This window comes from Phytohabitans rumicis, from assembly GCF_011764445.1.
Taxonomy (GTDB): Bacteria; Actinomycetota; Actinomycetes; order Mycobacteriales; family Micromonosporaceae; genus Phytohabitans; species Phytohabitans rumicis.
The window spans coordinates 2,061,284-2,118,954 of record NZ_BLPG01000001.1 but is presented as its reverse complement, the minus strand read 5'-3'; the positions used below and the strand labels follow the sequence as shown (position 1 = coordinate 2,118,954).

Annotated in this window: 51 protein-coding genes, 1 tRNA gene and 4 pseudogenes (2 of these 56 running past the window's edge); 36 read left to right on the top strand and 20 right to left on the bottom strand. The window is 70.7% G+C overall.

Annotation, left to right across the window (positions count from 1 at the left end):
• On the top strand, window positions 1-2,677 hold the 3' portion of the coding sequence (gene gltB, locus Prum_RS09030) for a glutamate synthase large subunit (RefSeq protein WP_173075575.1). The gene continues 1,892 nt to the left of window position 1, outside the view; 2,677 of the gene's 4,569 nt are visible here — the last part of the coding sequence; its start codon lies off the left edge, out of view; it ends in the stop codon at window positions 2,675-2,677.
• Window positions 2,670-4,145: a glutamate synthase subunit beta gene (locus Prum_RS09025; protein ID WP_173075573.1), complete on the top strand. Its 1,476-nt coding sequence runs from the start codon at window positions 2,670-2,672 to the stop codon at window positions 4,143-4,145. The genes gltB and Prum_RS09025 overlap by 8 nt, the downstream gene beginning before the upstream one ends.
• 71 nt (window positions 4,146-4,216) lie before the next feature.
• Here the strand turns inward: Prum_RS09025 and Prum_RS09020 are convergent, their stop codons facing one another.
• Window positions 4,217-5,278 carry a hypothetical protein gene (locus Prum_RS09020; protein ID WP_173075572.1) on the bottom strand — a complete coding sequence of 354 codons (1,062 nt, stop codon included), beginning with the start codon at window positions 5,276-5,278 and terminating at the stop codon, window positions 4,217-4,219.
• 171 nt (window positions 5,279-5,449) lie between these two features.
• Between Prum_RS09020 and Prum_RS09015 the strand changes: the two genes are divergently transcribed.
• Both Prum_RS09015 and Prum_RS09010 read left to right on the top strand, forming a co-directional pair.
• Entirely contained in the window at window positions 5,450-5,749 is a 300-nt protein-coding gene (locus tag Prum_RS09015; RefSeq protein ID WP_173075570.1) for a hypothetical protein, read from the top strand.
• Entirely contained in the window at window positions 5,746-7,317 is a 1,572-nt protein-coding gene (locus tag Prum_RS09010) for an amidase (protein ID WP_246277761.1), read from the top strand. The genes Prum_RS09015 and Prum_RS09010 overlap by 4 nt, the downstream gene beginning before the upstream one ends.
• A 4-nt stretch (window positions 7,318-7,321) precedes the next feature.
• Here the strand turns inward: Prum_RS09010 and Prum_RS09005 are convergent, their stop codons facing one another.
• The 5 genes from Prum_RS09005 to Prum_RS49355 all read right to left on the bottom strand — a co-directional run bounded on the left by Prum_RS09005 (window position 7,322) and on the right by Prum_RS49355 (window position 11,479).
• Complete coding sequence (locus tag Prum_RS09005; RefSeq protein ID WP_173075566.1) at window positions 7,322-8,851, bottom strand: putative PEP-binding protein; 1,530 nt, start codon at window positions 8,849-8,851, stop codon at window positions 7,322-7,324.
• Entirely contained in the window at window positions 8,848-9,282 is a 435-nt protein-coding gene (gene dhaL / locus Prum_RS09000) for a dihydroxyacetone kinase subunit DhaL (RefSeq protein WP_246277760.1), read from the bottom strand. The genes Prum_RS09005 and dhaL overlap by 4 nt, the downstream gene beginning before the upstream one ends.
• 207 nt (window positions 9,283-9,489) lie before the next feature.
• Window positions 9,490-10,488 carry a dihydroxyacetone kinase subunit DhaK gene (dhaK, locus tag Prum_RS08995; protein ID WP_173075563.1) on the bottom strand — a complete coding sequence of 333 codons (999 nt, stop codon included), beginning with the start codon at window positions 10,486-10,488 and terminating at the stop codon, window positions 9,490-9,492.
• 206 nt (window positions 10,489-10,694) lie between these two features.
• Window positions 10,695-11,120: an IclR family transcriptional regulator gene (locus Prum_RS49360; protein WP_218577160.1), complete on the bottom strand. Its 426-nt coding sequence runs from the start codon at window positions 11,118-11,120 to the stop codon at window positions 10,695-10,697.
• Window positions 11,093-11,479 carry an IclR family transcriptional regulator gene (locus Prum_RS49355; protein ID WP_218577159.1) on the bottom strand — a complete coding sequence of 129 codons (387 nt, stop codon included), beginning with the start codon at window positions 11,477-11,479 and terminating at the stop codon, window positions 11,093-11,095. The genes Prum_RS49360 and Prum_RS49355 overlap by 28 nt, the downstream gene beginning before the upstream one ends.
• Window positions 11,480-11,546: 67 nt before the next feature.
• Here Prum_RS49355 and dhaM point away from each other — a divergent pair, with 67 nt between their 5' ends.
• From dhaM to Prum_RS08960, 6 genes are all read left to right on the top strand, one after another.
• The gene (gene dhaM, locus Prum_RS08985) at window positions 11,547-11,939 is read left to right on the top strand and encodes a dihydroxyacetone kinase phosphoryl donor subunit DhaM (protein WP_173075561.1); all 393 of its coding nucleotides are present in this window, start codon (window positions 11,547-11,549) and stop codon (window positions 11,937-11,939) included.
• Window positions 11,923-12,183, top strand: a complete 261-nt coding sequence (locus Prum_RS08980; RefSeq protein WP_173075560.1) for an HPr family phosphocarrier protein — start codon at window positions 11,923-11,925, stop codon at window positions 12,181-12,183. Before dhaM ends, Prum_RS08980 begins: the two co-directional genes overlap by 17 nt.
• Window positions 12,184-12,277: 94 nt before the next feature.
• On the top strand, window positions 12,278-13,735 hold the full coding sequence (pyk, locus tag Prum_RS08975) for a pyruvate kinase (RefSeq protein ID WP_173075558.1): 1,458 nt from the start codon (window positions 12,278-12,280) through the stop codon (window positions 13,733-13,735).
• Entirely contained in the window at window positions 13,732-14,613 is an 882-nt protein-coding gene (locus Prum_RS08970) for an acyl-CoA thioesterase (RefSeq protein ID WP_173075556.1), read from the top strand. The genes pyk and Prum_RS08970 overlap by 4 nt, the downstream gene beginning before the upstream one ends.
• Before the next feature lie 32 nt (window positions 14,614-14,645).
• A complete protein-coding gene (locus Prum_RS08965) occupies window positions 14,646-15,095 on the top strand; it encodes an RrF2 family transcriptional regulator (protein ID WP_173075554.1) in 450 nt (149 codons plus the stop codon).
• An 83-nt stretch (window positions 15,096-15,178) separates the two neighbouring features.
• Window positions 15,179-16,093 (top strand): sulfite exporter TauE/SafE family protein, encoded by a 915-nt coding sequence (locus Prum_RS08960; RefSeq protein ID WP_173075552.1) that lies wholly within the window; start codon window positions 15,179-15,181, stop codon window positions 16,091-16,093.
• 578 nt (window positions 16,094-16,671) lie between these two features.
• Here the strand turns inward: Prum_RS08960 and Prum_RS08955 are convergent.
• From Prum_RS08955 to Prum_RS08940, 4 genes are all read right to left on the bottom strand, one after another.
• Window positions 16,672-17,283, bottom strand: a complete 612-nt coding sequence (locus Prum_RS08955; protein WP_173075550.1) for an HdeD family acid-resistance protein — start codon at window positions 17,281-17,283, stop codon at window positions 16,672-16,674.
• A gap of 26 nt (window positions 17,284-17,309) precedes the next feature.
• Window positions 17,310-18,371: a LacI family DNA-binding transcriptional regulator gene (locus Prum_RS08950; RefSeq protein ID WP_246277759.1), complete on the bottom strand. Its 1,062-nt coding sequence runs from the start codon at window positions 18,369-18,371 to the stop codon at window positions 17,310-17,312.
• Window positions 18,364-21,042, bottom strand: coding sequence for a glycoside hydrolase family 3 protein (locus Prum_RS08945; protein ID WP_246277758.1), 2,679 nt, complete (start codon window positions 21,040-21,042; stop codon window positions 18,364-18,366). Before Prum_RS08945 ends, Prum_RS08950 begins: the two co-directional genes overlap by 8 nt.
• Window positions 21,043-21,236: 194 nt before the next feature.
• A complete protein-coding gene (locus tag Prum_RS08940; protein ID WP_173083558.1) occupies window positions 21,237-22,727 on the bottom strand; it encodes an ROK family transcriptional regulator in 1,491 nt (496 codons plus the stop codon).
• 179 nt (window positions 22,728-22,906) lie between these two features.
• On the opposite strand from Prum_RS08940, the gene Prum_RS08935 reads away from it, so the two are divergent.
• The 6 genes and pseudogenes from Prum_RS08935 (at window position 22,907) to Prum_RS08915 (ending at window position 30,760) form a co-directional block, all read left to right on the top strand.
• Complete coding sequence (locus tag Prum_RS08935; protein WP_173075548.1) at window positions 22,907-24,589, top strand: extracellular solute-binding protein; 1,683 nt, start codon at window positions 22,907-22,909, stop codon at window positions 24,587-24,589.
• Window positions 24,586-25,620 carry an ABC transporter permease gene (locus tag Prum_RS08930; RefSeq protein ID WP_173075546.1) on the top strand — a complete coding sequence of 345 codons (1,035 nt, stop codon included), beginning with the start codon at window positions 24,586-24,588 and terminating at the stop codon, window positions 25,618-25,620. Before Prum_RS08935 ends, Prum_RS08930 begins: the two co-directional genes overlap by 4 nt.
• Window positions 25,617-26,432: a carbohydrate ABC transporter permease gene (locus tag Prum_RS08925; RefSeq protein ID WP_246277757.1), complete on the top strand. Its 816-nt coding sequence runs from the start codon at window positions 25,617-25,619 to the stop codon at window positions 26,430-26,432. The genes Prum_RS08930 and Prum_RS08925 overlap by 4 nt, the downstream gene beginning before the upstream one ends.
• Before the next feature lie 83 nt (window positions 26,433-26,515).
• Window positions 26,516-28,131, top strand: a pseudogene (locus Prum_RS08920) (beta-galactosidase); the annotation flags it as partial.
• A 45-nt stretch (window positions 28,132-28,176) separates the two neighbouring features.
• Complete coding sequence (locus Prum_RS51200; RefSeq protein WP_308785429.1) at window positions 28,177-28,413, top strand: Beta-galactosidase C-terminal domain; 237 nt, start codon at window positions 28,177-28,179, stop codon at window positions 28,411-28,413.
• Between the two features lie 74 nt (window positions 28,414-28,487).
• Window positions 28,488-30,760: pseudogene (locus Prum_RS08915) on the top strand (rhamnogalacturonan lyase family protein).
• A gap of 168 nt (window positions 30,761-30,928) precedes the next feature.
• Here Prum_RS08915 and Prum_RS08910 read toward each other — a convergent pair.
• Genes Prum_RS08910 through Prum_RS08900 form a run of 3 tightly spaced genes read right to left on the bottom strand, consistent with a single transcriptional unit; the run spans window position 30,929 to window position 33,226 of the window.
• Window positions 30,929-31,924: an LLM class flavin-dependent oxidoreductase gene (locus Prum_RS08910; protein WP_173075542.1), complete on the bottom strand. Its 996-nt coding sequence runs from the start codon at window positions 31,922-31,924 to the stop codon at window positions 30,929-30,931.
• On the bottom strand, window positions 31,921-32,739 hold the full coding sequence (locus tag Prum_RS08905) for an SAM-dependent methyltransferase (protein ID WP_218577706.1): 819 nt from the start codon (window positions 32,737-32,739) through the stop codon (window positions 31,921-31,923). Before Prum_RS08905 ends, Prum_RS08910 begins: the two co-directional genes overlap by 4 nt.
• Before the next feature lie 7 nt (window positions 32,740-32,746).
• Complete coding sequence (locus tag Prum_RS08900) at window positions 32,747-33,226, bottom strand: hypothetical protein (protein ID WP_173075537.1); 480 nt, start codon at window positions 33,224-33,226, stop codon at window positions 32,747-32,749.
• A gap of 54 nt (window positions 33,227-33,280) precedes the next feature.
• On the opposite strand from Prum_RS08900, the gene Prum_RS08895 reads away from it, so the two are divergent.
• Complete coding sequence (locus Prum_RS08895; protein ID WP_173075535.1) at window positions 33,281-33,820, top strand: NUDIX hydrolase; 540 nt, start codon at window positions 33,281-33,283, stop codon at window positions 33,818-33,820.
• Here Prum_RS08895 and Prum_RS08890 read toward each other — a convergent pair.
• Genes Prum_RS08890 through Prum_RS08880 form a run of 3 tightly spaced genes read right to left on the bottom strand, consistent with a single transcriptional unit; the run spans window position 33,809 to window position 36,207 of the window.
• Window positions 33,809-34,687, bottom strand: a complete 879-nt coding sequence (locus tag Prum_RS08890; RefSeq protein WP_173075533.1) for an amidohydrolase family protein — start codon at window positions 34,685-34,687, stop codon at window positions 33,809-33,811. The two genes, Prum_RS08895 and Prum_RS08890, sit on opposite strands and share 12 nt — an antisense overlap.
• A 3-nt stretch (window positions 34,688-34,690) precedes the next feature.
• Complete coding sequence (locus Prum_RS08885) at window positions 34,691-35,146, bottom strand: cupin domain-containing protein (RefSeq protein WP_218577158.1); 456 nt, start codon at window positions 35,144-35,146, stop codon at window positions 34,691-34,693.
• Window positions 35,143-36,207, bottom strand: coding sequence for an Ldh family oxidoreductase (locus Prum_RS08880; protein WP_218577156.1), 1,065 nt, complete (start codon window positions 36,205-36,207; stop codon window positions 35,143-35,145). Before Prum_RS08880 ends, Prum_RS08885 begins: the two co-directional genes overlap by 4 nt.
• A gap of 84 nt (window positions 36,208-36,291) precedes the next feature.
• Between Prum_RS08880 and Prum_RS08875 the strand changes: the two genes are divergently transcribed.
• The 4 genes from Prum_RS08875 to Prum_RS08860 all read left to right on the top strand — a co-directional run bounded on the left by Prum_RS08875 (window position 36,292) and on the right by Prum_RS08860 (window position 39,896).
• Entirely contained in the window at window positions 36,292-36,813 is a 522-nt protein-coding gene (locus Prum_RS08875; protein WP_173075531.1) for a pyridoxamine 5'-phosphate oxidase family protein, read from the top strand.
• A 21-nt stretch (window positions 36,814-36,834) separates the two neighbouring features.
• Window positions 36,835-38,073: an MFS transporter gene (locus Prum_RS08870; RefSeq protein WP_173075529.1), complete on the top strand. Its 1,239-nt coding sequence runs from the start codon at window positions 36,835-36,837 to the stop codon at window positions 38,071-38,073.
• A gap of 23 nt (window positions 38,074-38,096) precedes the next feature.
• Complete coding sequence (locus tag Prum_RS08865; RefSeq protein WP_246277756.1) at window positions 38,097-39,041, top strand: diacylglycerol/lipid kinase family protein; 945 nt, start codon at window positions 38,097-38,099, stop codon at window positions 39,039-39,041.
• 96 nt (window positions 39,042-39,137) lie between these two features.
• Window positions 39,138-39,896: a hypothetical protein gene (locus tag Prum_RS08860; protein ID WP_173075528.1), complete on the top strand. Its 759-nt coding sequence runs from the start codon at window positions 39,138-39,140 to the stop codon at window positions 39,894-39,896.
• A 191-nt stretch (window positions 39,897-40,087) separates the two neighbouring features.
• Here Prum_RS08860 and Prum_RS08855 read toward each other — a convergent pair whose 3' ends face one another.
• Window positions 40,088-40,369 (bottom strand): hypothetical protein, encoded by a 282-nt coding sequence (locus tag Prum_RS08855; protein ID WP_173075526.1) that lies wholly within the window; start codon window positions 40,367-40,369, stop codon window positions 40,088-40,090.
• 158 nt (window positions 40,370-40,527) lie between these two features.
• Here Prum_RS08855 and Prum_RS08850 point away from each other — a divergent pair, with 158 nt between their 5' ends.
• Genes Prum_RS08850 through Prum_RS08820 form a run of 7 tightly spaced genes read left to right on the top strand, consistent with a single transcriptional unit; the run spans window position 40,528 to window position 48,300 of the window.
• Window positions 40,528-41,745, top strand: coding sequence for a glycosyltransferase family 4 protein (locus Prum_RS08850; RefSeq protein WP_173075524.1), 1,218 nt, complete (start codon window positions 40,528-40,530; stop codon window positions 41,743-41,745).
• Window positions 41,739-42,770: a GNAT family N-acetyltransferase gene (locus tag Prum_RS08845; RefSeq protein ID WP_173075522.1), complete on the top strand. Its 1,032-nt coding sequence runs from the start codon at window positions 41,739-41,741 to the stop codon at window positions 42,768-42,770. Before Prum_RS08850 ends, Prum_RS08845 begins: the two co-directional genes overlap by 7 nt.
• 15 nt (window positions 42,771-42,785) lie before the next feature.
• On the top strand, window positions 42,786-43,919 hold the full coding sequence (locus tag Prum_RS08840; protein WP_173075519.1) for a DegT/DnrJ/EryC1/StrS family aminotransferase: 1,134 nt from the start codon (window positions 42,786-42,788) through the stop codon (window positions 43,917-43,919).
• Complete coding sequence (locus tag Prum_RS08835) at window positions 43,916-44,974, top strand: GNAT family N-acetyltransferase (RefSeq protein WP_173075517.1); 1,059 nt, start codon at window positions 43,916-43,918, stop codon at window positions 44,972-44,974. Before Prum_RS08840 ends, Prum_RS08835 begins: the two co-directional genes overlap by 4 nt.
• Before the next feature lie 28 nt (window positions 44,975-45,002).
• Entirely contained in the window at window positions 45,003-45,737 is a 735-nt protein-coding gene (locus Prum_RS08830) for a methyltransferase domain-containing protein (RefSeq protein WP_173075515.1), read from the top strand.
• Window positions 45,734-47,002, top strand: a complete 1,269-nt coding sequence (locus Prum_RS08825; RefSeq protein ID WP_173075513.1) for an O-antigen ligase family protein — start codon at window positions 45,734-45,736, stop codon at window positions 47,000-47,002. Before Prum_RS08830 ends, Prum_RS08825 begins: the two co-directional genes overlap by 4 nt.
• A gap of 53 nt (window positions 47,003-47,055) precedes the next feature.
• Window positions 47,056-48,300, top strand: a complete 1,245-nt coding sequence (locus Prum_RS08820) for a lipopolysaccharide biosynthesis protein (RefSeq protein ID WP_173075511.1) — start codon at window positions 47,056-47,058, stop codon at window positions 48,298-48,300.
• Here Prum_RS08820 and Prum_RS08815 read toward each other — a convergent pair.
• A complete protein-coding gene (locus tag Prum_RS08815) occupies window positions 48,264-49,223 on the bottom strand; it encodes an LCP family protein (RefSeq protein WP_173075509.1) in 960 nt (319 codons plus the stop codon). The two genes, Prum_RS08820 and Prum_RS08815, sit on opposite strands and share 37 nt — an antisense overlap.
• 40 nt (window positions 49,224-49,263) lie before the next feature.
• On the opposite strand from Prum_RS08815, the pseudogene Prum_RS08810 reads away from it, so the two are divergent.
• Window positions 49,264-50,361: pseudogene (locus tag Prum_RS08810) on the top strand (polysaccharide biosynthesis protein); the annotation flags it as partial.
• Window positions 50,362-50,382: 21 nt separating this feature from the next.
• The gene (locus tag Prum_RS08805; RefSeq protein ID WP_173075505.1) at window positions 50,383-51,666 is read left to right on the top strand and encodes a tyrosine-protein kinase domain-containing protein; all 1,284 of its coding nucleotides are present in this window, start codon (window positions 50,383-50,385) and stop codon (window positions 51,664-51,666) included.
• Between the two features lie 102 nt (window positions 51,667-51,768).
• On the opposite strand, the gene Prum_RS08800 is transcribed toward Prum_RS08805, so the two are convergent.
• On the bottom strand, window positions 51,769-52,293 hold the full coding sequence (locus tag Prum_RS08800; protein ID WP_173075503.1) for an arsenate reductase/protein-tyrosine-phosphatase family protein: 525 nt from the start codon (window positions 52,291-52,293) through the stop codon (window positions 51,769-51,771).
• An 18-nt stretch (window positions 52,294-52,311) separates the two neighbouring features.
• Between Prum_RS08800 and Prum_RS08795 the strand changes: the two genes are divergently transcribed.
• Window positions 52,312-52,947, top strand: coding sequence for a sugar transferase (locus Prum_RS08795; RefSeq protein WP_173075501.1), 636 nt, complete (start codon window positions 52,312-52,314; stop codon window positions 52,945-52,947).
• A gap of 43 nt (window positions 52,948-52,990) precedes the next feature.
• On the opposite strand, the gene Prum_RS08790 is transcribed toward Prum_RS08795, so the two are convergent.
• Window positions 52,991-53,064 (bottom strand) — tRNA-Leu (locus Prum_RS08790).
• A gap of 106 nt (window positions 53,065-53,170) precedes the next feature.
• Between Prum_RS08790 and Prum_RS08785 the strand changes: the two genes are divergently transcribed.
• The 5 genes and pseudogenes from Prum_RS08785 to Prum_RS08765 form a co-directional block, all read left to right on the top strand.
• On the top strand, window positions 53,171-53,791 hold the full coding sequence (locus Prum_RS08785; protein WP_173075499.1) for an ANTAR domain-containing response regulator: 621 nt from the start codon (window positions 53,171-53,173) through the stop codon (window positions 53,789-53,791).
• Between the two features lie 198 nt (window positions 53,792-53,989).
• Window positions 53,990-55,165 (top strand): branched-chain amino acid ABC transporter substrate-binding protein, encoded by a 1,176-nt coding sequence (locus Prum_RS08780; RefSeq protein WP_173075497.1) that lies wholly within the window; start codon window positions 53,990-53,992, stop codon window positions 55,163-55,165.
• 96 nt (window positions 55,166-55,261) lie between these two features.
• A pseudogene (locus Prum_RS08775) lies at window positions 55,262-56,232 on the top strand (branched-chain amino acid ABC transporter permease).
• 38 nt (window positions 56,233-56,270) lie between these two features.
• Entirely contained in the window at window positions 56,271-57,365 is a 1,095-nt protein-coding gene (locus Prum_RS08770; protein WP_173083550.1) for a branched-chain amino acid ABC transporter permease, read from the top strand.
• A protein-coding gene (locus Prum_RS08765; protein ID WP_173075495.1) for an ABC transporter ATP-binding protein crosses the window boundary here: on the top strand, window positions 57,362-57,671 show its start. It continues 506 nt past the right edge of the window; only the first 310 of its 816 coding nucleotides appear in the window; its start codon is at window positions 57,362-57,364; its stop codon lies beyond the right edge, outside the window. Before Prum_RS08770 ends, Prum_RS08765 begins: the two co-directional genes overlap by 4 nt.

The following is a 57,671-nucleotide window of genomic DNA, read 5'->3' as shown; positions in this document are numbered from 1 at the left end:
CGTGCGGATCCTGGTGCTCTCCGACCGGGACTCCACCACCACCCTCGCGCCGATCCCGTCGCTGCTGCTCACCGCGGCCGTGCACCAGCACCTCGTGCGCGAGCAGACGCGTACGCAGGTGGCGCTGATCGTGGAGAGCGGCGACTGCCGCGAGGTGCACCACGCGGCGGTCCTCATCGGGTACGGCGCGGCGGCGGTCAACCCGTACCTGGCGTTCGAGTCGGTCGAGGACCTCATCGCGACCGGCGCCCTGCCCGGGCTCGAGCCGGCTACCGGCGTGCGCAACTACGTCAAGGCGCTCGGCAAGGGCGTCCTGAAGATCATGTCCAAGATGGGCATCTCCACCGTGTCGTCGTACTGCGGCGCGCAGGTCTTCGAGGCGGTCGGCCTGGACGCCCGGCTCGTCGAGCGCTACTTCGACGGCACCCCCGGCAAGATCGGTGGAGCCGGGCTGCACGAGATCCACGAGGAGATCAAGGCCCGGCACGCCCGCGCGTACCCGGCGAACCAGGCCGAGCGCACGCACCGCCGGCTGGAGGTGGGCGGCGAGTACCAGTGGCGCCGCGAGGGCGAGGTGCACCTGTTCAACCCGGAGACGGTGTTCCTGCTCCAGCACGCCACCCGCAGCCGGCAGTACGACGTGTTCCAGCGGTACACGTCCACTGTGGACGAGCTGGCGGCCAGGGCGGGTTCGCTGCGCGGCCTGTTCACGCTGCGCACCGGCGTACGGCCGGCCGTGCCGCTGGACGAGGTCGAGCCGGCTGCCGAGATCGTCAAGCGCTTCGCGACCGGCGCCATGTCGTACGGGTCGATCTCGGCGGAGGCGCACGAGACGCTGGCCATCGCGATGAACCGCATCGGCGGCAAGTCCAACACCGGCGAGGGCGGCGAGGACGTCGACCGCCTGTACGACCCGGAGCGGCGCTCCGCGGTCAAGCAGGTCGCGAGTGGACGGTTCGGCGTGACCGGGGAGTACCTCGTGAACGCCGACGACCTGCAGATCAAGATGGCGCAGGGGGCCAAGCCCGGCGAGGGTGGGCAGCTGCCCGGAAACAAGGTGTGGCCGTGGATCGCGAAGACCCGGCACGCCACCCCAGGCGTCGGGCTGATCTCGCCGCCGCCGCACCACGACATCTACTCCATTGAGGACCTCGCCCAACTGGTGCACGACCTCAAGTGCGTCAACCCGACCGCCCGCGTACACGTGAAGCTGGTCTCGGAGATCGGTGTCGGCACCGTCGCCGCGGGCGTGGCGAAGCTCAAGGCCGACGTCATCCTGATCTCCGGCCACGACGGCGGCACCGGCGCGTCCCCGCTCAACTCGCTCAAGCACGCCGGCACGCCGTGGGAGCTGGGCCTGGCCGAGGCGCAGCAGACGCTGCTGCTCAACCGGCTGCGTGACCGGGTCACCGTGCAGGTCGACGGCCAGCTCAAGACCGGCCGCGACGTGGTCGTGGCGGCACTGCTGGGCGCCGAGGAGTACGGCTTCGCGACCGCACCGCTGATCGTCTCGGGCTGCATCATGATGCGGGTGTGCCACCTGGACACCTGCCCGGTCGGCATCGCCACGCAAAACCCGGTGCTGCGCGAGCGGTTCACCGGCAAGCCCGAGTTCGTGGAGAACTTCTTCCAGTTCCTCGCCGAGGAGGTCCGCGGCTACCTGGCGGAGCTGGGCTTCCGGTCGCTGGACGAGGCGATCGGCCACGCCGAGCTGCTCGACATCGCGCCGGCCGTCGACCACTGGAAGGCGCGCGGGCTCGACCTGACCCCGGTGCTGCACGTGCCGGACCTGCCCGAGGGCGCGGCCCGGCGGCGGATCCGGGAGCAGGACCACGGCCTCGACCGTGCTCTGGACAACGAGCTGATCGCGCTGTCCCGGCCGGCGCTGGACGACCGGGTGCCGGTGCGCCCGGTGGTCGCGGTCCGCAACGAGCACCGCAGCGTCGGCGCGATGCTCGGCGGCGAGGTGGCCCGCCGGTACGGCGGCGAGGGGCTGCCCGAGGACACCATCGACGTGACGCTGCACGGCACGGCGGGGCAGTCGTTCGGGGCGTTCCTGCCGCGCGGCGTGACGCTGCGGCTCTACGGCGACGCCAACGACTACGTCGGCAAGGGGCTGTCCGGCGGGCGGATCGTGGTGCGTCCGTTCAGCACCGCGCCGTTCGTGGCCGAGGAGCACATCATCGGCGGCAACACCATCCTCTATGGAGCGACGGCCGGCGAGGTCTTCCTGCGCGGCCGCGTGGGTGAACGGTTCGCCGTCCGCAACTCCGGCGCGGTGGCCATTGTGGAGGGTGTCGGCGACCACGGCTGCGAGTACATGACCGGCGGGACGGTCGTCGTGCTCGGCCAGACCGGCCGCAACTTCGCCGCCGGCATGTCCGGGGGTACGGCGTTCGTGTGGCGCCTGGACAAGAGCCGGGTCAACCCGGAGCTGGTCGAGCTTGAGTCGCTCACCGACGAGGAAGAGGTGACCCTGCGGACGCTGGTCGAGCGGCACTTCGCCGAGACCGACTCGGCGGTCGCGGAGCGGCTGCTCAAGCGCTGGCAGGAGGCGGTCGACGAGTTCACCGCCGTGGTGCCCCGCGACTACAAGCGGGTGATGGAAGCCATCCGGACCGCCGAGGCCGCCGGTCGGAACATCGACGAGGCGGTTATGGAGGTGTCCCGTGGCTGATGCTCAGGGCTTTCTTCGGTACGGGCGCCGGCTGCCGAGCCGGCGCCCGGTGCCGGTGCGCATCCAGGACTGGCGCGAGGTGTACCCGCAGGCCGAGGACGGGCTGATCCGCGAGCAGGCCACCCGGTGCATGGACTGCGGCATCCCGTTCTGCCACGACGGCTGCCCGCTGGGCAACCGCATCCCGGACTGGAACGACCTGGTCCGCACCGGCAACTGGGCCGCGGCCATCGAGTCGCTGCACGCCACCAACAACTTCCCGGAGTTCACCGGGCGGCTGTGCCCGGCGCCGTGCGAGGCGGCCTGCGTGCTGGGCATCGCCGGCGGTGAGCCGGTCACCATCAAGCAGGTCGAGGTCGAGATCATCAACCGGGCCTTCGACCTCGGTCACGTCACCCCGCAGGCGGTGCCGCCGCCGTCCGGCAAGAGCGTCGCCGTCGTCGGCTCCGGGCCCGCCGGGCTCGCCGCCGCGCAGCAGCTCGCCCGCGCCGGCCACGAGGTCACCGTGTACGAGCGGGACGACGCCATCGGCGGCCTCATGCGGTACGGCATCCCCGACTTCAAGCTGGAGAAGGGGCACATCGACCGGCGGCTGGACCAGATGGCGGCCGAGGGCGTGCGCTTCCGTACGTCGGTGAACGTGGGCGTGGACGTGACGGCGGAATCGCTGCGCGCTTCGCATGACGCGGTCCTGCTGGCCTGCGGCGCGCTCGCCAGCCGGGACACCCCGGCCACCCCGGGGCGGCAGCTTCGCGGCGTACACCTGGCGATGGACCACCTGGTGCCGGCCAACCGGATGGTCGCCGGCTTGCAGGACTCGACTCCCATCGACGCGGCGGGCAAGCACGTGGTCATCATCGGCGGCGGCGACACGGCGGCGGACTGCCTCGGCGTCGCTCACCGCCAGGGCGCGGCCGGCATCCACCAGCTCGACCTGTACCCGCAGCCGCCGGACGCCCGCGACGAGGAGCGCGACCCGTGGCCGACGTGGCCGTGGATCCTGCGTAACTACGCGGCCCACGAGGAGGGCGGCGGCCGGGTGTTCGCGGTCGCGGTGCGCGAGTTCGTCGACGACGGCGAGGGCAACGTCCGCGCCGTACGCATCGCCGAGGTCAGCGTCGAGAAGCGGGACGGCCAGCGGATCCTCACCTACGTGCCGGGCTCGGAGCGGGAGCTGCCCGCCGACCTGGTGCTGCTGGCGATCGGGTTCGACGGCACCGAGGAGCAGCCGCTGCTGGAGCAGTTGGGCGTGGCGCGCAACCGGCGCGGCGCGATCGACTCGCGCTCCGACTGGCAGACGTCGACCGACGGCGTGTTCGTGGCCGGCGACATGCACCGCGGCGCCTCGCTCATCGTGTGGGCCATCGCCGAGGGCCGCGCCGCCGCCGCCGCGATCCACTCGTACGTGGGCGGCGCGGGCGTCCTCCCCGCCCCGGTAACTCCCGCCGCGGTAGCCCTCTCCGCGTAGCCCAACCCCCTTCCGTGATCAAGGCGTCCTTCAAGTCGTCCGGACGACTTGAAGGACGCCTTGATCACGGGTTAGAACTCGGAGTTGTAGCTGGTGAAGGAGCCCGAGTCGACGCGGGCGCCGAGCGGGGTGTAGCAGGCGACGTTGCGGACGTACACGTCCGTGCCGATGTACGCCCAGTACCACTGGAGGTTGCAGAACTCACCGCGCTGCCCGACCGCCGTCACCTGGACGGTGTCCGGCCGCTGGGCGAGACCGCGGAAGACGACCAGCGACAGGCCGGGGCCGGACGACGCGATGGCGTTCGCGCCGGGTCCGAACACCGAGTTGAAGTTGGTCGACGCCGGCCCGATGTTGGGCACCGGGGGCGGCGGCATGTTCCAGAGGTACCCGAAGTACTTCGGCGGGATCGCGGGACCGTAGAGCGCCCGCCGATACTGGTACGTCAGCGTGAAATCGGTGTCGAACTTGGCACCGACCCCGTCGAAGCAGAACACGACCACGTCCTGCGACCACACGTTGGAGCTCCACTTCGCGATCTCGCAGTGCGCCCCGACGCTCGTGTTGACGGCCGTGGCCTGCAGGCTCCCGTCGAACGGGCCGGGCGTGCCCAGCATCGGGAAGCGCACGACCCACTCGCCCGGCGAGCCGGTCGGCGCGACGACGTTGCCGGTGCCGATCTGCGAGTTGTACTCGCTGACGATCGTGCCGTTGGCGAGCGCGTGGACGTACCCGTAATGGCCGGGAATGCCGTCGGGCGGTGAGCTGCTCGCGAAGACCGCGGTGAACGGCGTGTCGTAGCCGAAGCCGCCGGGCCGGTAGCAGCGGACGTACGCGATCTCGTCGGCGCCCGACGGGCCCCACCTGAGCGCCTGGCACCAGATCGGACGCTCGTTGATCGCGGTGATGTGGACGACGCCGCCCCTGGCCGCCTGGCCGGGGAAGACGATCCGGTAGAGGCCCCCGCCGCCGGGGGTCACCGTGGTGGCCGGCGGCCACGTGCCGGACGGCACCGTGGCGGCGCCGTTCCAGAGCACGAACCCGTGGCCGTCCGGCACGGCCGCGTGGGCCGGCTGCGCCGCGCCGAGGACCGCGGCCAGCACGACCGCGAGCCCAATGCCGATTCTTCGCATCTGACCTGCCATGGCACTCCTTCGTGAGGCTGAATGCATGTTGATACAGAGCCGTCGATCGATGCACTGATGCGTCGGCAATCAGACATTGATGAGTAGCGATTTGATAAGACACCTGGACGTGATCTTGGGGACACGGGGACGACACAGGTGGCGCCAAGAGTGGCTGCCATGGCTCCCACCCCACCCACGGACGCCGAGCTGGACGTGATGATCAGGGCTCGGCTGGCCTCCATCGGTATCGACCTCGACCAACTGCCGCCCGGCACCGCCGCTGACCCGGTCACCGGCTCGCCGGGGCGGGACTCCGTGCTCGCTTCGCTGCGCTCGTTCGTCCGGGGAACCGTGACGGCGCTCGCCGCGTACCAGCTTCCGGCGCCAGCGGGCAGCAACCCGGCCCACGCGGCCGCGCTGTCACAGCAGGCCGCGCCGATGCTCTACCCCTCGATCAGCCTGGAGTGGCGGAAGTGAACCCTCTTGCCCGCCGCACGTTCCTCGCCCACAGCACGGCGCTGGCCGCCGGTGCCGTGCTCGCCCCGACCGCCGCGCTGGCGGGGCCACCGTCCTTTTCGGACGATGCCTACACGAAGCCGCGCCCCGAGGCCCTCGCCGACCCGACCGAGCTGACCCTCGCCGAAGCCGCCTGGATGATCCGCAACCGCAAGCTCTCGCCGACCGAGTTGGTGGAGGCGTACCTGGCGCGGATCGCCGCGTACGAGTCCACGTATCAGGCGTTCAACACGGTGCTCGCCGACGAGGCGCGGGCCGCCGCCAAGGCCGCCGGACGCCGGACCGGCCGCGGGCCGCTGCACGGCATCCCGCTGGCCATCAAGGACAACTACTACACCGCCGGCGTGCGGACGACCGCGAACTCCTTTCTCTTCCAGGACTTCGTGCCGCCGTACGACGCCACGGCCGTGGCGCGGCTCAAGGCGGGCGGCGCGATCGTGCTCGGCAAGACGCAGATGGGTCCGCTGGCGACCACCCGCGCCACCACGCCGGCCGGCGTCATCACCACGGTCAACGCGTGGACGCCGACCGTGCCCGGCACCGACCCGGGTGGCTCGTCGACCGGCACCGCCACGTCGGTGGCCGGCCGGATGGCGGCGTCCGGCACGGGGACCCAGACCGGCGGCTCGATCACCGCGCCGTCCAACGCGCAGAACCTGACCGGGCTCAAGCCCACCATGGGCCGGGTGTCCCTGCACGGCATCATCCCGCTCAGCTACACCCGCGACCACCCCGGCCCACTCGCCCGGGACGCCAAGGACGCGGCCATCATGCTGGCCGCGATGGCGGGGGAGGACCCGAGCGACCCGCGTACGCAGGGCCTGCCCGCCGTGCCCGACCTGGTGCGCGCGGCCACGCCGGTCCGCGCCGGTGGCAAGGTCCGCGCGCGCTGGAACACGCGCGTCGGCGTGCTTCCCGGGTACGCCGACGGCACATCCGCAACGGCTGAGGCGCGCCGGGCGTTTCTGGCCACTGTGGACGCCATCCCGGGTGTGTCGCTTGTGGACGTGCCGGTGCCGGACGAGTGGGACCTGCTGACCGGCGGGGCGTTCAACAACGTGCGGCTGCCCGAGCGCAGCGAGCCGTTCATGCCGTACCTGCGTACGGATCTGCGGGGCTTCGGCGTCTCGGTGACCGGGTGGCTGCAGGGCGCGCTGCTGGGCGCGAACGAGTTCCTCACCGGGCAGCGCGCCAAGCTGCTGCTCATCGAGCGGGTGCTGGACCAGGTCTTCGCGAAGTGCGACGTGGTCGTGCAGACCGGGCCGGTGCCGTTCGACATCCTGGGCCTTCCGGAAATCGGCTTCCCGATCGGGTTCACCGCGACGGGCGTGCCGATCGGCGCGATCCTGGGCGGCCAGCCGTACGCCGAGGACCGCCTGCTGTCGGTGGTCGCCGCGTACCAGGCCGTCTCCGACTGGCACTGGCGCCGGCCGCCGAACCCGCCGGCGGCGACGGCACTGCGGGCGGCGGGCGTGGCACCGGACCGGGGCCGGCTCACCGCCGAGGAGGTCGTCGAGCAGATGCAGTGACGCCCTATGCCAGCAGGACGGCGGCCCGTGCGCGGCACTCCGCCAGGTCGAGGGAGCGCACCAGCGCGCGTACGGCGTCCAAAGCGGACGGTGTGACCGACAGGGTCGTGCACCCCACGCCGAGCAGGAGCGGGATCACGGAGGCGTCGGCGGCCGCGTCGCCGCACACCGATACCGGCCGGCCGTGGCGGTCGCCGGCGCGTACCACGGCGGCGATCGCGCGCAGCACCACCGGATCGGCGGCGCGTGCCGGGGTCAGTCGCGGGTCCTGGCGGTCCAGGCCGAGCAGGGCGGCGGTCAGGTCGTTCGTGCCGATGGAGAGGAAGTCGGCCGCCGCGGCGAGCGCGTCGATGTCCTCGACCGCCGCCGCCAGCTCGACCATCGCGCCGAGCGGCACCGGGGCGGCCAGCAGGGGACGGGCCGCGCGCAGCTGGGCGGCCGAGGCGACCATCGGCAGCATCACCCGCAGTTCGGTGCCGGCGCCGGCCGCCACGATCGCCCGGAACTGAGCGGCCAGCGCGTCCGGCGGCGGCGTCACCGACCGTCCGATGAGGAACGGCGGAAGCTTGTCCGGCGCGAAGTCGAGCGCGCGGACGGTGGCGACCCGGCCGGCCAGCGGGGCGAGCACGGGGCGCAGCGCGGCCGCGTGCGCCGCCTCGTCCGGCCAGTCCGTCGCAGCCAGGAACGGCAGCTCGGTGCGGACCAGCCCGGCCCCGGCCGCGCCGCCGGCCACCGCGGCGGCCGCCTCGCCGGGGGTGGCGACGTTGGCCAGCAGCGTGACCGCGTGGCCGTCGCGGGTGACGGCGGGCAGGGTCCGCCCGGCCGCCAGGTCGGCCCGCCGCCCGGCGGCGGCCCGCATCGCCGCCCGCGCGGCCCGCTGCTCGTCCGCCGTCGGGTCGACGACCAGGACCGCCCCGTCGACGATGGCGAGAGCGCCGCCGGCGGCCGCCGGCTCTATCCCAAACACCAGTGGTACGCCCAGCGCGCGGGCCACGATGCCGACGTGCGCGTTGGGTCCGCCCAGTGTGGACACCGCCCCGGCCAGCCCGTCCGCGGCGTCGAGCAGGTCGTCGGCGCCCAGCTCGTGCCCGACCAGCACCACCGGGCCCTCCACAGTGGATCCTGTGTCGCCGGTCAGCGCGGCCACCACCCGCCGCCCCACCTGCCGTACGTCGGCCGCCCGCCCGGCGAGGGTCGGGTCGGGCAGGGCGGCCAGCACGCCGGCGTACCGGGCGGCCGCGGCGGTCACGGCCCGGTCGGCGGGCACGCCGGCGCGTACCTCGCTGACGGCCGCGCTCCGCAGGTCGGGGTCGTCGGCGATGAGGGCGGTGGTGTCCATGATGTCCGCCGGCTCGGTGTGGCCGCCGGCGCGCAGTTCGTCGGCGCGCTTGCGCAGCAGGGCGGCCACCGCGTCGAAGGCCGCCTCGACCGCGTGCGCGTCCACGGTGGAGGGCGCCGTCCCGGCGACCGGGTCGACCCGCCGGATCCGGCCCAGACCCACGCCGGGTGAGCCGGCGACGCCCTCGTACCTCATGTCGTGATATCCGCCAGTGCCTGGAAGATGAGCCACGTCGACGTCGCGCCCGGATCCTGGTGGCCGACGCTGCGTGGGCCGAGGTACGACGCCCGGCCCTTGCGCGCCTGCAGGGCGGTGGTGGCCCGCATGCCCTCGGCGGCCGCCTCCGCCGCGGCCCGCGCCGCCGCGCCCAGCCCTTCGTCGTTCGCCTTCTCGAACGCGGCCACGGCCGGGCCGTACGCGTCGACGATGGTCTTGTCGCCGGGCACCGCGGCGCCCAGCTTCTGGACCGCCGCGAGGCCGGCGCGCAGTGCCTGGCCGAGGCTGGCGACGTCCACTGTGGAGTCTGGCGGCAGTGCCTTGCCGATCGCCCGGAACGCCGTGCCGTACAGCGGTCCGGCCGCGCCGCCCACCTTGGAGATGAGCGTCGAGCCGGTCTTGACGAGCACCTCGCCGACCGTCGCCGGGGCGGGCCGTCCAGCGCGGCGAGGACCGCGGTGAAGCCTCGGTTCAGGTTGACGCCGTGGTCGGCGTCGCCGATCGCCGAGTCGAGCTGGGTGAGGTAGTCGGCCTGCTCGGCGACCGCGGCGGCGATGGCGGCGATCCACGAGCGGGCGAGCGCGACGTCCACGGTGGCCTCCCTGCGAGACAGCTAGCTATGCACCCCAGCGCAGCGCCGGGGTGCGGACCGGAGCGTCCCACAGTCGCAACACTTCCGCGTCGGCCCGACACACGGTAACCGACATGCCGGCCATATCCAGGCTCGTCACATAGTTACCGACCAGGTTGCGGGCTATCCGTACGCCGGCCTTCTCCAGGCCGGCCGCGACCGCGCCGTACAGCAGGTAGAGCTCGATGAGCGGGGTGCCGCCCAGCCCGTTGACCAGGACGATGGCCTCGGAGCCGGCGGCCAGCGGCTTGGCGCTCAGGATCGCGTCCAGCGCGAGCGCGACCACCTGCTTGGCGGGCAGCAGCTTTTCCCGGCGCCGGCCCGGCTCGCCGTGGATGCCGACCCCGACCTCCATCTCGTCCTCCGGCAGCTCGAAGCCCGGCTTGCCGGCCGACGGCGTCGTGCACGCGGTCAGGGCCACCGCGAACGAGGCGCTCGCCTCGTTGACCCGGGCGCCGGCGGCGGCGACCGCGGCGGCGGAGGCGCCGGTCTCGGCGAGCGCGCCGGCCACCTTCTCCACGATCAGGGTGGCGCCGGTGCCGCGCCGGCCGGCGGTCCAGGTGGAGTCCTCGACCGCGACGTCGTCGTCGACCAGCACGGAGTGCACCTCGACGCCCTCGTCGCCGGCGAGCTCGGCGGCCATCTGGAAGTTCATGACGTCGCCGGTGTAGTTCTTCACGATGTGGACGACGCCGGCACCGCCGTCCACCGCCTTGGTCGCGGCGAGGATCTGGTCCGGCACGGGGGAGGTGAACACCTCACCCGGGCACGCCGCGTCGAGCATGCCCATCCCGACGAAGCCGCCGTGCAGCGGCTCGTGCCCGGAACCACCGCCGGAGATCACGCCGACCTTGCCCGGCCGGGGCGCGTCCGCCCGTACGATGATCTGTTGCTCGACGTCGACGCGCAGGTCGGGATGGGCGGCGGCGATGCCGGCGAGCGCTTCCCGGACGACGGCGTCAGCATCGTTGATGAATTTCTTCACGGCCGGGCTCCTTCCGCGGTGGCTTGCATGGCTCCGATGGTGCGCGCTGGATCGATGGAAGCGCCATGGGTCGACCATGATCGATACGTCGTTCAGTAATACTGAACTGTGTTCGGACCGTAGACCCGCTGCGTGCAATGTGTCAAGAGCGCTAGGAGGGGACCCCTCCTATGCAGAAAGCGTTAACAGGGTGCCCTTCCTTGCACTCAGGAGGCGGTGGCCCAGCGGCGGCGCGTGGCCGGGCGGCCCGCGCCGAGGTCGCGGGACAGGTGCCGCGCCGTCTCCCGGACGGACACGGCCAGCGCGTCCCGGACGTCGTCGGCCAGTAGCCGCTCGACCGGCCCGACCGCCCCGATCGCGCCCACCACCTCACCGGTGTGGTCGAACACAGGTGCGGCGACGCCGGCGTCGCCGATCGCCGCCTCGCCGTCCTCCAGGGCGTACCCGGTCGCGCGTACCCCATCGAGGGCCTGGACCAGCGCGGCGGGATCGGTCTGCGTGGCGCCGGTCAGCGCGGCGAGGTTGCCGCGCAGCAGCGCGGCGCGGTCGGCCTCGGGCAGGTGGGCGACGATGGCCTTGCCCAGCGCGCAGGTGTGCCACGGGATCACCGCGCCGACCTCGAGGATCTGCACGGCCCCTCGGGCCGGAACGCGTGGTGCACGACGAGCACGTGGTCGGCCGAGAGCACGCCGACCCAGACCGCCTCGTTGGTCCGGTTGGCCAGGCCGTCCGCCCAGGCCACCGAGCGCACCCGCAGCTCGTGCGTCTCCAGGTACGCGTTGCCGAGCTCCAGCAGCGCGGGGCCGAGACGGTACTTGCCGGTCTCGTGGTCCTGGGCGACGAGCTGGCCGGCCTCGAGCGTGCGCAGCAGCGCGTGCGCGGTCGGCTTGGCCACGCCGATGCGCTCGGCGACCTCGGTGACCCCGGCGCCGCGCGCAGCCCCGCCGAGCACGCGCAGGATCTCGATCGCGCGTGCCACCGACTGCACCATGTAGCCACCTCTGCATTGACCGGTTCGCTATTGCCGAACGGTGTTAATGACCATACCATTTTGGGTCATGACGAGATTCGTGGGCATCGTACTCGTCTCGCACAGCGCCGAGCTCGCCGCTGGTTTGCGGGAGCTGCTGTTGCAGGTCGGCGCGCGGACGCTCACGGTCCTGGCGGCGGGCGGGACCGACGAGGGCGGGCTGGGCACCAGCTACGACCTGGTGCACGCCGCCGTGGAGAAGGCCGATGCCGGCGCCGGTGTCCTCGTCCTGCCCGACCTGGGCAGCTCCGTGCTGACCGCGCGAGCGGTCCTCGACGACCACCCGCGTCCGGGGGTGGTGATCGTCGACGCGCCGTTCGTGGAGGGCGCGATCGCCGCCGCGGCCATCGCCGCCACCGGCGCCGACCTGCCGACCGTCGTCGCCGCGGCGGAGGAGGCCCGCGATGTCCGTAAGCTGTGAGACCGCCGTCGTCCTGCCGGCGCACCTGCACGCGCGCCCGGCCGGGCAGGTGGTCCAGGCCGCGGCCCGGTTTCAGGCCGAGATCGAGATCGAGTACGGCGACCGCGTCGCCAACGCGCGCGGCGTACTCGCGGTGATGTCCCTCGGCGCGACCGCCGGTAGCACGGTGACCCTGCGCGCCACCGGACCGGACGCGGCAGCGGCGCTGGACGCGGTGGCCGGGGTTCTCGTGGCGTCACAGTAGTCAGCTAAAGTGCGCAGGACGGTCGCCGACGCCCGCCGCCAATGACATCCGACAGGGGTCCGCAAAAGGCTCCTTCGGCGGAGGGACTAGCCTGATGAGCGTGACTCGTCGCGCGAAGATCGTCTGCACACTCGGCCCCGCAACGGCATCTCCGGAGCGCATCCGGGGCCTGGTAGACGCGGGAATGGACGTGGCCCGGCTCAACTTCAGCCACGGCACGCACGCCGACCACGAGCAGGTCTACCACCACGTACGGCACGCGGCCCAGGCCGCCGGCCGCGCCGTCGCCGTCCTCGCCGACCTGCAGGGACCGAAGATCCGCCTCGGCAAGTTCGCCGAGAGCCCGGTCGACTGGCGCACCGGCGACTCCGTGGTGATCACGGGCGACGACATCATCGGCACGGCCGACCGGGTCTCCTGCACGTACCGGAAGCTGCCGCAGGAGGTCAAGGTCGGCGACCGGCTCCTGATCGACGACGGCAAGGTCGCGGTCGAGGTCACCGCGGTCAACGGCAACGACATCCGGTGCCTGGTCGTCGAGGGTGGCCAGGTCTCCAACCACAAGGGCGTGTCGCTGCCCAACGTGGCGGTGAGCGTGCCGGCGATGTCCGACAAGGACTCGGCCGACCTGCGCTTCGCGCTCGCGCTCGGCACCGACCTGGTCGCGCTGTCGTTCGTGCGCTCGCCGGAGGACATCAAGCAGGTCCACGCGATCATGGACGAGATGGGCGTGCGCCGCCCGGTGCTCGCCAAGGTGGAGAAGCCGGAGGCGGTCACCCACCTGGAGGCGATCGTCGACGCGTTCGACGGGGTCATGGTGGCCCGCGGTGACCTGGGTGTGGAGCTGCCGCTGGACCAGGTGCCGCTGGTGCAGAAGCGGGCCGTCCAGCTCTGCCGGGAGAACGCCAAGCCGGTCATCGTGGCGACCCAGATGCTCGACTCCATGATCGAAAATTCGCGCCCGACCCGCGCCGAGGCGTCGGACGTCGCCAACGCGGTGCTCGACGGCGCGGACGCGGTCATGCTGTCCGGCGAGACCAGCGTCGGCAAGTACCCGGTGCTCACGGTCAGCACCATGGCCAAGATCGTGACGACCACCGAGGCCGGCTCGATCCCGGTGCCGCGGCTGCAGCACGACCCGCGTACGCACGGCGGGGCGCTCACCGTCGCCGCCTCCCAGATTGCGCGCAATATCGGAGCGAAGGCGCTCGTCGCGTTCTCGCAGACCGGCGACACCGTGCGCCGGCTGTCCCGGCTGCACTGCGAGCTGCCACTGCTGGCGTTCACGCCGGTGCCCGAGGTGCGCGACCAGCTCGCCCTCTCGTGGGGCGTGGAGACGTTCCTGGTGCCGTTCGTGCAGCACACCGACGACATGTTCCGCCAGGTCGACCAGGCCATGCTCGGCCTGGGCCGGGCCAACCCGGGCGACTACGTGGTGGTCGTCGCGGGCAGCCCGCCCAACGCGCCCGGCTCCACCAACACCCTGCGCGTACACCAGCTCGGCTCCCTGGTCGACGCGGCGACGGCGGCCGCCCGCAATCCGGCGGCATGACCTCAGGTCCACTCGTCGGCCAGGCGGCCGTTGACCAGCTCCTGGAGGTCCTCGACCTGCGGGAGCTGGACGGCTCGACGTTCCGGGGGATCAGCCCGCCGGTCGGGCCGCAGCGGGTGTACGGCGGCCAGGTGGCCGGCCAGGCACTCGTCGCCGCCGGCCGCACCGTCGACCCGGCGCGGCTGGTGCACTCGCTGCACGGCTACTTCGTCCGGCCGGGCGACCCGGTCGAGCCGATCGAGTACCGCGTGGAGAACATCCGCGACGGCCGCTCGTTCTCGGTACGCCGTTCCGTCGCGTTGCAGCACGGCCGGCCGATCTTCTTCATGTCCGCCTCGTTCCACCGGCCGGAGCAGGGGCTGGACCACCACGCGCCGGCCCCGCCCGGGATCCCCGGCCCCGACGAGGTGCCGACCATGACGGAGCGGCTGGCCCGGTACGCCGACCGCGCCGGGATCTGGGCGGCGATCCCGCGCCCCATCGACGTCCGGTACGTCGGCGAGCCCGGCTGGGTCGCGCCCGGCGACCGCCCCGCCGACCCGTACCAGCGGGTCTGGATGCGGATCGACGGCAAGCTGCCCGACGATCCGCTGCTGCACGCGTGCGCCCTGGCGTACGCCTCGGACCTGACCCTGCTCGACTCGGTGCTGTCCGTGCACGGCGAGGTGTGGGGTCCGGGCGGCGTGGTCGGCGCGAGCCTGGACCACGCGCTGTGGTTCCACCGGCCGTTCCGCGCCGACGAGTGGTTCCTGTACGACTGCTGGAGCCCGTCCGCCTCCGGCGCGACGGGCCTGGCCACCGGCCGGATGTTCACCGAGGACGGCCGGCACATCGCGACCGCCGTCCAGGAGGGACTATTGCGCCGGGTGGGCGGCTAACGGTTCGGCATTCCGACCGGGATAATGGGAATATGCGACTGTCCGCCCGGGTCGACTACGCGCTGCGCGCCGCGGTCGAGCTCGCCACCGCCGTCGAGGGCCCGTTGACCGCCGAACGCATCGCGAAGGCGCAGGAGATCCCGCCCAAGTTCCTCGAAAGCATCCTTCTGCAGCTGCGCCGCGGTGGGGTGGTGCACGCCCAGCGCGGCCCGGAGGGCGGCTACTGGCTGGCCCGCCCGGCCGGCGAGATCACCCTCGCCGACGTCATCCGGGTGATCGACGGCCCGCTCGCGCACGTCCGCGGCCAGCGCCCGGAGGACCTCGGCTACCACGGCGCGGCCGCCGCGCTGCAGGAGGTCTGGATCGCGCTGCGCGCCAGCGAGCGGCAGATCCTCGAGCTGGTCACGATCGCGGACGTCGCGACGGGCAAGCTTCCCGATCGGGTACGTGACCTGGTGGCGGACCCGAGCGCCTGGGCGTAATCCCCATCCCACATCGCGGGGAGCGGTTGCCGTTCGCCCACTTTCTCGACTAAGTTGATGGGAATTAGCGAGGAGGTAGGAGCGTGCGGAAGCTGATCGTGTTGGCCCTGGTCGGGCTCGCCGCGCAACTCGTCGACGGCGCCCTGGGCATGGCGTACGGCGTGACCTCCTCCTCGCTGCTCCTCATCGCCGGGCTGGCGCCGGCGTCCGCGTCCGCCTCGGTGCACCTGGCCGAGCTCGGCACCACGCTCGCCGCCGGGGCGGCACACTGGCGCTTCGGCAACGTCGACTGGCGCGTCGTACGCCGCATCGCCCTGCCCGGCGGCATCGGCGCGTTCGCCGGCGCGACGTTCCTCAGCTCGATCACCACCGACAAGGCCGCGCCCTGGATGGCCGGCATCCTGCTCGCGCTGGGCATCTACCTGCTCGTCCGGTTCTCCCGCCCGCTCGGTATCACCCGCTCGCGCAAGCCGCTGCGGTCGCGCTTCCTGGCGCCGCTCGGCCTGGTGGCCGGCTTCATCGACGCCACCGGGGGCGGCGGCTGGGGCCCGGTGGCCACGCCGTCGCTGCTGGTCTCCGGCCGGATGGAGCCGCGCAAGGTGATCGGCTCGGTGGACACCGCCGAGTTCGTGGTCGCGGGCATGGCCAGCGTGGGCTTCCTCATCGGGCTGGGCTCCGAGGGCTTCGTGCTCCCGACGGTCGCGGCCCTGCTGGTGGGCGGCCTGATCGCCGCGCCCATCGCCGCCTGGCTGGTCCGGATCGTCCCGGCCCAGTTGCTGGGCGCCCTGGTGGGCGGGCTCATCGTGCTGACGAACGCGCGCACCATCATGCGGGCGTTCGACGTCCCGGAGGGTCCGCGCCCGTTCGTGTACGCGCTGATCGTGGCGGTCTGGGCGGCAGCGATCACCCTCGCCGTACGCGCCCTCCGCCGCACCCGCCGCCCCACCCCAACTCCCACCCCCACGCCGTCTCCAGTCCCGGCGCTAGACCCCGCCTAGCCCCCGCCCTCCCTTACCCCGCCCCGTCTCCCCGCTCTCCCCGCGCTCCCCGCGCTCCCCGCGCTCCCCGCGCTCCCCGCGCGGGGCCCCCTCTCCCGTGGATCAAGGGCAAACGGTCGTGCTTTGATCTCCGATCCACGACCGTTTGCCCTTGATCGACGTGAAAGTCCTTGATCGACGGGCTTGGGGTGGTGAGTCGCTCTGCGCGGGCGGGGTGCGGGCGGGCGGCCCCAAAAGGGGAGCCGTATACACGCGTGGGCGGGTATGGGGGAGCCGTGCTCAGGATTCGCGCCCCAAAGGGCTGCCCCTTTTGAGGGCTCGCGCGGGCGGGCTAGTGGACTTGGCGGGCAGGGCAGGAGATCGACGCCAGTCTGCGATGATCATGGGGTTAGCGCCGGGGAGAGCGCTTGCCGTGACGCTAACTTCATGATCACCGCGGCAAATCGGGTCCGCGCGCGAAGCGCGCTGAGGGGGCAGCACCAAACGGCACGCCCCGTGGCGGCGGGCCGCGGCGGTCCGGAGTTCGAATCGCGGACCGCCGCGGCGAGGGCAGGTGCGTGACCGGCCGCGCCCGAAGATCAGGGGGCCGCGGGTCCGGCGGCGGCGGCGCCGGGCGGCGCGGTGAAGCGGCCCGACGGGACGCGGTCGACGGCCTTGTTGAACTGGCGGAGCTGGAAGGCGAGCACGATGTCGGCGATGCCGCGGGCCAGGGCGACGCCGGCGACCAGCGCCACCAGCAGGAACGCCGACCGCACCCAACTGCCGGCGGCCCAGAAGCCGAGGAGCACCTCGACCACGCCGACCAGCACGAGCAGCCACCAGGCGTCGTTCTCCGACTTGGTCACGAAGCCCATGACCACGTCGAAGAAGCCCTTGATCAGCAGGTACCAGCCGACGAAGGCGGCGAGCCAGGCGAAGCCGGTGCCGGGGCGGAACAGGATCACGATGCCGGTGATCGTGAACAGCCCGGCGAGGATGGCGTGCAGCCAGCGCCAGCCGGGCGCCACGAACGCGTGCAGCAGCTCAGACGCCGCCGCGAACAGGACGACCAGGCCGGCGAGGACCGATACCGCCGCCACCGACGCGTCGTCGAAGCGCAGCACGATCCACGCGTAGATGATCCACAGGATGCCCGTGCCGAGGAACAGCCACCAGGGAGCCTTGGGCAAGACCACAGGAGAATTGGTCATGTCCCCATTACACGACAAATCCGGTATCAGCGGACCCCAACGGGGGAGAACGTGGCCGTGCTGGCGCGTACTGTGAGCCTCGGGTCGAGCAGGGTGCCGCCGGGCACCGGCTGGCCCTCCAGCTTGCGCATCAGCAGCGTCACCGCCTGGTGGCCGACCTCCTCGGCGGGGATCAGCACCGAGGACAGCGCCGGGCTGGCGCGTTCGGCCACCTCGTCGGGGCAGATCGCCACCACCGAGATGTCGTGCGGCACCTGCCGGCCGAGCAGCGGCAGGGCGGCCAGCACGTGTCCGACGGCCGCCTCGTTGTGTACGACGAGGCCGGACAGCCCGGGGTGGCGCTCCATGAGGCCGGCCAGCTCCTGGCGTACGGCGTCGAAGTTTTCCTCGCAGGGCTGGGCGATGGCCTCGATGCCGTACCGCTCGGCGGTCTCGGTGAAGCCGGCCCGGGTGCGGTGGGCGAACCCGGTGTCCCGCTCGTACACCACGGCGGGGGCGCCCAGCAGCGCGATCTGGCGGTGGCCGAGCGCCACGAGGTGGTCGACGCACACCGCGCCGGCCCGGTAGAAGTCGAGGTCGACGCAGGTGAGGTTGGCGGCCTCGGCGGGGAAGCCGATGAGCACGCTGGGGCGTTCCAGGTCGAGCAGCAGCGGCACGCGCGGGTCGTGCATCTCGATGTCCATGAGCACGATGCCGTCGACCATCGCGCTGGCGGCGATCCGGCGCAGCCCGGAGGGGCCCTCGTCGGCGGTGACGAGCAGGACGTCGTGGTCGAACTGGCGGGCGGTGGTCACCACCGAGGTGGCGAACTGCATCAGCACCGGCAGGTGCATGCCCGAGCGCAACGGCAGCACCAGCGCGATGACGTTGGCCCGCCGGCTGGCGAGCGCGCGGGCGCCGGCGTTCGGGTGGTAGCCAAGGGCCCGGATGCTGGCGAGCACGCGCTGCCGGGTGGTCGCCGAGATCGCCCGCTTGCCACTCAGGACGTACGACACCGTGCTCACCGCCACGCCGGCGTGCCGTGCCACATCGGTGATCGTGACCATGTCGGCGCGCTTCGCACCGCGGTTCGGCGCCGCATCAGTCACCAGACGCCTCCGTCCCGCCCGTTGTGAAGGTCAGACTGCTCACGGTAGCGCCTGGCGCCTCGAACGACAGGTAGAGGTCCCGTACTCCAGCCGCTCCGGTGATCGCGGCATGTACTTCGGTCCAGTCGTGACGGTCGTTGGCGGTAGGCACGACAATGCTTCCGGCGATCGGCCCGGACAGCGGGTCGTCCAGGCGCAGCGTCACACGGGCGCCAGCTGCTTCCCGGGTACGGCTGGTGACGCGCGCCGCCACCGCGCTCGCCCCGGCGCCGAAGTCGACCTGCTGGAAGCCGATCCAGCCAGCCGGCTCGGCGGCACCGACCGCGTCCGCGCGGTGTGGCTCGTCGTCCAGCAGGACCGTGCCGGCGTAGTCGTCGTGGTCCACCGCCCACAGTGGACTTTGTAGTGGCTGCCGAGGTGCTATCCGCTCCCCGCGTACGGACAGGGTGGTGGTCAGCGCGATGTCCGCGCTGGACCGTCCGACCTGGATGGTGTGCCGGGCCGTCTCGACCACGGTGTGCCCCCTGGTGACGTCCCAGAACGCCAGGTCGGCCGCCCGCAGCTCGAACGTCACCGTGGTCCGTTCGCCGGGCGCCAGCGTGACCCGGCGGAAGGCGCGGAGCTGGCGCAGCGGCTGCTTGACCCGCGAGCGCCGCTGCCGGGTGTAGAGCTGGACGACCTCGTCCCCGGCGCGGTCGCCGGTGTTCGTGACGTCGACGCTCACCGCGACCGTGCCGGTCTGGTCGACCTCCACAGTGGACAGGCGCAGGTCGGCGTACTCGAAGGTGGTGTAGCTCAGCCCGTGGCCGAACGGATAGAGCGGCCGGCCGCGGTAGTAGAGGTAGGTGGCGTCGCACGCGATGATGTCGTAGTCGAGCAGGTCCGGCAGCTCGGCCGCGTCGCGGTACCAGGTCTGGGTCAGCCGGCCGCCCGGGTCCGCCGCGCCGAGGAGCACGTCGGCGAGCGCGTTGCCGTACTCCTGGCCGCCGTGCGAGGACCACAGCACGGCCGGCAGGTGCGTGTCGGCCCACTCGATCGCGTACGGGTAGCTGCTGGTGACGACGAGCACGGTGCGCGGGTTGGCCGCTTGCACGGCCCGGATGAGCGCCTGCTGCGAGGGTGGCAGCGCCAGGTCGACCCGGTCCTCGGTCTCCCGACCGTTGATCATCGGGTGGTTGCCGACCACGACGATGGCGAGGTCCGCGTCACGGGCGGTGGTCGCGGCGTCCCGCGCGCCGTCCGCCACCAGCTCCACAGTGAACTGAGTCGCCTCAGCCTCCGTCGCGTTCGCGCGCAGGACTCCGTCGGCGTCCACGCTGACGTACCGGTCGGTGGCGAGGTGGTAGAGCAGTTGGCCGGTGCCGCGGTCGAGGATGCGGAACGTCTCCTGCACCACCCAGCCCCACGGCTGCGCGCGGTCGTTGACGAGCGTGCCCTCGTCGTCGACCCCGATGTACTTGCCGTTGGCCGCGGCCCGGAGCGCGACCACGCCCTCGCCCCAGTCGAAGAGGTCGAACCAGGTCTCCGGCGCCGGCGCCCCGTCGTCCGTCCGCAGAGCAGCGCCGACCGACCGGTCGGTCGCGCAGGCGTACCCGGTGATGCTGTGCAGCGCGATGCGGTCGACGCCCTCGTGAAAGGCCGCGGCCCCCGGGCCGAGGCGGGCGGCGATTCCCGAGTACGCGGTGACCGCGTACGGGAGGGTGCCGCTGTACCAGTCCTCCTGGACGGTGTCGGCGAACGGGCCGATGACGGCGACGCGCGCGGGCGTGGCCGGCAGGATGCCGTCGTTCTTGAGCAGCACCATGGACTGCCGGGCGGCCTCCCGGGCGAGCTCCTGATGCGCGGCACAGTTGATGACGTCCGCGGTGATGGCGGCGTACGGGTTGCGCTCGGGCGGGTCGAACTCGCCGAGCCGGAACCGGGTGACCAGGATCCGGCGCACCGCCCGGTCCACATCGGACTCGTCGATGAGACCGCGGTCCAGCGCCTCGCTCAGGCGGGCCACGGTCGGGGCGGAGTCGGGGCCGTCCTCGGTGAAGCTGTCGATGCCGGCGCGCAGCGCGGCCGCGTACCCGGCGGGGTGGTCCGCGTGGTAGCCCTGCGCGCCCGCGATGTTCGACGCGGCGGCGGCGTCGCTGACGACGAGCACCTCGCCGGTGGTCCACCGGCGCAACTCGGTGTCGATGAGCGGGCTGAGGTGGGCCGGCCGCCCGTTGACCAGGTTGTACGACGCCATCACGGCGACCGCCGCACCGGCCTCGATCGGCGCCCGGAACGCGGGCAGCTCGTACTCGTGCAGGACGCGGGGCGGCAGGTTGCTGGAGGTGGTGCAGCGGTCGGTCTCGTTGTTGTAGCCGAGGAAGTGCTTGAGCGTCGGCGCGGTACGCAGGTAGACCGGGTGGTCGCCGCGCAGGCCGGAGGCGTACGCGGTGCCCATGACGCCGGTGAGCCACGGGTCCTCGGCGTACCCCTCCTCGTTGCGACCCCAGCGTGGGTCGCGCAGCGGGTTGACGACGGGCGCCCAGACGTTGAGGCCGATGCGCTCGGGGTCCTTGTGGTGGAAGCCGCGCACCTCGTCGCCGACGGCCGCGCCCACCGCCGTGACGAGGTCGGGGTTCCATGTGCTGGCCAGGCCGACGGCCTGGGGAAGACGGTGGCCGGGCCGACCCACGCCAGCCCGTGCAGGGCCTCCGTGCCGGTGCGGAACGAGCCGAGCCCCAGGCGGGGGACGGGTGCCTGGTGCTGGTGCAGCAGGCCGATCTTCTCCGCCAGGGTCAGCCGGCCCAGCAGGTCGGCCACCCGGGCGTCGAGGGGCCGGTCAGGCTCGCGGAACGCCTCGCCATGCGGTGGTTCGTTCATTGTCGATCACCCGTCTCCATATGCGCCGATGGAGCTCTCGACGGCGTCGAAGCGCTTCGACCTGCGGCTACGATGATCCAAAGGCCCATCCGTGCTGGTCCTTAACCGGTCAACTCGAAGCGCTTCGACAAACCCTCGAAGAAAACTCCGCCGTTGCACGAGTTTCCGCCGTGTTACGCCGGAGCCTTCTGAGACTCGCACCACACAACGGTCCGGGTCAATAGGGAGCGCTCCCAAATGTTCCGGAAAGCTCGATGCGTCCCCGTGGGCCTGCTCAGGGGCGGTGGGGAGTGGAGGTAGGTGGCCGGCGTCGACGGCGGCCAGGGCGCGGGCGGCGCCGCCGGTGGCCGCGGTGCCGGGGCCGAGGGCGGACGCGACGACCTTGCAACCGCCCGCGTCCGGGGCGACCGCGCGGGCAGCGAGCTCCGCCTCGGCGGACGGGAGCAGCCAGGGCGCCAGCGGTACGAAGATGCCGCCCAGCACCACGACGTCGGGGTTGACGAGGTTGGCCAGGATCGCGACGCCGTGCCCGACGTGGCGGCCGACCTCCGCGAGGGCGTCGAGGGTGGGTGGGTCGGCGCGGCGGGCCCGGCGTACCACCTCGTCGATCTCGGGGGCGTAGTCGGTGATCGGGCCGTCCGTCTCGGCGTCGGGGAGCACCCGGCGGATGATCGCGGACACCCCGGCGAGCGCCTCCAGGCAGCCGATCCGGCCGCAGTCGCAGGTGGGGCCGGCCGGGTCGAGCTGGATGTGGCCGATCTCGCCGCTGAACCCGCGCCCGCCGCGCAGCAGCCGCCCGTCGACCACGACGCCGGCGCCGATGCCCAGCTCGCCGGTGAGGTAGACGAGGTTGGCCGTGCCGGCGTACGCGCCGTAGCGGTGCTCGGCCATCGCGGACAGGTTGGCGTCGTTGTCGACGGCGACGTCGTACTTGGGGTCGCGCAAGGCCCGCACCAGGTCGGCGCGCAGCTCGAAGTCGCGCCACCCGAGGCCGGCGGCCAGGCGTACGGCGCCGTCCGCGTCGACAAGTCCGGGCACGCCGACGGTCAGGCCCAGCACCTGCCGGCCCTGGGCGGTCACCCGGCTGGCGGCCCGGGTGGCGAGCGCGGCGATGGCGCTGACCGCCTTGCCCGCGCTGGTAGAGGTGCCGGTGAACGCGCGGCGCCAGGACAGCAGCTGCTCGCCGGCCAGGTCGACGGCGACGGCGGTCAGGTGGTCGGCGCTGACCTCCATGCCGATCGCCGCGTACGGCTGGCCGTCGAGCACCAGCATCGTCGCGGGCCGGCCGATGCGGTGCTCGGCGAGGCCGGTCTCGCGCAGCAGCCGCCGTTCGATGAGGTCGGCGACCAGGCTGGAGACGGTGGCCTTGTTGAGGCCGGTGGCGGCCGCGATGTCGGCGCGCGAGCAGGGTGCGTGCGTACGCACATGACGCAGTACGACGGCGAGGTTGGTGGCTCGCACGTCGGCGAAGTCGGCCGGCTGCGGCCCGGTCTGCATCGTGATCAAGTCAGCCCCGTTCCCGGCGAGAAGGTCTGATTGGTGCCCCGGGCTGGCTCGACCATCATGCCGTACCGGGTCCGCCCTTGTGGCGGCGGTCACCGTTGGTCTAGTTTGTTTAGTCGGTAGACGAACTAACTACAGTCATACCACTTTTTTCCAATAGAAGGGAGTGCGCCGTGACTTCACCCCTCGCGGGCGCGGCGACCAACCGCAGAAACTTCCTCGGCCTGGCCGGCCTCGGCGCCACGGCTATCGCGGGCGGCGGCCTGCTCAGCGCGTGTGGCGAAGGGGGCGGCAGCAAGGGTGCCGCGACCGATACCGGCAAGGTCTCCGGCGTACTGCCGGCGCAGGGAGCACTGCCCTCCGGCGTCCCGCAGCCGGACATCACCAGCACCCGACCGATCCCGGACGGATTCAACAAGTACCCGGCCACCCTGGTCGACTCGATCACCGAAAAGCCCGGCAAGAGCGGCACGGAGATCCGGGCCATGACACCGGCGTGGGGCCCGGCGCCGCCCGCGCTCGGGCAGAACGCGTACCTCGCCGCCGTCAACGACGAGCTGGGCGTCCCGGTCAACTTCAGCATCCAGGACGGCCTGACGTACGCGGACAAGCTGAACGCGATGCTCGGCGCGCGCGACGTGCCCGACCTGCTCTGCGTCCCGCAGTGGGAGGTGGAGAAGCTGCCGCGCTTCGCCGACGCGGTCAAGGTGCTCTTCGAGGACCTCACCGACTACCTGTCCGGCGACAAGGTCAAGGCGTACCCGATGCTGGCCACCTTCCCGACCGGGGCGTGGCAGAACGCTATCTGGAACGAGCGGCTCATGGCCGTGCCGAACCCGACGGACGGCCCGTTCCCGTGGGCGCTGTTCTACCGCAAGGACCTGCTCGACGCGAAGGGCCTGACGGCCCCGAAGACGATCGACGAGCTCTACAACCTCGGCAAGCAGGTCACCGACACCAAGGCCGGCGTCTGGGCGTTCAGCGACATCTTCGCCATGGTGCAGATGTTTCACAAGGTGCCCGGGTCGGAGACCGGCTGGCGGATCAAGGCCGACGGCACGCCGGAGCACAAGTACGAGACGGCCGAGTTCAAGGCGGCTGTGGAATTCATGGCCAAGGTCTACAAGGATGGCCTGGTGCACCCCGACCTGGTCGCCAGCAAGGGCGGCGACGCCAAGAAGCTGCTCGAAAGCGGCAAGATCCTGCTCCACCAGGACGGTATCGGCGCGTGGCAGAACATGCAGGCCGAGCAGCAGAAGATCACCCCGACCTTCAACCTCCAGCCGGTGCCGATCTTCTCGGCCACCGGCGGTGACCCGCTCGTCTGGGGCGACGACAAGCCGATCTCGTACACCTTCATCAAGAAGGGCCTCGGCAAGGAGCGCGTCGAGGAGCTGCTGCGGGTGATGAACTGGTGCTCGGCGCCGTTCGGCACCAAGGAGTACCTGCTGCGCGAGTACGGCGTGGAGGGCAAGCACCACACGACGACGCCGGACGGCCCGGTCAAGACCGACCTGGGCTTCAAGGAGATCGCCAACCAGTACTTCTTCATCAGCGGCCGCAGCCCGGTCATCGCGCCGTACCCGCAGACCCCGAAGTACGTGGGCGACCTGTTGACCTACTCCAACACGATGGTCAAGCACATGGAGACGAACCCGTGGGACGGCATCAAGCTGGAGTTCCCGGCGACGTACAAGGCGCAGACGATCCCGACCGAAGACAAGATCACTGACCTCGTGCGCGGCCGCCGTCCGATCAGCGATCTCGACGGCATCATCTCCGATTGGCGTACGACGGGCGGCGGCACCGAGGCGCGCGACTTCCTCGCCAAGGCCCGGACCGACGCCGGCAAATGAGCACGTCCGAAACAACCGTGGCGGCCGGGCCGAGCGAGGAGCTCGCCCGGCCCCCGGCCCCACCGGCCCCGCCCAGCCGGCGGCGCAGGCGCGCCAAGCCGCGGATGCCGTTCCGGGCCCGGCTGCGGCGGGACTGGCCGCTGCTGCTGATGGTCGCGCCGGCGGGGCTGCTCCTACTGGTCTTTCACTACCTGCCCGCCCTGGGCAACGTCGTCGCGTTCCAGGACTACAACCCGTACGCCGGTGACAGTCCGCTGCAGGCGTTCCTCTACAGCGAGTGGATCGGGTTCGGCAACTTCGAGACGCTCTTCGGCGACCCGGCGTTCTGGGAGGCGCTGTGGAACACCCTGTCCATCACGGCGTTCCAGCTCGTCTTCTTCTTCCCGCTGCCGATCGCGCTGGCGATCATGCTCAACAGCGTGCTGTCCGCGAAGCTGCGCACGTTCGTCCAGACCGTGGTGTACCTGCCGCACTTCTTCAGCTGGGTGCTGGTGGTCACGTTCTTCGTGCAGATGCTCGGCGGGGCGGGGCTGCTGTCGCAGGAGCTGCGCCAGGCCGGGATCGAGCCGCCCGGCATCATGACCAACCCCGACACGTTCATCGTCCTGGTCACCGCGGAGTCGGTGTGGAAGGACGTGGGCTGGGGGATGATCGTCTTCCTGGCGGCGCTGGCGATGATCGACACCAACCTGTACGAGCAGTCCGCCGTCGACGGCGCGGGCCGGTGGCGCCGGCTGTGGCACATCACGCTCCCCGGGCTGCGTCCGGTCATCGTGCTGCTGCTGATCCTGCGGCTCGGCGACGCGCTCTCGGTCGGCTTCGAGCAGTTCCTCCTGCAGCGCGACGCGGTCGGCCGCGGCGCCGCGGAGGTCCTGGACACGTTCGTCTACCACCACTCCATCACCACGGGCGACTTCGGCTTCGGTGCCGCCGCCGGGCTCTTCAAGGCCGCGGTCGGTCTCGTGCTGATCCTGGTCGCGAACAGATTCGCCCACATGCTGGGTGAGCGGGGGTTGATTTCACGGTCATGACTACGGCAGCCAAACGCGCACCGTGGGAGGAGAAGCCGACGCCGGTCGGCCTGTTCGCCAAGGGTTCCGTGCTCACCGTCGTGGTGCTGGCCGTCCTCATTCCGATGTGGTCGGTCCTCGTCACGAGCCTGTCCTCCCGCAAGACCATCAACGAGGCCGGCGGCATGGTGATGGTGCCGAAGGGGATCGACGCGTCGGCGTACGTGACGATCTTCTCGGGCGGCATCGTCACCCGGGCGCTGTGGATCTCCACGTTGGTGACGGTGGCCGGCACGGCGATCAGCCTGGCGCTGACCGTGCTGGCCGCGTACGGGCTCTCCCGCCCCGGCTCGGTCGGACACCGCGCCCTGTTGTTCTACTTCCTGCTGACGTTCCTGATCTACCCGGGGCTCGTGCCGAGCTACCTGGTGGTGACCGGTGTGGGCCTCAAGGACAGCCTGTGGGCGCTGATTCTGCCCAGCGCCATCAGCGTGTTCAACCTGGTCGTCATCCGCGGGTTCTTCCAAGGGCTGCCGCAGGAGCTGTTCGACAGCGCGCGCATCGACGGGGCGGGGGAGTTCCGGATCCTGTGGCGGATCGTGCTGCCGCTGTCCAAGGCGGTCATCGCGGTGGTCGGGCTGTTCTACGCGGTCGGCTACTGGAACATCTGGTTCAACGCGCTGCTCTACATGGACAGCAGCGACAAGTTCACGATCCAGCAGGTGCTGCGGAGCATGATCCTGCAGGGCCAGTCGCCGAACTTCTCCGGCACGACGGTCGGCTCGCTGCCCCGAGCCACGCCATCAAGATGGCGGTCGTGGTGGTCACGGTAGCGCCGATCGTGCTGGTCTACCCGTTCATCCAGCGCCACTTCATCAAGGGCGTGATCGTCGGCGCGATCAAGGGCTGAGGCGTGATGAGCCTGTACTTCGGCGGGGACTACAACCCCGAGCAGTGGCCCGAGGACGTGTGGCACGAGGACGTGGCGCTGATGCGCCGGGCCGGCGTCAACCTGGTCAGCGTCGGCGTCTTCGCCTGGTCCCGACTGGAGCCGGAGGAGGGCCGTTACGACTTCGGCTGGCTGGACCGCGTACTCGATCTGCTGGACGAAGGCGGCGTCAAGGTGGCGCTCGCGACGCCGACCGCGTCGCCGCCGCCGTGGTTTTCGCTCGCGTATCCGGACGCGCTGCCGGTCCGCGCGGACGGCACGCGGCTGCTGCACGGCAGCCGGGACACCTACTGCGGCAGCGCCCCGGCGTACCGGGAGGCGTGCCGGCGGATCGCGGGGGAGCTCGGCCGGCGCTACGCCGGCCATCCGGCGCTCGCGCTCTGGCACGTCCACAACGAGTACGGCACCGCGTGTCACTGCGACCACGCGGCGGCCGCGTTTCGGGGCTGGCTGCGCAAGGAGTACGGCGACCTGGACGCGCTCAACGACGCGTGGGTGACCGACTTCTGGAGCCAGCGCTACTCGGACTGGGAGCAGGTCTTCCCGCCGCGCGCCACGCAGTACCTGGCGAATCCGGGGCAGCTGCTGGACTTCCGGCGGTTCTGGTCGGACGAGCTGCTGGCCGCGTACACCGAACAGCGGGACGTCCTGCGGGCGGCCACCCCGGACGTGCCGGTCACCACCAACTTCGTGTTCGGCGGCTGGGTGCCGGTGGACCACGCGCGCTGGGCGCGGGAGGTCGACCTGGTCGCCATCGACGACTACCCGTCCGACGCCGGGCCGGCCGCGGAGGAGCAGGTCGCGTTCGCGGGCGACCTGGCGCGGCACTGGGCGGGCGGGGACAAGTGGCTGCTGATGGAGAGCGCGCCGAACCTCATCTACACGCCGGGGCGGATGCACGCCAAGGAGCCGGGCCGGATGCTGCGGCACAGCCTCGCGCACGTCGCCCGGGGCTCGCGCGGCGCGATGTTCTTCCAGTGGCGGGCCCCGCGCGGCGGCGCGGAGCGCTTCCACTCGGCGCTCGTCCCGCACGCCGGCCCGGACAGCCGGACGTTCCGGGAGGCGGTGGAGCTGGGCTCGGCGCTGCGGGCGCTGTCCGAAGTAGAGGACGGTGCCATCGAGGCGCCGGCCGCGATCGCGTGGGACGCCGCGTCCTGGTGGGCGCTGCAGGGGCCGGGGCTGCCGTGGGAAGGCATCGACTACCTGGCCGAGGCGCGGGCCGCGCACCGGGCACTGTGGACGGCCGGGATAACCACGGACTTCGTGTCGCTGAGCCGGCCGCTGGCGCCGTACCGGCTGCTGGTGCTGCCCGCCCACTACCTGATGTCCGACGCGGCGGCCGACGCGGTGGCGGCCTATGTGGACGCCGGCGGGCACCTGGTGGCGACGTACCTGTCCGGGATCGCGGACGAGCGGGGGCGGGTACGGCTCGGCGGCTACCCGGGCGCGCTGCGTGACGTGCTCGGCGTACGGGTGGAGGAGTTTCGCCCGGCCGCTCACGGGTGGGACGAAGCGGTCACACTCAACGGGGCCGCCTGGGAGCGCCCGGGGTGACCCGGCACCGCTACGGCGCCGGCACCGCCTGGTACGTGTCCACCCCGCTGGACGACGAGGCGTACCGGGAGCTGATGGCGGAGGCGGCCGGCATCACGCCCGCGCCGCCGCGCCTGGAACTGGTCCGGCGCCGCGGCGACGGGATGAGCTGGCTCTTCGCGCTCAACCACACCGACCGCACCGCCCTCGGCCCGGCCAACGGCGTCGACCTGCTGAGCGGCGCGAGCGTGTCCGGCGTCCTCGAACTCCCGGCCGGTGGGTGCGCGGTAATCAGGGAGGTCGATATTGTCCCGGGAAAGCCCTTGCCATAGCATCGGCGGTGAGCGGAGAGCCAACTCCTCACCGTGGCGACGGGCAACGCCACTATCACTCACCGGAGTTCAGCATGCCCTCTCGCAGAAGGCGGCGCGTCGCGCTGCTGTCCACCGCACTCACGGCCGGTCTTGCCGGCGCGGGGTGCTCTTCGCGGTCTCCGCCTCGGCGGCCGCGGGGTGCCGGGTCGACTACGCCATCAGCAGCCAATGGGCGGGCGGATTCGGCGCCAACGTGTCCATCACCAACCTCGGTGACCCGATCAACGGCTGGACGCTGACCTGGGCGTACACGGCCGGGCAGACCGTGACCCAGGCGTGGAACGCGACGGTCACGCAGAGCGGTAGCCAGGTCACCGCGACCAACGTCAGCTACAACGGCGCCATCGCCACGAACGCGAGCGTGGCGTTCGGGTTCAACGGGTCGTGGAACAACAGCACGAACCCGGTGCCGGCGAGCTTCACCCTGAACGGGACGGTGTGTACGGGGGCGGTCGGGCCGACGACCGCGGCACCGACCTCGGCGGCGCCCACCACCGCCGCGCCGCCCACCACCCCGCCGCCCACCTCGCCGCCGCCGACCTCGGGCAGCGGCCGCCAGGTCGAGGACCTCAACCGCGGCCTGGTCAGCGTCCGGTCCGGCAGCGCCAACCTGGTGTCCTGGCGCCTGTTCGGGTACGAGTCGGCGTCCACCGCGTTCAACGTCTACCGCGGCGGCACGAAGGTGACCGCGTCACCCATCACCAACTCCACCAACTACCTCGACAGCGGGGCGGCGGCCGACGCGTCGTACTCGGTGCGGGCCGTGGTGAACGGCGTCGAGCAGGGCGCGTCGGAGGCGTCGCTGGCGTTCGCGAGCGGCTACCTGGACGTGCCGATCTCCGCGCCGGCGGGCGGCACCACGCCCACCGGCGAGGCGTACACGTACGTGGCCAACGACGCCTCGGTCGGCGATCTGGACGGCGACGGCCAGTACGAGATCGTGCTGAAGTGGGACCCGACCAACGCCAAGGACAACTCACAGTCCGGCTACACCGGCAACGTGTACCTGGACGCGTACCGGCTCAACGGCACGCGGCTGTGGCGCATCGACCTCGGGCGCAACATCCGCGCCGGTGCGCACTACACCCAGTTCCAGGTGTACGACTACGACGGCGACGGCCGGGCCGAGGTGGCCGCGAAGACGGCGGACGGTACGGTGTCCGGCACGGGTCAGCTGATCGGCAGCTCCAGCGCCGACTACCGCAACTCCTCCGGCTACATCCTGTCCGGGCCGGAGTACCTGACCATGTTCAACGGCCTGAACGGCGCGACCCTGTCCACAGTGAACTACGAGCCGCCGCGCGGCACGGTCTCCTCGTGGGGCGACTCGTACGGCAACCGGGTGGACCGCTTCCTCGCCGGGACGGCCTATCTGGACGGTCAGCGGCCCTCGCTTATCATGGCCCGCGGGTACTACACCCGTTCCGTCATCGTGGCGTGGGACTTCCGTAACGGCTCGCTCGTACGCCGCTGGACGTTCGACTCCAATGTGTCCGGTTCGCAGTACACCGGGCAGGGCAACCACCAACTGTCCATCGCGGACGCCGACGGGGACGGCCGGGACGAGGTCATGTACGGGGCGATGGCGGTCGACGACAACGGCGCGCCACTGTGGACCAACGGCCTCGGGCACGGCGACGCGTACCACGTCGGCGACCTGGTGCCGTCCCGGCCTGGCCTGGAGGTCTTCAAGCCGACCGAGAACACCAGCGTCACGACGGCGGACTGGGTCGCCGACGCGCGTACCGGTCAGACGCTGTGGCGGGGCCCGTCGTGTGCCTGTGACAACGGCCGCGGCGTGGCCGGCGACGTGTACGCCGGCAGCGCCGGCGCCGAGGTCTGGTCGTCCGCGGTGACCGGCCTGCGCAGCGCCACCAACGGGGCCCAGGTGTCCAGCCGCAAGCCCGGCTCGACCAACTTCCTGGTCTGGTGGGACGCCGACCCGGTGCGGGAACTGCTCGACAGCAACCACATCGACAAGTACGGCACCGCCTCCGACACCCGGTTGCTGACCGCGTCGGGCGCGCACTCGAACAACGGGACCAAGGCCACCCCGGCCCTGTCCGGCGACATCCTGGGCGACTGGCGCGAAGAGGTCATCTGGCCGCGCGACGACAACGCCGCGTTGCGGATCTTCAGCACGCCGACCCAGACCACCACGAAGCTGTTCACCCTGGCGCACGACACCCAGTACCGCGTCGCGGTGGCCTGGCAGAACACCGCCTACAACCAGCCGCCGCACCCGAGCTTCTTCATCGGGAACGGGATGTCGACGCCGCCGCAACCCAACATCTACGTCCGGTAAAACGCGTGTGCCGGCGGGGATGGGCACCTATCCCCGCCGGCACTGCGGTGCTATACGCACCGTGTTCGCGTCATAGCCGGCCCCACGATTCCGGCGTCCCGCGCCCACTCGTCAAAGAGTAGGTCGCGCCCTGGTGCCGGGGGGTGACGTATCGATGACGTTGTTGTTTCAGCCTTGGTCAACCGCTTTCCTGACCAGCTCGAAGGACCGGATCCGGGCCTCGATGTCGTACACCAGAGTGGTGAGCATCACCTCGTCGGCACGGGTGCGGGCCAGCAGCGTCGAAAGGCTCCGCGACACCGTCTCCGGCGACCCCACCGCCTGATCCGCGTGGCGCTCGGCGATGAAGTCCCGCTCCAGGTCCGTGTACGGGTACGCGGCCGCCTCCTCCGGGGTGGCGAGCGCCTGCGGCCGGCCCTGCCGCAGCCGCAGGAACGACAGCGCGCTCGGCCGCGCCAGCCACTGCGCCCGCTCGTCGGTGTCGGCGCAGACGGTCATCACGGCCACCATCGCGTACGGCCGGTCCAGCCAGCGCGACGGCCGGAAGTGCTCGCGGTAGAGGGCCAGCGCCGGCAGCGTGTTCGCCGCACTGAAGTGATGGGCGAACGAGAACGGCAGCCCGAGTACGCCGGCGAGCTGGGCGCTGAAGCCGCTGGACCCGAGCAGCCACACCGCCGGGCTCTCGCCGAGGCCCGGCGTGGCGACGATCGGCCGCGGCTGCTCCCCGGTGAACATGTTGATCAGTTCGGCCAGCTCCTGCGGAAACGACTCCGCCGACAGGCCCTCGACCGTACGGCGCAGCGCCAGGGCGGTCGCCTGATCGGTGCCCGGCGCGCGCCCGATGCCCAGGTCGATCCGGCCCGGGTGCAGGGCGGCCAGCGTGCCGAACTGCTCGGCCACCACCAGCGGCGCGTGGTTGGGCAGCATCACCCCGCCGGAGCCGACCCGCATGGTCGAGGTCGCGGCGGCCAGGTGGGCGAGCAGGACGGCGGGCGCCGAGCTGGCGATCGCCGGCATGTTGTGGTGCTCGGCCACCCAGAACCGGTGGTAGCCCAACTGCTCGACCCGCTTGGCCAGCTCGGTCGTGTGGCGCAGGGCCTCGCCCGCGGACGCGCCGGCGGCGACCGGTGCGACGTCGAGGACGGACAGGGGTACGTCGATCACAAGATCGACGGTACCCGCCCCACGGCGGCGAACGTGGCGGAGCGTTCCGGCTCGGCGAACAGCGGGTCGGTGTCGTCGTCCGGGCGCCACTGCGGGGTCCACACCACCCCGGGCTCGACCAACTCCAGGCCGTCGAGCAGGGCGGCCACCTCGGCGCGGTCGCGATGGATCACCGGGGTGCCGGTCTCCTTGAAGACCCGCTGGATGACGGCCTCGATCTCGGGCCGCGGGTCCTCGGTCGTGTGCGAGACGACCAGCACGCTGCCGGGCGCGAGCACCGAGCGGTAGCGCGCGAGGATCCCGGTGATGTCGTCCTCATCGGACACGTAGTGCAGGACGGCGACCATCATCAGCGCCAGCGGCTGGTCGAAGTCGATGAGCTCCCGGGTCTCCGGCGCGCCCAGGACGGTCTCGGCGTCACGCATGTCGGCGTCGACGATCGCCGTGTACGGCAGGTCGGCGATGATCTCGCGGGTGTGCGCCACGGCGACCGGCTCGTTGTCGACGTACACGACGCGGGCGGCCGGCACGAGCCGCTGGGCGATCTCGTGCACGTTGCCCACCGTCGGGATGCCCGAACCCAGGTCGAGGAACTGCTTGATGCCCTGGTGCGCGCAGTAACGCACGGACCGCTGCAGGAAGGCACGGTTGGAACGGGCCACCAGCGGTGCGTCCGGGTACGCCGCGAAGAACGCCTCGGCCGCGGCCCGGTCGGCGGCGAAGTTGTGTGCCCCGCCGAGGGCGTAGTCGTAGATCCGGGAGCCGCTCGGCGTGTCGATGTCGACCCCGGCCGGCTGCCACTCCTGCTCTCGCACCATCGGGTTAGTGTGCCATGTATCCCAGGTCGATCTCGTCCGTGTGCTCCGACCAGGACAGGTAGAGGTGCCAGCAACCGGCCGCGGGAAGGTCGACGATAGACGGACCCGGCTGCACCTCGCGGAGGACGGGCTCGCCCGCGCCCGCCATGCGCGCCTTGATCTTCAGCGGGCTGCCCGGCTGGAGCGGCAGGCGCGACACCCACAGGATCTTGTTGGACCGGTCCGGTCGCGGCGGGGCGGCGAGCGGGTAGCCGAAGAGGATGGCCGCGATGTCGCCGCGCGCGCCAAGTACGTACGGCGGGTGGCTGTCGCCGCTGAAGCCGGCCCGGGCCCACTCCGGCAGCGGATCGGTCCGGACGCCGGCGGCACAGACCGTGGACGCGGGAGCCGTGCTGGCGGGCGCGGTGGTCGGCGCCGCCGTCGGGGTGGGCGAGCCGCACGCGGCCAGGAGGAGCACGGACATGAACGCGGTAGTTCGCTTCATACACTCTCCGAGCCGCACCCGCCGCGTTCGGCTCCCGCGGGCTACCGTGGACGGGTGGATCTTGTGGAGGCGCTGGCCGGGTACGAGCCGCGGACCGAGGCGGAGGCCGCGGACGTGGCGCGGGTGCGGGCGTTGCTGGGGCCCGGGGGTGACCCGTGGGCCCGGTCGACGCCGTTGCACGCCACCGCGTCGGCGCTGATCGTGCACCCGCCCACCGGCCGGGCCCTGCTGCGCTGGCACGCGCGCCAGCGGGCCTGGCTCCAGGTCGGCGGGCACGCGGATCCGGGGGAGGCGGACCCGCTCGCGGTCGCGCTGCGCGAAGGGCACGAGGAGACGGGCCTGGACGACCTGGTGCCGTGGCCGGACGGCGGCGTCGTGCACGTGGTGGTGGTAGCGGTCCCGGCGGGTGGCGACGAGCCGGCCCACGAGCACGCCGACATCCGGTTCCTGCTCGCCACCGGCACGCCGGAGGCGGCCCGCCCGGAGAAGCCCGGCGCCGAGCTGCGCTGGCTGTCCATCGTGGACGCGCAGGCGGCCACGAGCGAGCCGAACGTCCGCGAGACGCTCGCCCGCGCCGGCCGGCTACTCGGCTGAGCCGGTCCAGCCGAACGCGGCCGCCGCGTTGGCCGTACCGGCACCGGCCACCGGAGCGTCCTCCACAAGGGAGGTCCCCATCGGGAACGGCCAGTCGCTGCCGAGCAGGATCTTGTCCGCGCCGAAGATCTCGACGGCGGTGCCCGTCACGACCGGGTCGTGGGTCAGGCAGTCGACCCAGAAGCGGCGCACCGCTTGGCGTACCGGAATGTCCTGTGCTGGAAGGCCGGGACGCGCGGTCTCGGCGCCGCGCGCCCACCGGGCCGCGACGGACGGCACCACGCCGCCGCCGTGCACGAGGACGACGCGCACCTCGGGGTGGCGGGCGAGCACGTTGCCGAAGACGAGCTGCGCCGCGGCGACCGCCGTCTCGACCGGGTTGCCGAGCAGGTTGGCCAGGTAGAACTCGGCCAGCCGGGGATCGGGCGACTCGGCCGGGTGCAGCATCAGCGCGCGCCGGTCCGTGTCCAGGGCGTGCCACAGCGCCGCGTACTCCTTGTCGGCCAGCGACGGGCACCGGCCGCCGGCGCCCGCGACCACGCCGAGCCACGCCGGGTCGTCGCGGATTTCCTGGTACGCGCGGAGCGCCGCCGCCGGGTCGTGCAGCGGCAGGAACGCCAGCCCGCGCAGCCGCGGCCGGCCCTCCAGGCGGGCGAGCAGCCCCTGGTTGAGCTCGGCCGCCCAGTCCACGCTGTCGTCCGTGCCGAGCTCCTGGCGGTAGTACGGCGGGGGAACGGTCACGATGGCACCGTCCAGCCCGGCGGCGTCGAGGTGGGCTTCGAGCCCGTCCGGGTCGGCCAGGCCCGGCGGGCCGGCGTGCGGCACGCCGAGCGGCGCCAGGTGGGTGTGGACGTCGACGCCGCTCATGGGTTACCTGGCGTCCTCGGCGCTGGTGTACCAGTCCGGCTGGGTCGGGTAGTGCGGCCCGTCGTAGACCTCCAGCAGCACCGACTCCTCCTCGGCGACGGTGGGCCCGTGCACGCTGCCCTTGGGGTTCCAGTAGAAGGAGCCCGGGGTCAGCGTGATGCCGGTCGGCTCGTACGTGTAGCGGCCGGAGAGGCAGAACATGAACTGGTTGGAGGCGTGGGCGTGGGCGGACGGGATGCCGGAGCCCTTCTCGAACCGCACCAGCGCGATGGAGGCGCCGGTCTCGTCGTCGCGCCACAGCATCTTGTGCGACAGACCGGCGAGCGTTTTGTCCACCCAGGACAGATCGTCGGTCTGCACGACGATCTCCTGGAAGCGGCGCAGCGCCTCGCCGGCGCCTTCGACAGCCGCGCGTTCGGGCAGTTCCCCGGAGTACGCGGCGGGTTCGGACAGGTTCACGATGGCACTCCTTCGGGTATCGGCACGCCGAGCTCGCCCGCCAGGTCAAGCAGGCTCGCCAGCACGCCCTGGTCGACCGGTACTCCGTGCGCCATGGCTTCGCGCAGCAGTGCGGCCGAGCGCTGGCCGGGCAGGACGACCCGCTCGACGCCCGGGGCGTACGGCGGCGCGGTCACCGAGGTTTCCAGATCGCGCAGGCGTCCGGCAAACCCGTCCAGGTCGGTGAAGGCGGCCACGTCGAGGGCGAGGAAGAAGTGACCGCACTCGTTGGGGACGGCGGTGTCCGCGTACAGGCCGTTGACCCGTTCGCCGTAGCCGCCGCCGGACAGCACGCCGGCGAGCACGTCGACCATCAGCGCCAGGCCGAAGCCCTTGTGGCCGGCGGCCGGCAGCAGCATGCCGGCCAGCGCGGTGGCCGCGTCGGTGGTCGGCACCCCGGCGGCGTCGGTGGCCCACCCGTCCGGGATGTTCCGGCCGTTGCCGGCGGCCAGCCGGATCCGCCCCATGTTGGCGGCGGACAGCGCGATGTCGAGCACCACCGGCTCGGCGCCGGGGCCGCCCGGTACGCCGACCGCGATCGGGTTGTTGCCCACCACCGGGTGGCCGCCGCCGGGCGCGGGCATCATCGCGCGGGTGTTCGCGAGGGCGATGCCGATCGTGCCGGCCTGGGCCGCCGTACGGGCGAAGCGGCCGGCCGCGCCGAAGTGAAAGGCGTGCCGCACGGCGACCGCGCCGACGCCGTACCGGTGGGCCTTGTCGATCGCGAGAGCGATGGCCTGGTCGCCGGTGAGGATGCCGAGCGCGTGCCCGGCGTCGATGACGGCGATGGCGCCCAGGTCGACGACCACCTCGCCGGCGACGCGGGTGCTGACCGAACCGCGGCGCAGCCGTTCGACGTACATCGGGACGAGCATCGTGCCGTGCGACTGCAGCCCGCGCAGGTCGGCGTCGACGAGCGCCTCGGCCACCGTCGCGGCGGCGCCCTCCGGCAGGCCGGTGGCGCCGAAAAGCCTGGTTACCAGGGAAGAGAGCATCTGCGCCGGCACGGGGCGGTCCGTCACGTCGTTCCCTTCTCGGCGCTGGTATCAAATATCTAATCACGACCGACGCGTCGGTGGTGTCCCGCCCGTGGTAGGCAGGGCGGTATGGCCTCGACAGACCCGGTAACCACGCTGGACTCCCGCTACAGCAGCGCGAACGCTACCGCCACCGAGTGGGTGCGTGGACGCCGGGAGTTGGCGCAGGCGGAGGTCTACCTGCTGACCACCGTGCGGCCCGACGGGCGCCCGCACGTCACGCCCCTGATCGCCGTGTGGCTGGACGGTGCCCTGTACTTCTGCACCGGCCCGGACGAGCGCAAGGCCCGCAACCTCGCCGAGAACCCGCACTGCACCGTGATCACGGCCGGCGGCACCGCCCTGGACGACGGCCTCGACCTGGTCGTCGAGGGTGATGCCGTCCAGGTGACCGACGAGGCGCGGCTGCGCCGGATCGCCGGCACGTACGAGTCGAAATACGGCAACGAGTGGCGCTTCGACGTCCGCGACGGCGCCTTCCTGAACGAGGCCAGCGGCGTGGCGCTGGTGTACGAGGTGACCCCGGTCACCGCTTTCGGATTCAACCGCGCCGGCGAGTATTCGCAGACCCGTTGGCGGTTTTTCGTCTGACCCCCGTGGTGGAGTAGAGCTGTGGTCGCCACCGAGAGGTCCGTCCGGTTCACGTACTACACGCTGACGCTCGGCAACACCCTGGCCGCGTCGCTGATCTGGGGAATCAACACGATCTTCCTGCTCGACGCCGGCCTGTCCAACCTCGAGGCGTTCGCGGCCAACGCGTTCTTCACCGCGGGCATGGTCCTGTTCGAGGTGCCGACCGGCATCGTCGCCGACATGTGGGGGCGGCGCGTGTCGTTCCTCATGGGCACGGTCACGCTCGCGGTGACCACCGGGCTCTACGTGCTGCTGTGGCGGGTGGAGGCGGCGTTCTGGCTGTGGGCCGTGGTGTCGCTGCTGCTCGGACTCGGCTTCACGTTCTTCTCCGGCGCCACCGAGGCGTGGCTGGTCGACGCGCTGGAGGCGACCGGCTTCGACGGCCAGTTGGAGTCGGTCTTCGCCCGGGGCCAGGCGATCAGCGGGGCCGGCATGCTCGCCGGCTCGGTGGGCGGCGGCTACCTGGCGCAACTGGTCAGCCTCGGCGCCCCGTTCGTGCTGCGCGCGGCCATCCTGGCCGTGATGTTCGTGGTGGCGCTCGCGCTGATGCGCGACATCGGATTCACGCCGCGGCGGGACGCCCGGCCCGTGGACGAGATCCGGCAGATCGCGGCCAGTTCCATCGAGTACGGCTTGCGCGTGCCCGCGGTGCGATACCTGATGCTGGCGGCGCCGTTCACCGGCGGGGTGAGCATCTACGTCTTCTACGCCCTGCAGCCGCACCTGCTCGACCTCTACGGCGACAGCCAGGCGTACGGGGTCGCCGGGCTGGCCGCGGCCATCGTGGCCGGCGCGCAGATCGTCGGCGGCCTGGTGACCCCGCGGATCCGGGGGCTCTTCGCGCGCCGCACCTCCGCGCTGCTCGCCGTGGATGCGCTGTCCGCCCTCGTCGTGCTGCTCATCGGGCTGATCGCCAGCTTCTGGGCGGTGCTCGTGCTGATCGCGCTCTGGGGGCTGCTGTTCGCCGCGTCGATGCCGATCCGGCAGGCGTACCTGAACGGCATGATCCCCTCCCAGCAGCGCGCGACGATCCTGTCGTTCGACTCGCTGATGGCCAGCAGCGGCGGCATCGTGGTGCAGCCGGCGCTCGGGCGGGTCGCGGACGTGTGGGGCTACCCGGCGTCGTACCTGATCGCGGGCGGTCTGCAGGCGTTGGCGCTGCCGTTCATCGCGCGCTCCCGCGCCGAGCGCGCGCCGGCCGACCTCGCCGCGGCGTAACGGGTAGCGTTGCTCCGCTACCCGTGAGGCGTGAGGTGCACGTGCGCAGCAAGTCCGAGCTCCAGGACGCGATCCGCCGGGACCGGCGGGCCGCCGTCGTGGTCAACACCCGGTCCCGTCGCGGCCGCCGGCTGTACGACGTGGTCCGCCTCCGGCTCGCCGACGTCGGCTTCGACCTGCTCGGCTGCTTTCCGGTGGACCGGCCGGGGGAGTTGGGCGGCGTGCTGGCGGCCGCCATCGCGCTGGGCCCGGACCTGCTCGTCGTCGGCGGGGGCGACGGCTCGGTCAGCGAGGCCGCCCGCCACCTCGCCCACCAGGACATCGCGCTGGGTGTCCTGCCGCTCGGCACCACCAACAACTTCGCCCGCGCCCTGGCCATCCCGCCCCGGCCCGCGGGCGCGCTGGCGGTGCTCGCCGACGCGACGGTGGCCGACGTCGACCTCGGCCAGGCCGGCGACCTGATCTTCGCCAACCACGTGAACGTCGGGGTGTCCGCCCAGGTGGGCGCCCGCGTGCCGGCCCGGCTCAAGCGGCACCTGGGCAAGTCCGCGTATCCGCTGACCGCCGCCGCGGGGCTGCCGTGGCACCGGCCGTTCCGGGCCCGGATCACCGCCGGCGGGGAGGCGTACGAGGTGGTCACGCACCAGCTCAACATCGTCAACGGGCGGTTCCAGGCGGGCCGGCCGATCACCCGGGACGCCAGCGTCGACGACCGGCTCCTGCACGTGTACCCGCTCGGCGGCCCGCACCGCCGCCAGCTCGTCGCGGCCACCCTGCACCAGGCGTTCGCGGGGCGGCGCCGGCCCACCGCGCCGCCGTTCCTGGCCACCGACGACCTGACGCTCGACACCGACCCGCCGCTGCCGCTCGACGTCGACGGCGAGGTGCACGGGCGGACCCCGATCCGGGTGCGGCTGCTGCCGAACGCCCTCCGCGTGCTCGCCGGCCCGACGTTCCGCGACACCTGAGCATCCGCCGGCGCGAACTCGCGCGCGAGGTGAGTACGTTTGCGCCGCCTTCGGCCGTACTCCAGCCCGACGCTTCCGTCGAGAGGAGACCTTGCGGTGCAATCGTGGAAGAAGAACGGCCTCATGGCCCTGGGGGCGGGCCTGCTGCTCGCCGTCGGAGCCGGTACGGCGCTTGCCGGCCAGGGGTCCGAAACCGGCGCGGGCGCGTCGTCAGCCGTACAGGTGGCCAGACAGGTCACGTGGTCTGTCGACACCACCAGCCCGGTCGCGTTCGCCGGATCGCTGCGCACGGTGGCGACCAACGCGCAGCGGACCGCGGCCCAACTGCGGGCGGACGGCAACAGCGCGGGCGACTACCTCGCGGTCAACATCCGGACCAGCGCGGCGGACCAGCTCCAACTGGTCGTGTCCGCCACGGACCTGCGCGTCGTGGGCCTGACCGCCCCGACGAGCAGCGAGTTCTTCGCCCTGGACCCGAACGCCCCGAACTTCCTGCCGCCGCCGGCCGGCGCCGGAGCGGGAGACGCCAACGTGAGCGCGGCGCGGGCCGCCGACGTACCGCTGACCCGGCGCGACGCCCTGCCGCGCACGCTCGCCGAAGAGAGCGCGGCGGCCGAGGACCAGGACGATGCCGGCCAGGAGGATGCCGGCCAGGAGGATGTCGGCCAGGAGGACGCCGACCAGGAAGACGCTGGCCAGGAGGACGAGGGCGCCGCGGCCGCGCCGGGCATCCAGGACGTGCTCGGTGCGATCGACACGCTGCTCCAGGTGGTGAACGGGGAGAACGTCGGCCTCGACCAGGTCCTCAACGCCGTCGACGTCATGGGCCAGGTGCTCGGCCTGCTCCTCGGCTAGCCCCCGCGCGGCTCGCCCTCGGCCCCGCGGCCGCGCCGATCAAGGGCCTTCCCGTCGATCAAGGGCAAACGGTCGTGCTTTGATCTCCAATCCACGACCCTTTGCCCTTGATCGGCGCGGGAGTCCTTGATCGGCGCCGCGGGGTGCGGCGCCGGCGTGGGCGCGCGGCGGGCGGGGTGGGGCGGGCGGGGTTACTCGGGTGGGCCGGACTCGGCGATGTGGTGCTGGATCAGCGCCTGGTCGGCGCCGGCCTCGATGAGCAGGTCGACGGCGATGATCGCGTACCAGTTGTCGGCCACCGCGTGCGCCGCGGCGGCCTCGGCGAGCAGGTCGGGGTCGGTCGTGGTGGCGGCCAACTCGGCCAGGGCCCGGTCGTGGGTCAGCCCCGGCCGGTAGCCGCCGGCGAAGTCGTCGGCGATCTGGTGCAGCCGGGCAACGGTGACTTGCCGGATCGGGGTACGAGTCTCGGGCACCCGATCATTCTATCGTACGTATGTTCGAGTAGTGGTCCGACCCGCCCAAATCGGCCCGACGTCGGTCGCGTGTCGGGCAGCGCGTCGCTTACCCTAAACCAGGACAATGACCACAAAATAGGTGGAAGCGTATTTCAAGACTCTCATAGGCGAAGATCTTGCGCATTGTCTACATCGATCAACACTACGTTCCGGCGGCCACGAGTTTCGGGGGTAGCCGGTCGCTCGGGTTCGCCCGACGACTCGTCGACGCCGGCCACGAGGTGCACATGATCGCCGGCGCGGGCGCCCGGCCGGCATTGCCGGGTGCCGGGGTCATCGAGCATTTTGTGCCGGTTCGCTACTCCAACCACATGAGTTACGGGCGGCGTATTCAAGCCTTTGCGCAGTTCGCCTTCGGCGCGGCACGGGCGGCCGCACGGATACCGCATGATGTCATCTTTGCCTCCAGCACCCCGCTGACCGTGGCGATCCCGGGCATCTACGCCTCGCGGAGGCACCGGACACCGATGGTCTTCGAGGTCCGGGATGTCTGGCCGGAGCTCCCCATCGCCATGGGCGCCCTGCGCTCCCCGGCGACACGGTGGGCCGCGACGTGGTTGGAAGCACAGGCGTACCGGCACTCGTCCGAGATTGTCGCGCTCTCGCCGGCGATGTCCGACAGCATTCGCCGGCGGTTTCCCGACGCCAAGGTCACCGTCATTCCCAACAACTGTGACTTCCTCGAGTTCGCGGACGCGGACAGCGCCGGGGAACGGCTGCGCGCCGATACGCCTTGGCTCGGCGACCGCCCGATGGTCCTCTACGCCGGAACGATCGGATTGGCCAACGGCGTGGACTACATCGTGCGGATGGCCGCGCGGCTGTCGCAAATCGATCCGGAGATCCGGGTCGTCGTCATGGGCGACGGTGCCAAACGCGATGAGGTTCGCGCGCTGGCGGAGCGACTCGGCGTCCTGGACCGGACGTTCTTCCTGATGCCGGCGGTCATGAGGAAGGATGCCGTTGCCTACTTTGCGGCGTGTGATCTGGCGCTGAGCACGTTCCGCAACATTCCCGCACTCAGCGCCAACTCACCGAACAAGGTCTTCGACGCACTCGCCGCGGGCCGCCCGGTGGCCGTGAACAACGGCGGATGGGTGGCCGAGATGATCGCGGAAAGCGGTGCCGGCCTGGTGCTGGAGCCAGATGATCCCGCTGCCGCCGCGGAAGCCGTGGCGAAGTTCGTACGGCACCCGCAGGCTTGCGAGGACGCCCGTACGGCCGCCCGGCGCCTTGCCCGTGAGCGCTTCAACCGTGACCTCCACTGCCAAGAGTTGGAACGGATACTGATGCGCGCCGCAGGAGTCTCCGCGACATGCCACGTGACGTGCTGACCGCGGAACTGCCCGACGCTGACTGCCCGGACACGTACTTCACCGCGGGCTACGGGAGGGCGTCGGCGATCGCGCGCGGTGGAGACTGGCACTGTCTGGGTTGGCAGGACGAGATCCTGCTGCCCTATGTGGTCAACGCCGTCCGCGACGGGATGTACGACGCCGCGAGCCCCTACGGGTACTCCGGCATCCACGTCGCGGCGTCCCGCGGCGCCGATGACCTCGCGCGGTTTTGGCAGCAGGTCAAGGAGCACTGGCGGGATCTCGGCATCGTGGCCATGTTCTTCCGCTTCTCGCCCTTTGACCGGGAGTCGCTGCACGGGGTGGCTTCGCTGGACGACATCGCGCTGACGCGGCGCGGCGACACCGTCGCCGTGAAGGTGGACGACGGCCCCGACGCGGTGTGGAACAACCTCAGAAGCTCGTGCCGCCGGCAGATCGGCAAGGCTCGGCGAGCCGGGTTGACGGCGCAGGTGCGACGGGCCCTGCCCGCGGACGTCGAGCCCGGCGCTCCCTTTCGGACGCTCTACGAACAGACGATGAAGCGCGTCGGCAGCGCCGACGGCTATCTGTTCGCCGATGACTATTACCTGACGCTGGTGAACGGTCTCGGCGAGGGACTGGTGATCGTGGAGGTCAAGGCCGATGACGGCCGGGTCGTGGCGGCCTCCTTGGTGTTCGCCCACCGCGACCGGGTTCATTACCATCTCGCCGGCTCGGATGGCGTCAGCTCGGCGGTGGGCTGCAACAACCTTCTCCTGTGGACGATTCTGAGCTGGGCAGCCGACAGCGGCCGCCGCTGGGTCCACTTCGGTGGCGGGCTGCGACCGGACGACAGCCTCTTCCGGTTCAAGGAAACCTTCGGCGGCTGCCGCAAACAGTTCTGGACCGGCGCCGCCGTCCTCGATCCGGCCGCCTACGAACGGCTCGTGCATGAGCATGCCGCCGCAACCGGCAAGACCGCGGCGCAGCTGATGGAGAGCGGTTACTTCCCGGCATATCGGTTCGGCAAGGGCCTCGTCTAGCAGGAGATGTCATAGATGGCTGAGCGGATATACCTGTCGCCACCCGATGTGGGAGAGCTCGAGGAGGCCCACGTCCTCGCGGCCATGAGGTCGGGTTGGGTCGCACCGGTGGGTCCAGACGTCGACGCCTTCGAGATCGAGGTGGCGCGACGAGTCGGGGTCGATCACGCGGTGGCGGTCAACTCGGGCACCGCCGCCTTGCACCTGGCTCTCTTGGCGCTGGGGATCGGGCCGCACCATCGTGTCCTCGTGCCGACGCTGACCTTCGTGGCCACGGCGAATGTCGTGCGCTATGTCGGCGCAGAACCCGTGTTTGTGGACTGTGATCCGGGTACCGGCAACGTGGATCCGGCACTCGTCGCCGAACTCGTCGCTCAGCGTGGACGCCACACCCGTGCGTTGGCTGCGGTGCTCACTGTGGACCTGTACGGATCCTGCGCGGAGTACCGGTCCCTCCTGCCTATCTGCGAGGCCGCTGGGCTGCCCGTGGTCGCGGATGCCGCGGAGTCCTTCGGGTCCGTCCATGGTGGACGCGCGGCGGGATCCTTCGGTCGGGTGGCGGCGCTGTCCTTCAACGGAAACAAGATCATAACCACGTCGGGCGGCGGCATGCTGCTCACCGACGATGCCGCGACCGCCGACCGTGCCCGCCATCTCGCGAGACAGGCACGCGTGCCAGGCCGCCAGTTCGACCATACGGACGTCGGCTACCAGTACCAGCTGAGCAACCTTCTCGCGGCGATGGGCCGGGCACAGCTGCACCGCGCGAACGACATGATGGCCCGGCGGCGCGAAATACGAGAGGGGTACGCGAAACTCTTCGCCGCCGTGCCGGGTGTCCGTTTGCTGGGCGCCGAGGACCGGCACAGCAACTGCTGGCTGACCGCGATGGTGGTGGATGCCGGGCTCGCGGGGTGGAGCGCCGACCTGCTCGGGGAGCACCTGGAGCGCCACGACATCGAAGCGCGTCCCCTTTTCAAGCCACTGCATCTGCTCGCGCCGTACGCCGGTTCAGACGGTCTGATCACGGGGTCGGCGGAGCGGCTCTTCCGCACCGGCCTGGTGCTCCCCAGCGGCTCCGCCCTCACCGAAGGGCAGGTCGACCGCGTTCATGCGGCGATATCGACGTTTCTCGAGGATCGCGGATGAGCAGCGTTCTGGTCGCGAGGGGTGTCATCGATGATCGCGCCCTGCCCGCCGAGCTGTGCCCCGACGTGTACTTCACCGAGGGGTACGGAGCGGCCGCGGCCTTGCTGCGCGGTGGACAGTGGCATTCCGTGCGGTTGGACGACCGCATCCTGGTGCCCTATGTCCTCAACCCGCTGGGGAATGGCAAGTGTGACGCGACCAGTCCGTTCGGGTTCTCGGGCGTCTACGTCGCACCGGACTGCCCGGCCGAGGACCTCGCACTGTTCTGGGCGGACGCCAAGCGGCGGTGGCGGGCGCAAGGCATGGTTGCCATGTATTTGCGCTTTTCGCCGCTTGATCCCGCATCCACGGACGCGGTCCGCGCGCTGGACGGATTGTCGCTGGCGTACCGCAATGAGACCATCACCATCCAGCTCGGCGATGGGCTGGGCGCCGTTTGGGACGGTCTCAAGGGTGCCTGCCGCAGTGCGATCCGCAAGGCGCAAAGCGTGGGCCTGTCGGCCTGTGTCCGGGCGGCCACCGTCGAAGACCTGCTGGAGGAGAGTCCGTTCCGGACCCTCTATGCACAAACGATGCACCGCGTGGGTGCGCCGGACTACATATTCGCGGATGCCTACTACACGGCTCTGCTGAACGGCGTCGGATCCAACCTCATGGTGGCACAGGTACGTGAGCCGGAAGGGGAAGTGGTCGCGGCGGCCCTGGTCCTTGTCCATCGCGAGCGCGTGCACTACCACCTCGCCGGCTCCGACCGGTCGGCCGGGTCCGGCTGCGCCAACAACCTCCTCATCTGGGCGATGCTGCAATGGGCGGCCGAGAACGGTCGATCGGTGATGCATCTTGGCGGCGGGGTACGGCCGGGCGACACCCTCTTTCGATTCAAGAGCGCGTTTGGCGGGATGAGGGCCTCGGTCTGGCACGGCAGTGCGGTGATCGACGAGCCGGCCTATGAGGCGCTCGTCGGCCAGCGTGCGGCCACACTCCGAATGGCCGCGCAGGAGTTGCGCGATTGCGGGTACTTCCCGGCCTATCGATACGGTGCAGGGCTCATCTAGGAGCGGAGTCGGCTACATGTCCACAGTCATGGCGGAGACCATCGAGCGGAAATTGCGCGTCGCGGCGCAGGCCCGGCGCCGAGACGGTGTGGTGGCCTTGATCCGGCTGGTCGGCCGGTCCGCCGCCGATCACGTGCTGCGCTCGCGTGTCGAGCGGCGTCGCGCCGACTTCGACAGGCACCACGGGGTCGACACCGCCGGGGTCATCGCGGCCGAGGAGCTAGACCACGCGAGGGGCCGGCATGGCGACGGCTTTAGCTATCAAACGGTACCCATCCACCAGACCGAAAGCATATTTCGCGCGCTGGCGAGCAGCGCGGCACGGCCGTTGAGTGACTTCACGTTCGTCGACCTCGGGTGCGGCAAAGGTCTGCCACTCATGCTCGCGATGCGGCGGGGCTTCGGGTCGGCGACCGGGGTCGAGCTGGACTCCGGTCTGGCGGCGAAAGCCCGCCAGAATGCCCGCACATTTACGGCCCGAGCCGGGATCGCCGATGACACGATCGAAATCCTCGAGCAGGACGCCGCCCAATTCGAGTTCCCCGAACGGCCGACGGCGCTGTTCCTGTTCAACCCTTTCGGGGCCGGTACCCTGGGCGCGGTCCTCGATAGGGCCGCGGAGTCCGTCACGCGGTGTCCACGGCCGTTCTTCGTGGCCTACTACAACACGGTTCACCGGGAGGTCTTCGACGGGCACCCGGCGGTGCGGCTCGTGCTGCGGACCGTGCGGTGGTCCCTCTACGCGGTGGAGGCTCCTGCGTGAGGGTCGGGACCGCTGTCTCGTCCCGGAGCGCGGCGCTGTTCCTGGCCCTTCTGATCGTTTCCATCGGCTTGGGCCCGCGTTTTCGCCTTGGCGCTCTCGACGAGGGTCGGGCGATAGACATCCGGCCACAGGATCTGCTGCTGCCCATCGCGGCTCTCGTGGCATACACCTCGGCCCTGGGCACGGTCCTGACCGGCGGCCGGCAGGCGTGGTGGCGTTGGTTCACGATCGCCTGCTACTCCGCCGTGCTTGTCACCGTCGTTCACCTGTTGATCGATGACGAGGTCACCGCGGTCCGCAGGCTCGCGTTTCTCGGACGCCACTTGCTGCTCTTCGCGGTGGCCGCCGTGGTGTACGCCCTCTACCGCCGCATCGGTGTCGACGCCGGGAAGTTCGCGCTCCGATTGCTTGTCGCCGTGATAGCCACCAACGCGTCGTGGGTTGCCTATCAGGTCCTCACCGGCCAGGCCACCGTGCTGATCGGCCGTACCGCCGGGGACCAGGTCGGATCGTATGGCCCGAGGTTGATCGGGGAGCCGAGTTCGGCGGGCACGGGCACTTTCTTCGCCTTCGCGGCGGTGCTCGCCTTGGCCGCGTATCGAGCCAAGCTCATGCGAGCGGCAACGGCGGTGCTGCTGTTCCTCACGGCGGCGGGGTGCGCCTACCTCGCGGAGTCCCGGACCGCGCTGGTCAGCATCATCTGCCTGGTCGGTCTGTTCGTGGCGCAGTCAAGCCAGGGCCGGCTGTCGCTGGGATCGCGGATCGCGCTGGTGACGGCGATCGGTTCCGCGGCGGCCTGGTACGTCATTCACAATCACAGTGAACGCCTCAGCGCCAGCGGCCTGGATCGCGGAGCGCAGGATCGCCTACAGGCGGTCTGGGCGCCGATTTTCCATCGTCTCGCCGACGACCCGGTGTTTCTGATACTTGGTGCCGGTCCCGGCGGTCTCCCAAGCCCCGCGCTTCCCGTCACGGAGGCGCACAATATCGTTCTACGGGCCTGGCTGGACTTCGGTCTCGTCGGCGGAATCCTCTTCCTGGCGGCGCTGTCGATCGTGGCCGCCCAAGCCTATCGGGTGTGTCGCGATCCCGGCAGCGAACCGTTCACCAAGCTCTATGCCGAACTCGCCGCTCTCTACGCCCTGGTGGTCGCGATCACCGGTGTCGCGCTGGACTCGCTGACGACCGTCACGTCGACCCATCTGCTGATGCTGGCGGTCGGTCTGTTCGCCGGAGCGTACGCGGCGCAGGCGTCCACGCGGTGACGGCCGTCGACTCGGCCGCTCCCGGCGCTGGGACACGGGCAGTCTCATGGAAGTTGCTGCTGACCTACTCGCTGTCGCGGGTGGTGCCGGTAGCGATCGTCTTCGCTTCCACGCCCATCCTTGTCGGCCTGATCGGGACCGCCCAATATGGGCTGTACACGACCATCACCGCCCTCGTGCTGATCGCCGAGTCCTTTGGGGTCGGATGGCTGCGGCAGTCGGCGTTGCGGGGCACCGGAGACCCGTACCAGGCGATGCACTTGCTCCCCAGGTGGTCGATGGCGTCGGCGGTCAACGGCCCCGCGGTGCTGGTGGCCGTGTTGCTTTTTCTGCTGAGCGGTGCGCTGGGAGCCGGCGGCGACCCGGCGGTGCTCGCGACGGCAACGGCGCTGTGCTGCGCCACGGGTTTCTACATGCTCCGCATGACGCGGGCCCAGCGCGACATGCGGGTGCGCCGGGTCGTGGTCATCGAATGGGTCCGTGCGGCTGTCGGCCTGCTGGCCATCATCGCGGTGCACGCCACGCTGCTCGAAGGAGCAGCCGCCGCCCTCGCCGGGATGGCCATCGGAAGCCTGGCCGGAGCGCTTGTCGCGGGGCGCGGGCCGCAGCAGGCGCCCCGCTCCCGATCGTCCGCGAACGCCCTGCTGAAGGAGTACTGGAGCTACGGCTGGCCCATGTCCCTGTGGCTGGCCGCCTCATCCGGACTGCTGTACGTGGATCGTCTGCTGCTCAGCGTGTGGCTGGGGCCCGAGACGGCGGGGCACTACGGCGCCGTCTCGGACATCGTCATCCGCGGATACATTTTCATCGCCACGCCGGTCGGCATGGCGGTGCACCCGCTGATCATGTCGGCGTGGAATCGGGGCAGGCCGGACCTCGCGGTGCGGACGCTGGCGGCCTATCAGCGGATCCTGGGCCTTCTGGTGGTCGCCGCGACCGTGGCGCTGGTGGCCGCCGGGCCGTGGCTCATCCCGATCGTGGTCGGCGTCCGGGCGCCTTCGACAGCGGTCCTGATGTTGCTGGGCTTGGGGTCGGCCGTCTGGCAGTACAGCCTGCTGACACAGAAGCGCCTCGAGCTAGCCGGGCGCAGTTTCGCGGTGCTCTCGCTGATGGGTGCGTCCACGCTCGTCACCGTGGTGGTGGATGTGGCGCTCATTCCGTTGACCGGACCGCTCGGTGCCGCGATCGGTATGGCCGCGGGTGCCGCGGCATACCATGCCGGCTGCCTGCATCTTGGTAGGAAGGCGATCGCGGAGGAGCTTCAGCGCGGTGGTCCGGTCAGCAGCTCGGTGTCGTGAGCTGACAGATAGTCTTCGAGACTGTCCGCGGCGACCGCCTTCCAGAAGGCGGGGCCAACCCTCGTGTCGAGGAGGACAACGCTGGCATCGCCGACCTGTCCCGTCCCCTTCACGGGCACGGTGAGAAAAGTGATTTCGCCGCGAAGCTTTCGGAAGCTGAGCAGTAGTCGCATCATCTCGCCGGTGCCGAATCCCTTGTCCACCGAAACCGTATGGCTGATGGCATCGAGTGCGGCAGCGAGCCGGCGGGGGTCTTCCTGCTGGCCCATCTGCTCGAGTACGGCTTTGAGGAACTCCTGTTGACGGCGTACCCGATCCAGGTCGCCGCGCGGCAGGCCGCGACGCTCGCGTACATAGGCGAGTGCGGCCGCGCCGTCGAGTCGTCGGGTGCCGGCGGGGAAGGAGACGAAATGAGGGTCTGTCACGTCTTCGGGCACCGTGATGACGACGCCGCCGAGGGCGTTCGTGAGATCGCGGAACCCCGCCATGTCGACGACCGCTACGTGATCTATACGGACTCCGGTCAGCCGCTCCACCGTGCGTACGGCCAGCGTCTGCCCGCCATAGGCATAGGCCGCGTTCACCTTGTCCATGCCGTGGCCGGGAATGTTCACCCACGAATCCCGCGGTAGCGACACGACGTAGGCGTGCTGGCGATCGGCGGTGAGTCGGACCAGCATGAGGGCGTCGCTGCGCCCCGGTGACGTGTCCAGTTCCGAGTCAATCCCCGCCAGCAGAATCGTCTGTGCGCGCTCGGCGGACGCGGAAGGTCGTTCGGAGGCCGGGATGGCGGCGAAAGGGTCGGGGAACGTCTGCATGGCGCGGACCCGGTTTTGTACCAGTAGGTGAAGAGCCAAGCCGGCGACCGCGACGACGAGCACCAAGACGGAGAGACACAGCACCACAATCCGTGACACACGCATGTTAGCGAATTGTACCGGTTAGTTGTCATAGAGTAGCTATGTGCTGAAAGTGCCGCTAGGTGATATTTTGGGACGACGCCAGGCTGACATCGATCTCGGATCGGTCGGCAACCACCTGGCGGGCAAGCGCGTGCTCGTTGTCGGAGCCGGCGGCTCGATCGGCTCCGAGATATCCCAACAGGTCCGCGACCTCGACCCCGCCGAACTGACGTTGGTCGACCGCGACGAGTCGGCGTTGCACGCCGTGCAGTTGTCGCTGTACGGCCGGGCCTTGTTGAGCACGCCGGACACGATCCTGGCCGACCTGCGTGACGCCGAAGCGATCCGGACGATCTTCGCCACACGCAGGCCGCAGGTGGTTTTCCACGCCGCCGCGCTCAAACACCTTCCGCTCCTGCAGAGGTTTCCGGGTGAGGCGGTCAAGACCAACGTATGGGGCACCCAGACGCTCCTGGACGCGGCGCGGGACGTGGAGTGCTTCGTCAACATCTCGACGGACAAGGCCGCCAATCCGACGAGCGTTCTGGGCTACTCCAAGCGCATTACCGAACGGCTCACCGCCTACGCCGCGACCCAGTTTCCGGGCAGGTTCCTCAGCGTCAGATTTGGAAATGTCCTCGGCAGCCGGGGCTCGGTGTTGACCGCGTTCCAGGCGCAAGCCGCCGCGGGCGGCCCGATCACCGTGACCCATCCCAAGGTGACCCGATACCTCATGACCGTGCAGGAGGCCGTGCATCTGGTCATCCAGGCGACCGCGATCGGGCAGTGCGGCGAGGTATTGGTGGCGAACATGGGCGCTCCGGTCGCGATCGAGGCGGTCGCTCGGCATATCGCGGCGGCGCACGGCGACGCGTCCCTGGACATCGTCTATACCGGACTGCGCCCGGGCGAGAAGCTCCACGAAGACCTTTTCGGCAGCGACGAAGCCGCGCTGGCCACGCGTCATCCGCTTATCTCGTATGTCGACGTCCCCCCGCTGGACCCGAGCGAGTTGCGGTTTCTCGACGCGTACGCCTGCCCCGACGCCATCAGCGCGCAGCTGGCACTCGTGTGCCAGGTGGGTATCGACGGGTGGCGGCCGGACGGGACCGAAAGTTCGGAACCATTGCTGGGCGTTTTATCCAAGATCGAGGCGTGATGGCCATTTATTCTGCTGATCGTGGAGCTACGCGAGGTTTTGCGCGCGACCCGTAGAAGCTGGTGGGTCGTGGCCACCATTACCGGGCTGGCCCTGGGGACGGTGGGCCTGCTGACGGTATTCGCCGTGCCCCAGTACGCGACCTCGGTCACGTTCTTCGTCACCACCCCCAGCCAAGGGCTTTCCGACGCGTACCAGGGCGGATTGTTCTCCCAGCAACGGGTGAAGTCGTACGCGAATCTGCTCGCCGGCGACCGGCTCGCCAGAAGCATTGCGGCCGAACCGTCCTTCGGCCTCACGCCGCGGGAGGTGCAGGAGCGAATCGAGGCACGCGTGGTCCCCGATACCGTGCTCTTGGAGGCGACGGTCACGGATGCCTCGAAGACCCGCTCACAGGAGCTCGCCTGGGCATTGGCGACGGGTTTCCGGAACTTGATCGAGGTGCTCGAGACGCCGCCGGGCCAAGCCACGGCCACCGTCAAGGTCGAGGTCGCCGCGGGGCCCACGCTGGACGAGAACCCGGTGTCGCCCAAGCCGGTGCGAAATCTCGGCTTGGCGGCGCTGCTCGGGCTGCTCGTCGGCGTTGGCGCGGCGGTCCTGCGGGAAACGCTTGATTCCACGGTGAAGTCATCGGATGAGCTCCGTGCGGCAACCGACGCTCCGACGCTGGCGGTCATTCCCTTCGATGCCAAGGCGACCGATGCTCCGCTGTTGACGGAGGCGGCATCCTGCTCGCGCGGCGAATCGCTGCGTCATCTGCGGACCAACCTGCAGTTCGCCGATGTCGACGGGCCGGTGCGCACGCTGGTCGTCACCAGCGCCCTACCCGGTGAGGGAAAGTCGACCACGGCGGTGAACACGGCGATCACGTTCGCCCAGGCCGACAAGCGCGTGCTGCTGATAGATGCCGACCTTCGTCGCCCGAAGGTGGCCGAGTATCTCGATCTCGAGGGTGCGATTGGACTGTCCAATGTGCTGGCCGGGCAGGTCGACGTCGCCGATGTGGTGCAACGCTGGGGCCGGCACCAGCTGTGGGTGCTGCCAAGCGGATCGGTGCCGCCCAACCCGAGCGAATTGCTCGGCTCCAGGGCGATGGCGCAGCTGCTCGCGCAGCAACTGGAGCACTACGACCTCATCGTCGTCGACACGCCGCCCTTGGTGCCGGTCACGGACGCCGCGGTGCTGGCCGCGATGGCGGATGGGCGGTGGTGGTCGCTCGCTCGGGCAAGACACCCGTGGCACAGATCAGGACCGGACTCGCCCGGCTGCGGGCCGTCGACGCCAGGGTGCTCGGCTGCGTCCTGAACATGCAGGTGACGAAGGCGGACGCGGGTTACTACAGCTACTACGGCCAGCAGCCCGACGGCCGGCACCGGACGAAGCCGAGCGACGCCGGTATCGATCTGGTCAGGGCAGCTTGACGACGGCGAGGACGGAACGGAGGCTGCGCCGCGTCAACCGCATGCAGGCTCGCATGTCGTCGAGCGTTCCGTGTACCGGATCGGCGATCTCATCGTGCGAAGTCGGCACGGGTTGGATGTTGCCGCGCACCGCGGTCACCGCCGCCAGCACACTGTCCACATCGGTGAGTCCACGCAATCCGGTCGCGTCGAGGAGCCGGGCGAATTGCCGGAGCGTGAAGACTCTGCCCAGCTGCCGCGGCGCCAAGCGGGTACACGCGGCGCGCTGTTCCCTGGTCGCGGTCAAGGTGAGGGTGGCGGCGGCGGCAAGACTCGAATCGAGCGTCCGGCTGCGGAAGCTCGACGCGTCGATCCCCTCCTCGGCGAGGGCGCTCATGGCGTGGGGATGCATGGTGCGGCCGGCGACCGCGTGCGTGCCGGCGCTGACCACCGTGCCGCCAGCGGTGCTCCGCGCAAGAAACTCGGCCATCGGCGAACGGCACAGATTGCCTTGGCAGACAAACAGCAGCACGAATCAACATGGTAGAGGATGAATAGTCGCAATTACGTCAAGCGCGCGATGGACATCGTCGTCGGCGGCCTGATGCTCGTGGTTCTCGCACCCGTCATGGCGGCGGTCGCCGGTGCGCTGCTCGCCTTTTCGGGTCGACCGGTTCTCTTCCGGCAGGTGCGTCCCGGGCTGCACCAGGTCCCCTGGACCATGTGCAAGTTCCGCACGATGCGGCCCGCCCGCGACCGCGCCGAGTTCTGGCACGGCGATGACGAACGTACGACGAAGCTCGGCCGGTTTCTTCGCCGTACCAGCCTCGACGAGCTGCCGCAGTTGGTGCATGTGGTGACCGGGCGGATGAGCCTGGTCGGACCGCGCCCACTGCTCGTGGAGTACCTGCCGCGCTACAGCGCGCACCATCTGCGGCGCCATGAGGTGCGGCCGGGCATCACGGGTCTGGCTCAGGTCAGCGGGCGCAGCCGGCTCACGCTGGGACAGCGGCTCGATCTCGATGTGCGCTACGTCGACGAGTGGTCGCTGTGGCTGGACATCCGGATTCTGTGCCGGACCCTGACCGTGCCGTTCCAGACCGGGCACGCCACGGGGCAGACCATCGCGGACATCGACGATGTGAACCTATGCGGCGACAGGGAAGAGGAGATCGCCAGTCGGTAAACCGGGCTATTCCGGCACTAACTGGACATACCTCTCTTTTCTGTGCCCCCGGTGGGATTCGAACCCACACTGTCGGAGGTTTGAGCTCCGTTCCTCTGCCGGTTGGGATACGGGGACGTTCGGTCGGGTCTGGGACTGGCCGGCATCAGCGTACCCATTACGCTGAGGGCGGCGGCACCCGACCGGTGGGGGTGTCGAAAGAAAGCGCGAGGGGTAGGGGTTCGTGGCCGACACGCAGGCGGGTGCCGAGCGCAGGCGGGTACTGATCGCCGAGGACGAGGCGCTTATCCGCCTGGACCTGGCCGAGATGCTGGTCGAAGAGGGCTACGACGTGGTCGGCGAGGCCGGCGACGGTGAGACCGCCGTGCGGCTGGCGCTGGACCTGAAGCCCGATCTCGTCATCCTCGACATCAAGATGCCGATCATGGACGGCCTGGCGGCCGCCGAGCGGATCGCGGGCGAGCGGATCGCGCCGGTCGTCATCCTGACCGCGTTCAGCCAGCGCGACCTCGTCGAGCGGGCCCGGGCGGCCGGCGCGATGGCGTACCTCGTCAAGCCCTTCCAGAAGAGCGACCTGGTCCCGGCGATCGAGGTGGCGCTGTCCCGGTACCAGGAGATCGCGGCGCTGGAGTCCGAGGTCGCCGGGCTGACCGACCGGCTGGAGACCCGCAAGGCGGTGGAGCGCGCCAAGGGCATGCTCATGACGACGTACGGGATGACCGAGCCGCAGGCGTTCAAGTGGATCCAGCGGACGGCGATGGACCACCGCATGACCATGCGTGAGGTGGCCGAGCGGATCCTGACCGAGACGCCAGGCGAGGCTTCCGACCAGCCCGGACAGTAACGCCATATGACAGCTTTAACGTCAGACTGAGCACGCTACGTAACGGTTTCGTCAACCCCTCAGCCAAGACCTTACGAGGTGCCCGCCTGGTGGGATAACGTCCCCGCGCAGACCGAGATACCGGTCGGGCTCGTCTGTCCCGCAAGAGCCAATCGGCAGTGGGTGGTTCGGGCCAATTGATGGAGGAGGGTTCGAGCCTTGAGGCAGAAGCTCGCGCGGGCGTTCGGTGGCATCGCCATCGCCGCCCTCGTATTCGGTGGCGCGGCCGCGTGTCAGGCCGGAGAAGACGATGACACCGGTGGCAGCGGCACCAGCGCTGCCTGCGGTTTGAAGATCGGATTCTTCGGCGCGCTCACCGGTGACGCGGCCGGCTTGGGTATTCACATGCGCAATGGCACGAAGTTGGCCATTGACCAGTACAACAAGGAAAACGCCGACTGCACCGTCGAGCTGCAGGAGTACGACTCGCAGGGCGACCCGGCCAAGGCCCCGGCCCTGGCGACGCAGGCGGCGGGCGACCAGAAGGTCATCGCCATCATCGGCCCGGCCTTCTCGGGTGAGTCGGAGGTCGCCAACCCGATCTTCCAGTCGGCCACGCTTCCGATCATCACCCCGTCGGCGACCCGTCCGAGCCTGAGCACCAAGGGCTGGACGATCTTCCACCGGGGTGTCGGCAACGACGAGTCGCAGGGCCCGGCCGCCGGCCGCTACATCCAGAACGTGATGAAGGCCGAGAAGGTGTACGTCGTCGACGACCAGTCGGCGTACGGCGCCGGCCTGGCGGACGAGGTCAAGAAGGTCCTCGGCGCGGCTGTCGTGGGCACCGACAAGGTCCAGGTCAAGCAGACCAACTTCTCCGCGGTCGTCACCAAGATCCGTGGCAGCGGCGCGACGGCGCTGTTCTTCGGTGGCTACTACACCGAGGCCGGCCTGCTGCTCAAGCAGCTCAAGGGTGCGGGCTGGACCGGCACGATGGTCGCCGGCGACGGCGTCAACGACGCCAACTTCGTCTCGGTGGCCGGCCAGGCCAACGCCGAGGGCACGATCCTGACCTGCCCGTGCGCGCCGGCGACGGCCGCCAAGGGCACGTTCGTGACCGACTACAAGGCGGCGTTCGACAACGCCGAGCCGGGCACCTACGCGGACGTGTCGTACGACATCACCAAGATCGTCCTTGAGGGTCTGAAGGACGGCAAGGCGACCCGCGCCGACATGCTCGCCTGGATCAACGGCTACAACAAGGCGGGCCCCGCCACGGGCGTGACCTACAAGTTCGAGAGCAACGGCGAGCTTGACCCGACCCAGGTGATCGTCTGGGCGTTCAAGGTGCAGGCCGGCAAGGTGGTTCCGGACGTCGAGATCCCCAAGGCCTGACGGTCTAGTACGGGACTCCGAGTGATCGGGTGCGGCCGGGAGCAGGCGCTCCCGGCCGCACTTGACTTTGCATAAGACCTTCTCCTGGAGCACTACTTGGACTTCGACGGCTTGCTGCGGGACTTCCCCGACCTGACCATCACCGGGCTGGAGCAGGGCGCCATCTACGCGCTCGTGGCCCTCGGCTATACGCTGGTGTACGGCGTCCTGCGGCTCATCAACTTCGCGCACTCCGAGGTCTTCATGATCGGCACCATTGCCGCCATGGGGGTCTGGCAGGCGCTCGGATACGACCAAAACTCGGCGATCAACGGCTTCGGCATGGTGATGTGGTTGCTGATCACCGGCCTCATCGCCGCGGTGATCGGCTCCACGGCGACCGCCGTGGTGGTGGAAAGGGTGGCCTACCGGCCGCTGCGCCGGCGGAACGCACCCCCCTGGCGTTCCTGATCACCGCGATCGGCGCGTCGTTCGTGCTCGCCGAGTCGGTCGGCCTCTTCAGCGACAACCTCGGCATCGGTGGTGAGCGCGCGCCGTTCGGCATGGTCGACGTGATTCACCAGAAGGACGTCATCTCCATCGGCGCCTGGCACATCACCAACACCCAGTTGCTGGTGGTGCTGTCCGCGCTCGGGATGCTGGTCGCGCTGGACATGTTCGTCAACCGCAGCCGGCTCGGCCGGGGCATCCGGGCGGTGGCCCAGGATCCGGACACCGCCGCCCTCATGGGTGTGAACAAGGACCGGGTCATCCTGCTCGTCTTCGTGATCGGCGGCATCATGGCCGGCGCCGCCGCCCTGCTATGGAACGTCACCTACGGTTTCAGCCGCTTCAACGTCGGCTTCCTGATCGGGCTCAAGGCGTTCTCCGCCGCGGTACTGGGCGGGATCGGCAACCTGCGCGGGGCACTCGTCGGCGGCCTGCTGCTCGGCGTCGTCGAAAACTACGCCTCCGGCCTGTTCGGCACGGAGTGGAAAGACTTCACCGGCTTCGTCGTACTGATCGTGCTGCTGATGTTCCGGCCGACCGGTCTGCTGGGCGAGTCGCTGGGGAGGGCGCGGGCATGAACGCACACGTGGACAAGGTCCGGTCGCGGGGCAACGCGATGCGTACCCGGTGGCAGAACATGCCGAAGCAGGTGCGCTGGGTGGCGATGGCCGCCCTGATCATCTTCCTCTACCTGCTGCCGAACAAGTGGTTCTACGTCAACCTGTGGTACTTCCGGACGATGGAATCGGACATGGCCACGGTCCTGTTCGACACCGCCATCTTCGTGCTCCTCGCCGTCGGGCTGAACGTGGTGGTCGGCTTCGCCGGCCTGCTCGACCTGGGGTATTTCGGCTTCTTCGCGGTCGGCGCGTACACCGTGGCGATCCTGACGTCGCCGGAGAGCCGGTTCGACATCGGCTGGCCGTGGCTGCTGGCGGTGCCCGCGGCCATCGCGGTCACCATGCTCTCGGGCGTCATCCTGGGCGGTCCGACGCTGCGATTGCGCGGCGACTATCTGGCGATCGTCACGCTCGGCTTCGCCGAGATGATCCGCCTGTACGCCGCCCGCAACGAGGGCATCGCGAACGGCCAGCGGGGCATCCCGCAGATCCCGCACCCGGTGCCGCAGTTGAAGGACAGCGCCGGTGACCCGATCTTCGGGGTGATCGACCCGCGGCCGTATTACTGGCTGACCCTTACGATCATCATCTTCGTGATCCTCGGCATGCGAAACCTCAGCCGCAGCCGGGTCGGCCGGGCCTGGGTGTCCATCCGGGAAGACGAGGACGCGGCGCAGATCATGGGCGTGCCCACGTTCAAGTACAAGCTGTGGGCGTTCGCGATCGGTGCGGCGGTCGGCGGCCTGTCCGGCGCGCTCTTCGCCGGAAAGCAGAACTTCATCAACTCCGACAGCTTCCTGCTGGAAAACTCGATCCTGGTGCTGGCGGCGGTCATCCTCGGCGGGGCGGGCAACATCGCCGGCGCGGTGGTGGGCGCGTTCATCACCTGGTACCTGCCGGAGTGGCTGCGGGGCATCGGCGGCACTCTCGGTCTGGAAGTCAACATCGCCGAGTACCGGATCCTGATCTTCGGTCTCGTGCTGATCGTGATGATGATCTTCCGGCCGCAGGGCATCCTGCCCAGCAAACGTCGGGCGGCGGAGTTCGCCGACCGGCGTAAGGAGGCCGCACCGACGGAGGCGAGCGCATGACCGAGACCGAGACGGACACCGTCACCGAGCCCGCGGCCGCCCGGGAGGCGCTGCTCGAGGTCGACCACGTCACCCTGCGGTTCGGCGGCGTGGTCGCGCTCAACGACGTCGACTTCACCCTGTACAAGGGCGAGATCCTCGGGCTCATCGGGCCCAACGGCGCCGGCAAGACCACCTGCTTCAACGCGATGACCGGGGTCTACACGCCGACCGAAGGGGAGATCCGCTTCAGCGGCCAGAAGATCAGCGGCAAGGCCCGACACAAGATCACCCAGCTGGGCATCGCCCGGACGTTCCAGAACATCC

Excerpts from the sequence above, each read along its gene's own strand:
- Prum_RS08840 (WP_173075519.1), top strand. The coding sequence starts at position 42,786 with ATGGCTGAGCGGATATACCTGTCGCCACCCGATGTGGGAGAGCTCGAG.
- Prum_RS09015 (WP_173075570.1), top strand. The coding sequence starts at position 5,450 with ATGGCTCCCACCCCACCCACGGACGCCGAGCTGGACGTGATGATCAGG.
- Prum_RS08770 (WP_173083550.1), top strand. The coding sequence starts at position 56,271 with ATGCGTACCCGGTGGCAGAACATGCCGAAGCAGGTGCGCTGGGTGGCG.
- Prum_RS09020 (WP_173075572.1), bottom strand. The coding sequence starts at position 5,278 with ATGCGAAGAATCGGCATTGGGCTCGCGGTCGTGCTGGCCGCGGTCCTC.
- Prum_RS08875 (WP_173075531.1), top strand. The coding sequence starts at position 36,292 with ATGGCCTCGACAGACCCGGTAACCACGCTGGACTCCCGCTACAGCAGC.
- Prum_RS08795 (WP_173075501.1), top strand. The coding sequence starts at position 52,312 with ATGAATAGTCGCAATTACGTCAAGCGCGCGATGGACATCGTCGTCGGC.
- Prum_RS08955 (WP_173075550.1), bottom strand. The coding sequence starts at position 17,283 with ATGACCAATTCTCCTGTGGTCTTGCCCAAGGCTCCCTGGTGGCTGTTC.
- Prum_RS08925 (WP_246277757.1), top strand. The coding sequence starts at position 25,617 with ATGACTACGGCAGCCAAACGCGCACCGTGGGAGGAGAAGCCGACGCCG.
- Prum_RS08835 (WP_173075517.1), top strand. The coding sequence starts at position 43,916 with ATGAGCAGCGTTCTGGTCGCGAGGGGTGTCATCGATGATCGCGCCCTG.
- dhaM (WP_173075561.1), top strand. The coding sequence starts at position 11,547 with ATGACGAGATTCGTGGGCATCGTACTCGTCTCGCACAGCGCCGAGCTC.
- Prum_RS08930 (WP_173075546.1), top strand. The coding sequence starts at position 24,586 with ATGAGCACGTCCGAAACAACCGTGGCGGCCGGGCCGAGCGAGGAGCTC.
- Prum_RS09005 (WP_173075566.1), bottom strand. The coding sequence starts at position 8,851 with ATGAGGTACGAGGGCGTCGCCGGCTCACCCGGCGTGGGTCTGGGCCGG.
- Prum_RS08830 (WP_173075515.1), top strand. The coding sequence starts at position 45,003 with ATGGCGGAGACCATCGAGCGGAAATTGCGCGTCGCGGCGCAGGCCCGG.
- Prum_RS49355 (WP_218577159.1), bottom strand. The coding sequence starts at position 11,479 with ATGGTGCAGTCGGTGGCACGCGCGATCGAGATCCTGCGCGTGCTCGGC.
- Prum_RS08815 (WP_173075509.1), bottom strand. The coding sequence starts at position 49,223 with ATGCGTGTGTCACGGATTGTGGTGCTGTGTCTCTCCGTCTTGGTGCTC.
- Prum_RS08965 (WP_173075554.1), top strand. The coding sequence starts at position 14,646 with ATGCGACTGTCCGCCCGGGTCGACTACGCGCTGCGCGCCGCGGTCGAG.
- Prum_RS51200 (WP_308785429.1), top strand. The coding sequence starts at position 28,177 with ATGGCGGAGGCGGCCGGCATCACGCCCGCGCCGCCGCGCCTGGAACTG.
- Prum_RS08890 (WP_173075533.1), bottom strand. The coding sequence starts at position 34,687 with ATGAGCGGCGTCGACGTCCACACCCACCTGGCGCCGCTCGGCGTGCCG.
- Prum_RS08980 (WP_173075560.1), top strand. The coding sequence starts at position 11,923 with ATGTCCGTAAGCTGTGAGACCGCCGTCGTCCTGCCGGCGCACCTGCAC.
- Prum_RS08900 (WP_173075537.1), bottom strand. The coding sequence starts at position 33,226 with ATGAAGCGAACTACCGCGTTCATGTCCGTGCTCCTCCTGGCCGCGTGC.
- pyk (WP_173075558.1), top strand. The coding sequence starts at position 12,278 with ATGAGCGTGACTCGTCGCGCGAAGATCGTCTGCACACTCGGCCCCGCA.
- Prum_RS08940 (WP_173083558.1), bottom strand. The coding sequence starts at position 22,727 with ATGCAGACCGGGCCGCAGCCGGCCGACTTCGCCGACGTGCGAGCCACC.
- Prum_RS08970 (WP_173075556.1), top strand. The coding sequence starts at position 13,732 with ATGACCTCAGGTCCACTCGTCGGCCAGGCGGCCGTTGACCAGCTCCTG.